The organism is Parapontixanthobacter aurantiacus (assembly GCF_009827635.1).
GTDB classification, from domain to species: Bacteria; Pseudomonadota; Alphaproteobacteria; order Sphingomonadales; family Sphingomonadaceae; genus Parapontixanthobacter; species Parapontixanthobacter aurantiacus.
Genome location: NZ_WTYW01000001.1, coordinates 1 through 56161, shown reverse-complemented (window position 1 = coordinate 56161; position 56161 = coordinate 1). Strand labels below are relative to the sequence as shown.

Annotated in this window: 51 protein-coding genes, 1 tRNA gene and 2 pseudogenes (1 of these 54 cut by a window edge); 21 read left to right on the top strand and 33 right to left on the bottom strand. The window is 59.9% G+C overall.

All coding sequences use genetic code 11. The annotated features are described in order from the left end of the window. The 4 genes from GRI38_RS00270 to GRI38_RS00255 form a co-directional block, all read left to right on the top strand. On the top strand, window positions 1-386 hold the 3' portion of the coding sequence (locus GRI38_RS00270; protein WP_160681045.1) for a M48 family metallopeptidase. Its footprint begins 352 nt before the window's first position; 386 of the gene's 738 nt are visible here — the last part of the coding sequence; the start codon falls outside the window, past its left edge; it ends in the stop codon at window positions 384-386. Window positions 387-448: 62 nt separating this feature from the next. Beyond that, complete coding sequence (locus tag GRI38_RS00265; protein ID WP_160681044.1) at window positions 449-907, top strand: hypothetical protein; 459 nt, start codon at window positions 449-451, stop codon at window positions 905-907. Further along, the gene (ribD, locus tag GRI38_RS00260; RefSeq protein ID WP_337191258.1) at window positions 904-1884 is read left to right on the top strand and encodes a bifunctional diaminohydroxyphosphoribosylaminopyrimidine deaminase/5-amino-6-(5-phosphoribosylamino)uracil reductase RibD; all 981 of its coding nucleotides are present in this window, start codon (window positions 904-906) and stop codon (window positions 1882-1884) included. The genes GRI38_RS00265 and ribD overlap by 4 nt, the downstream gene beginning before the upstream one ends. 37 nt (window positions 1885-1921) lie before the next feature. Then, entirely contained in the window at window positions 1922-2539 is a 618-nt protein-coding gene (locus GRI38_RS00255) for a riboflavin synthase (protein ID WP_160681043.1), read from the top strand. On the opposite strand, the gene GRI38_RS00250 is transcribed toward GRI38_RS00255, so the two are convergent. Together GRI38_RS00250 and GRI38_RS00245 are read right to left on the bottom strand one after the other, a co-directional pair. Beyond that, a complete protein-coding gene (locus GRI38_RS00250) occupies window positions 2540-3715 on the bottom strand; it encodes an amino acid aminotransferase (protein ID WP_160681042.1) in 1176 nt (391 codons plus the stop codon). A 96-nt stretch (window positions 3716-3811) separates the two neighbouring features. Beyond that, entirely contained in the window at window positions 3812-4609 is a 798-nt protein-coding gene (locus GRI38_RS00245; protein WP_160681041.1) for a DUF1134 domain-containing protein, read from the bottom strand. 242 nt (window positions 4610-4851) lie between these two features. Here GRI38_RS00245 and GRI38_RS00240 point away from each other — a divergent pair. After that, window positions 4852-4943, top strand: a tRNA-Ser gene (locus GRI38_RS00240). Between the two features lie 197 nt (window positions 4944-5140). Here GRI38_RS00240 and GRI38_RS00235 read toward each other — a convergent pair. The 4 genes from GRI38_RS00235 to uxaC all read right to left on the bottom strand — a co-directional run bounded on the left by GRI38_RS00235 (window position 5141) and on the right by uxaC (window position 8649). Further along, a complete protein-coding gene (locus tag GRI38_RS00235; RefSeq protein ID WP_160681040.1) occupies window positions 5141-5533 on the bottom strand; it encodes an ACT domain-containing protein in 393 nt (130 codons plus the stop codon). 36 nt (window positions 5534-5569) lie between these two features. Next, window positions 5570-5761, bottom strand: coding sequence for an amidohydrolase family protein (locus GRI38_RS00230; RefSeq protein WP_160681039.1), 192 nt, complete (start codon window positions 5759-5761; stop codon window positions 5570-5572). A gap of 144 nt (window positions 5762-5905) precedes the next feature. Beyond that, complete coding sequence (locus GRI38_RS00225; RefSeq protein ID WP_160681038.1) at window positions 5906-7252, bottom strand: mannitol dehydrogenase family protein; 1347 nt, start codon at window positions 7250-7252, stop codon at window positions 5906-5908. Then, window positions 7249-8649: a glucuronate isomerase gene (gene uxaC / locus GRI38_RS00220; RefSeq protein ID WP_160681037.1), complete on the bottom strand. Its 1401-nt coding sequence runs from the start codon at window positions 8647-8649 to the stop codon at window positions 7249-7251. Before uxaC ends, GRI38_RS00225 begins: the two co-directional genes overlap by 4 nt. A 110-nt stretch (window positions 8650-8759) precedes the next feature. On the opposite strand from uxaC, the gene GRI38_RS00215 reads away from it, so the two are divergent. Next, a complete protein-coding gene (locus GRI38_RS00215) occupies window positions 8760-10277 on the top strand; it encodes a UxaA family hydrolase (RefSeq protein ID WP_160681036.1) in 1518 nt (505 codons plus the stop codon). A 3-nt stretch (window positions 10278-10280) separates the two neighbouring features. On the opposite strand, the gene GRI38_RS00210 is transcribed toward GRI38_RS00215, so the two are convergent. The 6 genes from GRI38_RS00210 to GRI38_RS00185 are packed head-to-tail and all read right to left on the bottom strand — an operon-like array spanning window position 10281 to window position 18526. After that, complete coding sequence (locus GRI38_RS00210; protein WP_160681035.1) at window positions 10281-11561, bottom strand: TRAP transporter large permease; 1281 nt, start codon at window positions 11559-11561, stop codon at window positions 10281-10283. Next, window positions 11561-12040 carry a TRAP transporter small permease gene (locus GRI38_RS00205; protein WP_160681034.1) on the bottom strand — a complete coding sequence of 160 codons (480 nt, stop codon included), beginning with the start codon at window positions 12038-12040 and terminating at the stop codon, window positions 11561-11563. Before GRI38_RS00205 ends, GRI38_RS00210 begins: the two co-directional genes overlap by 1 nt. After that, window positions 12040-13050: a TRAP transporter substrate-binding protein gene (locus GRI38_RS00200; protein WP_160681033.1), complete on the bottom strand. Its 1011-nt coding sequence runs from the start codon at window positions 13048-13050 to the stop codon at window positions 12040-12042. The genes GRI38_RS00205 and GRI38_RS00200 overlap by 1 nt, the downstream gene beginning before the upstream one ends. Window positions 13051-13077: 27 nt before the next feature. Continuing rightward, window positions 13078-14691: a family 43 glycosylhydrolase gene (locus GRI38_RS00195; protein ID WP_160681032.1), complete on the bottom strand. Its 1614-nt coding sequence runs from the start codon at window positions 14689-14691 to the stop codon at window positions 13078-13080. Further along, complete coding sequence (locus GRI38_RS00190) at window positions 14688-15689, bottom strand: alpha/beta hydrolase (RefSeq protein WP_160681031.1); 1002 nt, start codon at window positions 15687-15689, stop codon at window positions 14688-14690. Before GRI38_RS00190 ends, GRI38_RS00195 begins: the two co-directional genes overlap by 4 nt. 29 nt (window positions 15690-15718) lie before the next feature. Beyond that, entirely contained in the window at window positions 15719-18526 is a 2808-nt protein-coding gene (locus GRI38_RS00185; protein WP_160681030.1) for a TonB-dependent receptor, read from the bottom strand. A 178-nt stretch (window positions 18527-18704) separates the two neighbouring features. Here GRI38_RS00185 and GRI38_RS00180 point away from each other — a divergent pair, with 178 nt between their 5' ends. Both GRI38_RS00180 and GRI38_RS00175 read left to right on the top strand, forming a co-directional pair. Continuing rightward, window positions 18705-20039: a pectate lyase family protein gene (locus GRI38_RS00180; RefSeq protein WP_160681029.1), complete on the top strand. Its 1335-nt coding sequence runs from the start codon at window positions 18705-18707 to the stop codon at window positions 20037-20039. A gap of 80 nt (window positions 20040-20119) precedes the next feature. After that, window positions 20120-20461, top strand: a complete 342-nt coding sequence (locus tag GRI38_RS00175; RefSeq protein ID WP_237487389.1) for a cupin domain-containing protein — start codon at window positions 20120-20122, stop codon at window positions 20459-20461. Window positions 20462-20466: 5 nt separating this feature from the next. Here GRI38_RS00175 and GRI38_RS00170 read toward each other — a convergent pair whose 3' ends face one another. The 7 genes from GRI38_RS00170 to GRI38_RS00140 all read right to left on the bottom strand — a co-directional run bounded on the left by GRI38_RS00170 (window position 20467) and on the right by GRI38_RS00140 (window position 27537). Then, window positions 20467-21339: a rhamnogalacturonan acetylesterase gene (locus GRI38_RS00170; RefSeq protein ID WP_237487287.1), complete on the bottom strand. Its 873-nt coding sequence runs from the start codon at window positions 21337-21339 to the stop codon at window positions 20467-20469. Further along, complete coding sequence (locus GRI38_RS00165; RefSeq protein ID WP_160681027.1) at window positions 21339-22889, bottom strand: carboxylesterase/lipase family protein; 1551 nt, start codon at window positions 22887-22889, stop codon at window positions 21339-21341. Before GRI38_RS00165 ends, GRI38_RS00170 begins: the two co-directional genes overlap by 1 nt. Continuing rightward, window positions 22876-23901 carry a sugar kinase gene (locus GRI38_RS00160; RefSeq protein WP_160681026.1) on the bottom strand — a complete coding sequence of 342 codons (1026 nt, stop codon included), beginning with the start codon at window positions 23899-23901 and terminating at the stop codon, window positions 22876-22878. The genes GRI38_RS00165 and GRI38_RS00160 overlap by 14 nt, the downstream gene beginning before the upstream one ends. Then, window positions 23898-24671 carry a 2-dehydro-3-deoxy-D-gluconate 5-dehydrogenase KduD gene (kduD, locus tag GRI38_RS00155; RefSeq protein ID WP_160681025.1) on the bottom strand — a complete coding sequence of 258 codons (774 nt, stop codon included), beginning with the start codon at window positions 24669-24671 and terminating at the stop codon, window positions 23898-23900. Before kduD ends, GRI38_RS00160 begins: the two co-directional genes overlap by 4 nt. A gap of 21 nt (window positions 24672-24692) precedes the next feature. Continuing rightward, window positions 24693-25325, bottom strand: coding sequence for an RpiB/LacA/LacB family sugar-phosphate isomerase (locus GRI38_RS00150; protein ID WP_160681024.1), 633 nt, complete (start codon window positions 25323-25325; stop codon window positions 24693-24695). Between the two features lie 127 nt (window positions 25326-25452). After that, window positions 25453-26481 carry a LacI family DNA-binding transcriptional regulator gene (locus GRI38_RS00145; protein ID WP_419880253.1) on the bottom strand — a complete coding sequence of 343 codons (1029 nt, stop codon included), beginning with the start codon at window positions 26479-26481 and terminating at the stop codon, window positions 25453-25455. Window positions 26482-26595: 114 nt separating this feature from the next. Further along, complete coding sequence (locus tag GRI38_RS00140; RefSeq protein WP_237487285.1) at window positions 26596-27537, bottom strand: hypothetical protein; 942 nt, start codon at window positions 27535-27537, stop codon at window positions 26596-26598. Between the two features lie 210 nt (window positions 27538-27747). On the opposite strand from GRI38_RS00140, the gene GRI38_RS00135 reads away from it, so the two are divergent. Continuing rightward, window positions 27748-28677: a DUF3089 domain-containing protein gene (locus tag GRI38_RS00135; protein ID WP_419880252.1), complete on the top strand. Its 930-nt coding sequence runs from the start codon at window positions 27748-27750 to the stop codon at window positions 28675-28677. Between the two features lie 174 nt (window positions 28678-28851). Here GRI38_RS00135 and GRI38_RS00130 read toward each other — a convergent pair whose 3' ends face one another. Then, window positions 28852-29673: a mechanosensitive ion channel domain-containing protein gene (locus tag GRI38_RS00130; protein ID WP_160681021.1), complete on the bottom strand. Its 822-nt coding sequence runs from the start codon at window positions 29671-29673 to the stop codon at window positions 28852-28854. Window positions 29674-29933: 260 nt separating this feature from the next. Between GRI38_RS00130 and GRI38_RS00125 the strand changes: the two genes are divergently transcribed. After that, window positions 29934-30185: a hypothetical protein gene (locus GRI38_RS00125; RefSeq protein WP_160681020.1), complete on the top strand. Its 252-nt coding sequence runs from the start codon at window positions 29934-29936 to the stop codon at window positions 30183-30185. Next, the gene (locus GRI38_RS00120) at window positions 30182-31159 is read left to right on the top strand and encodes a calcium/sodium antiporter (protein ID WP_160681019.1); all 978 of its coding nucleotides are present in this window, start codon (window positions 30182-30184) and stop codon (window positions 31157-31159) included. The genes GRI38_RS00125 and GRI38_RS00120 overlap by 4 nt, the downstream gene beginning before the upstream one ends. Window positions 31160-31427: 268 nt before the next feature. On the opposite strand, the gene GRI38_RS00115 is transcribed toward GRI38_RS00120, so the two are convergent. Beyond that, window positions 31428-33398, bottom strand: coding sequence for a protein-L-isoaspartate(D-aspartate) O-methyltransferase (locus GRI38_RS00115; protein ID WP_160681018.1), 1971 nt, complete (start codon window positions 33396-33398; stop codon window positions 31428-31430). 383 nt (window positions 33399-33781) lie between these two features. Here GRI38_RS00115 and GRI38_RS00110 point away from each other — a divergent pair, with 383 nt between their 5' ends. After that, on the top strand, window positions 33782-34417 hold the full coding sequence (locus GRI38_RS00110) for a cytochrome c oxidase assembly protein (RefSeq protein ID WP_237487284.1): 636 nt from the start codon (window positions 33782-33784) through the stop codon (window positions 34415-34417). Continuing rightward, entirely contained in the window at window positions 34414-35094 is a 681-nt protein-coding gene (locus GRI38_RS00105; protein WP_160681017.1) for a cytochrome b, read from the top strand. Before GRI38_RS00110 ends, GRI38_RS00105 begins: the two co-directional genes overlap by 4 nt. A 13-nt stretch (window positions 35095-35107) precedes the next feature. Here the strand turns inward: GRI38_RS00105 and GRI38_RS14380 are convergent. Continuing rightward, window positions 35108-35407, bottom strand: a pseudogene (locus tag GRI38_RS14380) (c-type cytochrome); the annotation flags it as partial. Window positions 35408-35648: 241 nt separating this feature from the next. Here GRI38_RS14380 and GRI38_RS00095 point away from each other — a divergent pair. The 4 genes from GRI38_RS00095 to GRI38_RS00080 are packed head-to-tail and all read left to right on the top strand — an operon-like array spanning window position 35649 to window position 40008. Further along, window positions 35649-36122 (top strand): c-type cytochrome, encoded by a 474-nt coding sequence (locus tag GRI38_RS00095; RefSeq protein WP_160681015.1) that lies wholly within the window; start codon window positions 35649-35651, stop codon window positions 36120-36122. After that, window positions 36115-37140, top strand: coding sequence for a cytochrome c oxidase subunit II (locus GRI38_RS00090; protein WP_160681014.1), 1026 nt, complete (start codon window positions 36115-36117; stop codon window positions 37138-37140). The genes GRI38_RS00095 and GRI38_RS00090 overlap by 8 nt, the downstream gene beginning before the upstream one ends. Then, window positions 37137-39725 (top strand): cbb3-type cytochrome c oxidase subunit I, encoded by a 2589-nt coding sequence (locus GRI38_RS00085; RefSeq protein WP_237487283.1) that lies wholly within the window; start codon window positions 37137-37139, stop codon window positions 39723-39725. The genes GRI38_RS00090 and GRI38_RS00085 overlap by 4 nt, the downstream gene beginning before the upstream one ends. 4 nt (window positions 39726-39729) lie before the next feature. Beyond that, window positions 39730-40008 carry a hypothetical protein gene (locus GRI38_RS00080; protein ID WP_160681013.1) on the top strand — a complete coding sequence of 93 codons (279 nt, stop codon included), beginning with the start codon at window positions 39730-39732 and terminating at the stop codon, window positions 40006-40008. A 4-nt stretch (window positions 40009-40012) separates the two neighbouring features. Here GRI38_RS00080 and GRI38_RS00075 read toward each other — a convergent pair whose 3' ends face one another. The 3 genes from GRI38_RS00075 to GRI38_RS00065 form a co-directional block, all read right to left on the bottom strand. Continuing rightward, window positions 40013-40714 (bottom strand): ZIP family metal transporter, encoded by a 702-nt coding sequence (locus GRI38_RS00075; protein WP_160681012.1) that lies wholly within the window; start codon window positions 40712-40714, stop codon window positions 40013-40015. Between the two features lie 161 nt (window positions 40715-40875). Then, window positions 40876-41478 carry a DedA family protein gene (locus GRI38_RS00070; RefSeq protein ID WP_160681011.1) on the bottom strand — a complete coding sequence of 201 codons (603 nt, stop codon included), beginning with the start codon at window positions 41476-41478 and terminating at the stop codon, window positions 40876-40878. A gap of 92 nt (window positions 41479-41570) precedes the next feature. Further along, the gene (locus GRI38_RS00065; RefSeq protein WP_160681010.1) at window positions 41571-42590 is read right to left on the bottom strand and encodes an SDR family oxidoreductase; all 1020 of its coding nucleotides are present in this window, start codon (window positions 42588-42590) and stop codon (window positions 41571-41573) included. Window positions 42591-42949: 359 nt separating this feature from the next. Between GRI38_RS00065 and fumC the strand changes: the two genes are divergently transcribed. Beyond that, on the top strand, window positions 42950-44335 hold the full coding sequence (gene fumC, locus GRI38_RS00060; RefSeq protein WP_160681009.1) for a class II fumarate hydratase: 1386 nt from the start codon (window positions 42950-42952) through the stop codon (window positions 44333-44335). 260 nt (window positions 44336-44595) lie between these two features. Here the strand turns inward: fumC and GRI38_RS00055 are convergent, their stop codons facing one another. The 5 genes and pseudogenes from GRI38_RS00055 to GRI38_RS00035 all read right to left on the bottom strand — a co-directional run bounded on the left by GRI38_RS00055 (window position 44596) and on the right by GRI38_RS00035 (window position 49412). Beyond that, a complete protein-coding gene (locus GRI38_RS00055) occupies window positions 44596-44970 on the bottom strand; it encodes a response regulator (RefSeq protein WP_160681008.1) in 375 nt (124 codons plus the stop codon). Beyond that, complete coding sequence (locus GRI38_RS14000; protein ID WP_237487282.1) at window positions 44963-46459, bottom strand: sensor histidine kinase; 1497 nt, start codon at window positions 46457-46459, stop codon at window positions 44963-44965. The genes GRI38_RS00055 and GRI38_RS14000 overlap by 8 nt, the downstream gene beginning before the upstream one ends. 154 nt (window positions 46460-46613) lie before the next feature. Next, a pseudogene (locus GRI38_RS14305) lies at window positions 46614-47261 on the bottom strand (GAF domain-containing protein); the annotation flags it as partial. A gap of 1071 nt (window positions 47262-48332) precedes the next feature. Beyond that, the gene (locus GRI38_RS00040; RefSeq protein WP_237487280.1) at window positions 48333-48725 is read right to left on the bottom strand and encodes an ACT domain-containing protein; all 393 of its coding nucleotides are present in this window, start codon (window positions 48723-48725) and stop codon (window positions 48333-48335) included. A gap of 36 nt (window positions 48726-48761) precedes the next feature. Then, window positions 48762-49412 (bottom strand): amidohydrolase family protein, encoded by a 651-nt coding sequence (locus GRI38_RS00035; protein ID WP_237487388.1) that lies wholly within the window; start codon window positions 49410-49412, stop codon window positions 48762-48764. 95 nt (window positions 49413-49507) lie between these two features. Between GRI38_RS00035 and GRI38_RS00030 the strand changes: the two genes are divergently transcribed. From GRI38_RS00030 to GRI38_RS00020, 3 genes are read left to right on the top strand one after another with little or no spacing between them, the layout of a single operon-like run. After that, entirely contained in the window at window positions 49508-49792 is a 285-nt protein-coding gene (locus GRI38_RS00030; protein WP_237487279.1) for a DUF4212 domain-containing protein, read from the top strand. A gap of 5 nt (window positions 49793-49797) precedes the next feature. Beyond that, entirely contained in the window at window positions 49798-51573 is a 1776-nt protein-coding gene (locus GRI38_RS00025) for a sodium:solute symporter family protein (protein WP_160681006.1), read from the top strand. 22 nt (window positions 51574-51595) lie between these two features. Next, window positions 51596-52876, top strand: a complete 1281-nt coding sequence (locus tag GRI38_RS00020; RefSeq protein ID WP_160681005.1) for a serine hydrolase domain-containing protein — start codon at window positions 51596-51598, stop codon at window positions 52874-52876. A 78-nt stretch (window positions 52877-52954) separates the two neighbouring features. Here GRI38_RS00020 and GRI38_RS00015 read toward each other — a convergent pair whose 3' ends face one another. The 3 genes from GRI38_RS00015 to GRI38_RS00005 form a co-directional block, all read right to left on the bottom strand. Next, window positions 52955-53959, bottom strand: a complete 1005-nt coding sequence (locus GRI38_RS00015) for a sugar kinase (RefSeq protein ID WP_160681004.1) — start codon at window positions 53957-53959, stop codon at window positions 52955-52957. A 273-nt stretch (window positions 53960-54232) separates the two neighbouring features. Next, on the bottom strand, window positions 54233-55009 hold the full coding sequence (locus GRI38_RS14185) for a glutathione S-transferase family protein (RefSeq protein WP_272916416.1): 777 nt from the start codon (window positions 55007-55009) through the stop codon (window positions 54233-54235). Further along, window positions 54913-55689, bottom strand: a complete 777-nt coding sequence (locus GRI38_RS00005; RefSeq protein ID WP_160681003.1) for an NAD(P)H-hydrate dehydratase — start codon at window positions 55687-55689, stop codon at window positions 54913-54915. Before GRI38_RS00005 ends, GRI38_RS14185 begins: the two co-directional genes overlap by 97 nt. Window positions 55690-56161 lie beyond the last annotated feature (472 nt).

The window sequence follows — 56161 nt, the reverse complement described above, 5'->3', positions numbered from 1 at the left end:
GTCTAGAACTGGGCGGACCGCAGGAAGGCGTCGCTACGCGGCTCGGGAAGTGGCTCGAAGGCGAGGCGACGTCCTTGATGAGCGCTGATTTGCAGCATTACTGCCATGCGGCGGGCGTCGCCGTGCCGCGCCTTGCCCTTTCGCGGGCAAAGCGCCGCTGGGGCAGTTGCTCGTCGAAAGGCACTCTTCGGGTCAACTGGCGGCTGGTGCAGGCGCCCGACGCGGTTCGTCGCTCAGTCGTCGCGCACGAAGTCGCGCATCTGGTGCACTTCGATCACTCGCCACGCTTTCACGCTCTGCTCGCGGACATCTACGAAGGTGACCTGCCGGCGGCCAATCGCTGGCTAAAGGCGAACGGACCGGACCTCTATATCGATTTCGGCTAGGCGGCCGATCGCCCTATCCCCTTGGCCTTCTGTGCGATCGCCCTTATCTTCAGCCAATGCGCATGATCAGCAAGTACAATCCCAAGGCCGGGATTGCCGATTTCTGGCACGAATTTCGTCGCCCTAACCCCTATCGCTGGCCGATCCTCATCGCCTCGATGTGCATGACCGGCACGCTCATCTGGCTCGTCGGGCACGAGGAATTGCGCGGCCCGCCCGCCCGGCCCGAGGTCACTTACATCTCGACCTTTGCCGAAGGACGCAGCGAGGAAGAGATCATCGCCAATATCGAGGCGAACCAGGCACGGCAGGACGCCCTGCGCGCCGAAGCCGAACGACGTGCCGAACGCCAGCGCGAACTCTATCGCACGCTCGGCCGGGCAACCGGGATCGACGTCGACGCGATGGAAGCCGAGATCGAGGCCGAACGCGCGGCAGAAGCCGCGAGCGAAAACGATGCCGCAGCCAATGCCGGTGATGCTGCCGCAGGTTCGGTCGCGCCGGACGGAGGAGCGCAATAGAAACGACCTCTTCACGAGAGGATGCGCGCTGGCTGTCCGCTGCGGCGCGGCTCGCTGCTCGCTCACGGCCTTTAAGCGCGCCTAACCCCGGCGTAGGTGCAGTTGTGGTCCGTTTTGGTGCCATTGTGGGTCGCGGCTGGACAAGCGCCGGCGGGCGGCCTCACGCAGAAGCTAACGCATTGAAAGAAGCCGGAAATCTGGCGAAGGGCGCGAGCGTTTACGTCACATTGGAGCCCTGTGCCCATGCTTCCCCGCGCGGTCCGTCCTGCGCCGATCTGCTCGTCGAAACGGGCGTTTCGGAGGTCTTTATCGGCTGCCGCGACCCCGATTCCCGGACCGATGGCGCCGGCATAAAGCGGCTCGAAGCGGCTGGGATCAGGGTGCGCCTTGTCAAAAATGAGGCGTGTTATCAAAGCCTTGCCGGCTATCTGATGCAACGGCGATCCGGTCGTCCGCATGTCACGCTGAAACTTGCCATGTCGCTCGACGGGAAGATTGCGCTCGCCGACGGATCGAGCCGCTGGATCACCGGAGAGGTCTCACGCAACCATGTCCATGCCCGCCGCGCACAAAGCGATGCCATCCTCGTCGGCGGCGGCACTTGGCGGAGCGACGCGCCGCGCCTCGACGTGCGCCTTCCCGGCGTCGAAAACCGCAGTCCCCGGCGGATTTTGTTGTCCCGCGGACCAGCTCCGGAAGGTGTCGATACGCTCGCCGATCCGCTTGAAATAGCGACCCTCGACGGCATACTCTACCTCTATGTCGAGGGTGGTGCCGAGACCGCAGCCGCCTTTCTCTCGCACGATCTGGTCGACCGTCTGGAGATCTACCGTGCGCCCATTGTCATCGGCGAGGGACTGTCCGCGATCGGCGATATCGGCCTATCGGACCTGTCGGGCGCCCATGGTCGCTGGCGCCTCGTCGACACCCGGCCGCTTGGCAGCGACCTGTTTACCGCTTACGAGCGAACCCGCTGAGCGGTCGACGCCGCCCGAAGGAGATCACGCCCCGCCCATGTTCACCGGTATCGTCACTGCCATCGGAAAAGTCCTGTCGAACGAAGCACGTGGCGACACGCGCTTGCGCATCGCTGCGCCTTGGGATCCGGCAAGGATCGACATCGGCGCATCGATTGCGTGCTCCGGTGTCTGCCTGACCGTGGTCGAGCGTGGCGGAGAACCCGGCAATGCTTGGTTTGCCGTCGATGTCTCCGACGAAACGCGTGCGCATACGGTTGCAAGCAACTGGGAAGAAGGCGCCCCGATCAACCTCGAACCCGCTCTCAAGATGGGCGATGAACTCGGCGGGCACATCGTGACGGGTCACGTCGATGCTACGGGGTCTATCATCTCGAAAACTGGTGTCGGAGATTCGACGCGGTTCGTCATCGAAGCGCCGCAGCAGCTCGCCGCCTTCATCGCGCCGAAGGGTTCGATTACCGTAGATGGGGTGTCACTGACCGTGAACGACGTCGAGGACAGGGCGGACGGCAGCGTGCATTTCATGCTCAACATCATCCCGCATACGGGCGCAGTGACGACGCTCGGCAGGCTCGATCAGGGCGATAGCGTCAATCTCGAGATCGACATGATGGCCCGCTACCTTAAGCGAATGCAGGCGCTCGCTAACTGATCAGGACGCGACGTCGGCCAGAGCGCCGATGAACTTGTCGATATTGCCTCGGGTCAGTCCCGCCACGTTGATGCGGCCCGACCCGGCCATGTAGATGCCGTGCTCGCTGCGCAACCGCGCGATTTGGTCCTTGTCGAGTGGCAGGACCGAGAACAGGCCATTCTGTTCGCCGAGCGGCGCAAGATCGAGCGATCCGACCTCACCTGCGTCCGCGAGTATCCCGCGCACTTCGCGCATTCTCTCCCGCATCTCCTCGACTTCGGCCAGCCAGTCCTTCGATAGTTCCGGGTCGGACAGGATCTCGCGCACCGCCGCAGCACCGTGATCGGGCGGCATCGACCAGCTTGCGCGGGCCAGCGCATTGAGGTTGGACATCACGGTATCAAGCTGTGCGCTCTCTTTCGCCATGACGTAGAGCGCACCGACGCGATCGCGATACATTCCGAAATTCTTGTCGCAACTATAGGCGATCATCGCTTCCTCAACCTTGTCGAGGACCCGGCGCAGGCCGTAGGCATCTTCTTCCATGCCACGCCCCAGCCCCTGATAGGCCGAATCGATTATCGGAAAGACTTCGCTGCGCGATAATGCGTCCGCAATGCGGTCCCATTCATCGTTCGTGTAATCGATGCCGGTCGGATTGTGGCAGCAGGCATGCAGCAGGATCGCTTCCTTCGCCGTCGCCTTTGCGATCACTTCCAGCACTGCCTCGATATCCGCCGTGCCGTCGTCGCGCGCATGGGAGAACGTCCTCGTCTCCATTCCGATATCGGCAAGGATCTGCGCGTGGTTCGGCCAACTCGGGATGCCAAGATGCACTGCCTCGACGCCGCCACGCTGGGCGAGAGCGACAGCGAGCCGGACGGCACCCGTCCCGCCGGGTGTCTGCATCCCTTCGATGCGCTCACCATAGACGGCATCGTCACCGAAAACATAGGGCATGAGCGCGTGCACGAAGCCCATGTCACCCTCGGGACCGAGATAGGACTTGCTGCTCTGTTTCTCGACCAGCCTTCGCTCGGCAGCCTTGATCGCGCGAAAGACCGGCGTGTCGCCATCCTTCGTGCGGTAGACCCCTACGCCGAGGTCGATCTTGTCGCTTCGCTCGTCGGCGGCGTGCAGTTTGATGAGCGCCAGAAGGGCGTCGGGCGATTGAGGTTCAAGGCGGTCGAGCATGGCGCGATGCAATGGCGCGGCTCCTCGGCCCCTGCAAGAGGCAAACCGCCGATTATCCGGCAATCAATTCTTTAAGGTCGGCAGGGTCCGATTGGCTCAGAAAGGCAGCCAGCGCTGCTTCTTCGAGAACTTCATGTAGCCGGCATTGACGCCGAGCCGCAGACCCGCGCCGACGCGGATCGGGATCAGAACGACGTCACCCTTGCGCAGGTAGCTCGCCGTCATTCCGCCCACGACATAGGCCTGTCCCTCACCCGCCGGATAGCGTTCGTAGAGTTCTTCCGTATCGTAGAGATTATAGACGAGCACGAAGGTGTTGCCCGCATTCGCGCCCGCATCGAACCCGATCGAAGGGCCGGTCCAGTAGACGGGCATCTTGCCCTCAACCTTGTGGAAGAGCGTGCCCGATCCATAGCGAGCGCCCACGATGAACGCCCCGCCCGCCTCGCGGCCGACGATGTAGCCGTTCGGTTCGCCCTGCTTTTCAAGCAGATCCTCGATCAGCCGGGCCAGACCTTCGGCACCCTTGCCGAAAACGCCTTCGGCTGCACCGATCAGGTCGTCCTCCTTGTAGGTGACCGAAGCATTTTCGGGCGCGGGAACGGTGGCCGCGGGCGCTGCGGGGTCACCGGTATAATCTTGCGCCGGGGGAACGGTTTGCTGCGGCTCGGCCTGTTCGGGATAGGACCAGGTGTTTTCGATCGGATCGCTCTCGTAAGCGGGCGGTATTTCCTGCGCAGGCTGGTCGAGGTCGGCATCGATGCCGTTATCGGGATCGATCGTCTCGATCGACTGGGCATGCGCCGCCATTGCTGACAGCGGCGTCAGCGCGAGCCCTACAGCCGCGAGCGTTCCTCGTGCCCAATAGCGAACTTTACCCAATGATCCGCTCATGGCGGTCGCTCCCTTTCAAAACTTTTCGATGACCCACGGTCCATGCAGATTCCTAATTAGTCCCTCGGGCAATGAAGCGGCGATGAACCGAATCTATTTCGCGGCGAACGGATGAGTGCAGGACTTTGACACCCTTGGGAAAGGATGGTCGAAGAGAGTCCTTGCGGGCCGCCAACGCGATGGTTATAGCGCGCCCTTCCGAGTTCGGCAGCGTTCGCGACAGACGAAGCGGCATTTCGTGCGGAGACGTGGGTGAGTGGCTGAAACCAGTTCCCTGCTAAGGAACCATACTCTTTAACGGGTATCGAGGGTTCGAATCCCTCCGTCTCCGCCACCTTACTGCTCCGACGGCCTCCGATACGATTATATCGGCTCGCCTATTCGGATCGGTGTCGTTCCCAAACCGGTCGAACATTATCGCTCCCGCTACATATTGATGTTTCGTGACGCCATCACTGAACGAATGGATTGCGGCGGCAAGCCAGAGCTGAACAACCCAGACGCCACCGCGACACCGTAGGCCTTCGAGACTCAGTCCCTGCCCCAGTCTTTCGCGAGCTGTTCAAGTCGCTCGACCGCCTCTTCAGCTGCGCAGGCAGGAACAAAGATATGGTCGTGCCGTGAGGCTGCGATAACGTTGCAAGCAATGCCGCAGCGAGCGAGTTCGGTGCTGACAGCGGCGGTCAGACCGACCCCTTCGAGGTCGGAATGGACGCTGAGTATAATTCGCGCAAACTCGACCAGTTCTTTGGTGTCAATTCCGAGTTTGCCAGCCCCGACGATCGGTAGAACCAGTGTGGTCGCCTCGTCTTCCCTGATTACCGCGAAAGCTTGGTCAAAGGCGCGAGTGAGCAGCCGATCATCTTTCGTCTCCGCGAACACGTAGTGGGTGCGCGAGAGCACCGGAGCCATCTCCGCGATCATCCGCCGGGTATCGCCTACTGGCACAACCGCGTCGTCCTATTTGATCCGGCGGCCTGCCTTGATGACCGCATCGACATCCGCAAGTTCGCCGACATCGCTCAAAGGATCGCCTTCGACCGCGATAAGATCACCCCATGCTCCGGGCGCGATGACGCCGACCTCTCCCGACTGACCAAGCGCGTCGGCAGCGTTACGGGTCGCAGCCTGGATTGCCTGCAACGGCGTCATTCTTTTGTCTGACAATTTAGTCAACAGGAATCGCTATTCCGCGTCTGCTGAGATGATTCAGACATTTGATACCGGCCTGATATGGTAATCTATCGGATCTTGATCCCACCAAAGCGGCGCATCTCATCCGACGTGAACTGAAACTCAAGCTTTTGATACGAGCTCGCTATATCCGTGCCAGAGGGCAGGTCGTTCGTCACTGCCGAAAAAGCAGCGCGCGATGACGCTGCTGCGGCCTTCCGCCTGCATCAATCGCGTTAGTTCTTCACCGTGAGGATCGTCGACATATCGTCCGTCCTCCAGATGCCAGAGCCAGCAATCGAGTGCTGCCGGGAAGAATTTCGGTTCCTTGCCAGTTCGGACGTATTGAAGAGCCGTATCGAGCCATCTTTGCGGTAGTTTTTGCGAGCCGTCCATGGCGATCTGGCTCAGACGGTGACGAATGGAGGGTTCGGCAAAGCGTGCGATCAAGTCCTGCCGATATTGCGCCAGATCGAGCCCTGATGGCGCATCGACGGTGGATGCCGCCTCTTCCATGAGGCGTTCTGTCTGCTCTCTTAATGCAGGGTCCCGAATAGCCTCGTGAACGAATTCGTGGCCTTCGCGAAGTCCTGCATAGGCGAGGAAAGAGTGAGCGCCGTTCAAGATGCGCAGCTTTGCCATCTCGTAGGGCTGCACGTCTTCGACGAGTTGCGCTCCGACTGAGTCCCAAGCTGGCCGACCGTTCGCAAACTCATCCTCGATGACCCACTGGCTAAAGGGCTCGGTAAATACTGCGCTCAAATCCTCCATTCCCATCGTGTCGGCCAGCGTCGAAACATCAGCGGGCGAGGTGCGGGGAACGATCCGATCGACCATGGTCGAAGGAACCGTGCACTTCCTTTCGAACCAGTCCTCGAGTTCGGGGCATTCGGTCCTTATCCATTCGCGCACCAACGACGAAAGAAGGGCGCCGTTATCGGCCAGATTATCACAGGAGAGAAGCGTCACCCCCGGCAGATCGCTGTCCATCCGGCGCTTCAAGCCCCTTGCAAGGCTTGAATAGAAACTTTGACGGGCGAGTTCGATGTCCAAACTTCCATCGAAGGCGCGGGCATATCCTTTCTCGGTCACGGTGAAGCTGACGATGCGGCACGCAGGGGCAGCAATCCGGTCCACTACCGCGTCAGCCTCATCCGGCGCGAAAAGGACTTCGCGAACGGAACCAATCACCCTCGTGATGCTAGTCGAACCCGTACGAGCGGTCAGCGTGTACAAGCCGTCCTGCGGATTGAGGCTGTTTGCGACCTCCTTAGACCTCATAGACACGCCGCAAATCATCCAGTCGCAATCGCCCCGGTCCATCGCCAGATCGGTATACCAGGCTTGATGTGCGCGATGAAAGGCGCCGATGCCGTAATGCACGATGCCGACCTCCTGCTCGGCCCGGTCGTAGGCGAACCGGTCAATCTCGGCGGGCAGCGCGGCGAGCGTTTCGCTCGAAAGCCTCACAAGCGGTACGCCTTCTTCGCCAGGCCATAGGCAAGCTCTCTCGCGACTTCGAAAGCTTCGTCTTCCTCCAGTCGATGTTCGGCGACGAGTTGCGCAAGAAATCCGCAATCGATCCGCCGGGCGACGTCGTGCCGCGCCGGAATGGAAAGAAACGCACGCGTGTCGTCATTGAAGCCGACCGTATTGTAGAAGCCTGCGGTCTCCGTCGTCATGCTGCGGAACCGGCGCATCCCCTCCGGACTGTCGTGAAACCACCATGCCGGACCGAGCTTCAGACAAGGATAATGCCCGGCAAGCGGTGCCAATTCGCGGGCGTAGCTGCTTTCGTCCAGCGTAAACAGGATGATCGACAGGTCGGCCTCGTTTCCGAACCTGTCCAGCAGCGGCTGGAGGGCGTGGACATAGTCCGTCCGCATCGGAATATCCGCACCCTTGTCCCGTCCGAAACGCTCGAACAACTGCCGGTTGTGATTGCGAAAACTGCCTGGATGGATCTGCATCACGAGCCCGTCGTCGAGGCTCATGGCAGCCATTTCCGTCAGCATCTGGGCGCGGAAAAGCTCGGCATCTTCGGCGGATCCTGCGCCGTTGCGGACCTTGTCGAACAGTTTCTCTGCTTCTGAAAACGTCAAGTTCGCGGTCGCGGCTGTCGGATGACCATGATCCGTCGACGTCGCTCCTACTTCCTTGAAAAAGGCCCGACGTTTGCGGTGCGCAGCTAGATATCCCGCCCAAGTCGCAGTATCTTCGCCAGTCAACTCACTGAATTTCTTGAGGTTATTCGCAAAGCCCTCAAAGTCCGGATCGACCACCGGATCGGGTCGATAGGCGGTAATGACGCGGCCGTCCCAGTCGCTCTCATTGATGTCTAGATGGTGCTCAAGAGTGTCGAGCGGGCTTTCCGTGGTGGCGAGCACCTCGATACCGTAGCGTTCGAACAAGGTCCGTGGGCGATAGGCATCGGTCTGCAGGGCATCGGTAATCGTGTCGTAGTAAAAGTCCGCCGTTTCTCCGTCCAACCGAACGTCGATGCCGAACACTTCGCTGAAAACCCAGTCCAGCCAGATGCGCGAAGGTGTCGCGCGAAAGAGATGGTAGTTCTCGGCCAGTATCCGCCATGCCGCTCGCGGATCGGCATCATGCCCCCCGATCCCAAGGTCCTCCAAGGCGATCCCTTGCGAATAGAGCATCCGGAACAGGTAGTGATCGGGTTGCAGCAGCAACTCGGTCGCATTGCCGAACGGCTCGTTCCTAGCGAACCACGAAGGATCGGTATGGCCGTGCGGGCTGATGATCGGCAGGTCGGCGATTTCGGCATAAAGCGCGCGGGCGATGTCGCGAACCTTCGGCTGCGAAGGAAACAGGCGGTCTTCATGCAATTTTAGCGGCTTCGTCATCGTGCTTCTCCGTCGCACTGGCTTTTCGTCAGCTTTCGGCCTATGGTAACCGGTGTCAATTCATTGAGACCCTTTGCCGACCAAATCAACCCCTGTCCCGAACGAGCAAGATGAACGCACTCGCCCAACACCGCAATACTGAGAGCCTGCCGGCCATATGGAGCTCGCATCCCCGCGACACCGTAGCCGTCGCGATGCACGACCTCGAAGAGAACGAAGAAATCTCGGTTCGCGGAAAGTCGCTGAGAACGCTCGAACCAATTCCCGCAGGTCACAAGATCGCCTTGAGCGATCACCCGGCCGGACAAGCTGTCCTGCGCTATGGAGAACGGATCGGGCTCGCCAAGCAGGACATTCTCACCGGCCAGCACGTTCATTCACACAACCTTGCGACTGCTCTCGTGGGAGAAGTCGATTACGGTAATTACGAGCACAGCGGAACGGGATCGCACGTCGCCCCGCTCGACACGTGGCAGGGTTACGCTCGTTCGGACGGCAGGTTCGCTACGCGGAACGAAATCTGGTTGTTGCCCACGGTCGGGTGCGTCGCGCCACTCGTCGAGATGGTTGGCCGGGAAGCCAACGCACTTCACGCTGAGGAAGTCGATGCGGTCATCGGGTTCGGCCATCCGCACGGCTGTTCGCAACTTGGAGACGATCTCGAAGGAACTCGCAACATACTGGCTGCCTTGTGCGACAACCCCAATGCCGGCGGCGTCGTGCTGGTGGGCCTCGGCTGCGAGAGCAACCAGCTCGATGCACTAATCGACCGCGTCCCCCAGCGAAGCCGCGCGAAATTGCGGACCATGCTGGCGCAGGACCCCGGCGACGAACGCGAAAGATTGCTTGGAATTATTCGCGAACTTGCCGGAGAACTGGCCAAATCGCGCCGTGAGGAAGCACCCGCCAGCGCGCTGACAGTAGGTCTCAAATGCGGGGGATCGGACGCTCTTTCCGGGCTGACGGCAAATCCGCTTTTGGGGCGGTTCAGCGACCGGTTGGGCGCAAGCGGAGGCAAACTCGTTCTTACAGAGATCCCGGAAATATTCGGGGCGGAGAATGCGCTGTTCGCCCGTGCCGCAGACGCAGGCGTTCATTCCGAGGCAAGTGAACTTCTCAATCGTTTCAAACGGTATTTCATCGAACAGGGTCAGCCGGTGTCGGAAAACCCTTCGCCCGGAAATATTGCGGGCGGGATAACGACTTTGGAGGAGAAGTCGCTCGGCGCCGTACAGAAGGGCGGCAGCGTTCCGCTAGTCGATGTCATCGATTATGGCGGTCAGGCATCGGAACCCGGCCTGACGCTGCTTGAAGCACCCGGCAACGACGCTGTTTCCTCTACCGCGCTCGCTGCCGCAGGTGCGACGCTGATCCTGTTCACCACCGGTCGCGGAACCCCGCTGGGATTTCCCGTGCCCACCGTCAAGGTCGCGTCCAATTCACGCCTCGCACGAGAAAAAACGAGCTGGATCGATTTCGATGCCAGTCGCGTCCTGAACGAAAGCGACAACAGCACAGTGGACGATTTCTCGCGCTATCTACTCGACGTGGCGAGCGGGCAGCAGACGACCGCTGAACGATCGGGGCAGCGGGTCATCTCCATCTGGAAACGCGGCGTCACGCTTTAGCTGTTACGACCACATTGTCGGCAGCCACAAGGACAGCGCCGGGACGTAGGTCGTCAACAGCAGTGCGGCCAGCAATGTCAGGTAAAACGGCCAGATCGTCCGAACGAGCGTGGTGACGGGTATCTTCCCGACGGCGGACCCCACGAACAGGACCGAACCGACTGGCGGCGTGACCAAACCGATGCCGAGATTGAGCATCATGATGATGCCGAAATGCACCGGATCTACCCCCACTCCCATCGCAACCGGAAGAAAGATGGGCGTGGTAATTACGATTAGCGGCGCCATGTCCATAAAGGTGCCGAGCGCCAGCAACATCAGGTTTATGATCAGCAGGGTGAGAATGGGATTGTCGGTGATGATGCCGATCAGGGCTGCCAGCGCCGCCGGGACTTCCAGCAGAGCCAGCGCAAACCCGAACGCGGTGGCTGCCGCGATGATGAACAGCACCATCGAGGCCGTGCGCACCGACTTTGCCGCCGCCTCCCAGGTGCCTTTCCATCCGAGGCTGCGATAAACGAGAGTTCCTACGAGCATCGTATAGATGACGGCGACGGCCGAACTTTCCGTCGGTGTGAAAAAGCCGCTGAGAATGCCGCCCATGATGATGACGGCGGTCATCAATCCGGGGATCGCGAACGCGGCTGCGCGGATGAATTCGCGCCAGCCCGGGAAATAGCCCGTCGGCAAACCGCGCTTCTTTGCGACCAGCCAGGCGACGAGCATCAGCATCAGGCCAGTCAGCAAACCCGGAATGACGCCTGCAAGGAAAAGGTCGCCGATGGATACTCCGATCCCAGATGCCGCCGAATAGATGATCATGTTGTGCGAGGGAGGGATGAGCAACCCGACGATGGCCGCAGTGACCGTCACATTCACCGCATAATCGCCCGGATAGCCCTTGTCCTTCATGAGCGGAACCATGCTCGACCCGATCGCAGAGGCGCTGGCGATGGCAGAACCGGAAACCGCTCCGAACATCATCGAAGCCCCCACATTCACGATTCCCAGTCCGCCGGTCACCCTGCCGATTGCGGCGTCCGCGACTCGAACGAGCCGGTCGGCGATCCCCGCCCGGTACATGAGGTCGCCCGCGAAGATGAAGAACGGGATTGCCATGAGCGTGAAAACGCTGATGCCGGCGGCCACGCGCTGTACCGCCACGATCGGTGGAATGCCCATGGTCGCGAAACAGGCAAGCGATGCGGCGAGCAGGGAAAAAGCGACCGGTACACCGATGACCAGCAGCAGGAAGAGCACTCCAAAGAGGACCAACAGTTCCATCAGGTTGTCCTCGTATCTTCGTGAGAGGCTTGGGGCGGACGCCCGGTCGATATCTGCGGAAGGGCAAAGATTGCCATGAGAAGACCGGAAATCGGCAGGGGTATGTAAGCGATGGAGCGACTGACGCCGAGCGAAGGAACGACATTGCCCCGCACTGCCCAGCACAGCTGCGCCCCGTAAACGAGCAATACCAGTCCCACCAACGCTACTATGACGGCCACAAGACGGAGCAGTGGTCGGGCGCGTTCGCCGAACTTTTCTTCGATCAGCGCAATCCTGATGTGAAAGCCTTCGTAAACGCCGGCCGCGGCTGCGAACATCACGTACCAGATCATCAGTATGAGTGATGCCTGCTCGGTCCATGACGGGCTCGAATTAAGCACGAACCGGCCAAAGACCTGCCATCCGATGATGACCGTCATGGCAAGCAGGCCGAGCGAGCCAAATGCGATCAGCCAGCGGGAAATTTTCGCGGCCATCAGGCGCTTTCTCCCATTGCGAGTATCCTTCGCACTATCGATTGTTGAGCGGGCGTCTCGATGAACTGATCCCAGACCGGTCGCATGAGTGCAGCAAATGGGGTCTTGTCGACTTCGTTCACCAACACGCTGGAGGAAGCGACAGCTTGCCGCGCTTCCGCAACGCGCTGGTCCCACAGGCGTCGCATCTCGACGACCGATGCCTTCGCCGCCTCCCGGACCAGCAGGCGATCTTCCGGCGACAGTCCTTCATAACTCGATTTGCTCATTACGAGCATTTCCGGCGTTAGCAGATGTTCGGTCAGGCTCAGATAGTCTGCCACCTCGTAATGCCGCTCTCCGACGAAGGTCGGCCAATTGTTTTCTGCACCGTCGATGACGCCCTGAGCGAGCGACTGGTAAATCTCGCCGAAGGGGATCGGTACCGCGTTGGCGCCGAGAGCATTGACCATCGCGATATAGAGGTCCGACGCGGGAACCCTGATCTTCAGCCCTTCCATGTCGGCCGGCGTCCTGATTGCTCGCTGGGCGTTGTAGAAGTTGCGCGCGCCGGAATCGTAAATCGCGAGACCTATGAGGTCGTGCGGCTCCATGGCCGCGAGCACTTCGTCGCCCACTTCGCTGTCGACGACGCGCCGCATGTGACCGACCGAATCGAATACGAATGGCAACGAAAACGGGATCGTCATCGGCTCGACCGAGTTGAGCGGAGCGAAATTGACCCGGTTGAAGTCGATGCCGCCGAAACTCGTTATCTCGAGCGTGTCGGTTTCGCTTCCCAGTTGTCCCCCGGCGAAGACCTTTATGCCGAGCCTGCCTCCGGTCTGCTGCGCCAGATATTCGCCCATGAATTCCACGGCGCGAACGGTGGGATAGTCGCCCGGATGCGCGTCCGCCCCCGTCAGCAAGCCCGACATGACGGGCTCGCAACCCGGCAACAGGCTCGCAGCTCCGAGCGCCGCACTCGCGGAAAGAAACGCCCGCCGGGACAGCAAAGACTTCGTCTTCATGGAGTGCATTCGGCTTCAGCCCTCATTCTAGTCATCGAGAGCCATATAGGTGAAGTTGCGAAACTTCGCCGATCCCGGACCGGCAGCATACAGCCCGGGTCGTAACATGAGGAAATCCCCGCGCACATTGTGATGATAGCCCGAGACCTCCATTCCGCGGTCGAACCGTGTCCAGCTACGCCCTCCGTCCCCGCTCGTATCGTAGACGACGATATGGCGCCTGTTCGTTACCCGCATGCGCATCCTGCCGCCATGCGGATTAGCCGGACGTGCGCGTTCCCTGCCGTACTGATGCGTAACGAAGCGATCCTCGTCAAAGCCTAGCCCGCAATATAGCTTGTCGTCGTAGAACAGGATCAGCCCCGCCCGCCCGCCCGGCGCGATCTCGATGTCGCATTCGAACCGGTAGGAGCGATCACCCGCCGTCAGCAAGAGCGGCGAGCCGCTCGACGGGGCATCTCCCTTTCCTGCAAATTCAAGGACGCCCCCGCCGCTACGAACACGATCGGCTTCGTCGTCTGCCGGCTTGAAGAAAGCCCACTTGCTACCGAGCTCCAGCGGGGCAGTGAAATCGTCGGTCAACGCCATTCCGTGCGGGACTGGGGCACCCCCCGCGGGCTTGCGGATGGGCCGCGACAGGTCGCCGCCCGTCATGTGGAACCAGCCATCGGCAGTGAATTCGACCGGATCCAGAAGGCACTGGCGCCCCAGCGTCCAATATCCGTTTTCATAGCCGTGATAGAACGACCACCAGCTGTCGTCTGGTGCCTGAACCAGCGAGGCATGTCCCCGCGACCACCAGGCTTCGTCGATGCTCGTCGTACGCACCAGAGGATTGTCGGGGTGATGTTCCCATGGACCATGAAGCGACTTCGACCGAGCCGCGATCACCATGTGTCCGGTAGGCGGTCCAGCTGTCCCGCCGACAGCCGTGATCATGTAGTACCAGTCGTTCACCCGGTGTATCTTCGGACCTTCGGGCGAAAAGCCTTCGACGATCCAGTCCGAAGGATAGCGCCACGGGTCGTAAACGTGCTCGACATCGCCGGCGAGCGACAGATTGTCGTCGGAAAGCCGCACGCGATCACCGCCTGACAGGAACAGCCACCTGCTGCCGTCCTCCGCCACCGCATGGCACGGGTCGATGTGGTTTGGCAAACCGAGCGAGATCGGCTCGCTCCACGGCCCACGAATGTCGTCCGCCCACGCGACGAAGATGTCATTGGGCTGTGCCTTCACCGGTATGTAGAGGAGATAACGACCCTTGTCCTTGTGCAGGCTCGGCGCCCAGACCGCTCCGATGTTCTTCGTCAAGGCAGCGTCGAGCGGTTGCCAGTTCACCAGATCGCGCGAATGCCAGATCGTGAGACCCGGGTAAGCATCGAACGTAGAGAAGGTCATGAAATAGTCTTCGCCATCCTTCAGGATGGCAGGGTCGGGCCGATCGCCCGAGACTATCGGATTGAGAAATGTTCCGTCGCCCTGATCGGGAATACGCTGATTGTCGAACCCCCTGCGATAGGTCCTCGCCTGCGACGGTTCGACACGTTCTCCGACGGAACTTACCGTCATCGGAGCAGCGCAGGATGTCAGACCCAACGCCCCCGCTCCCGTCAGTATTTCCCGGCGACGCATGGTCATACAAATCCCCTGCTGCGCGCCCAGCCGAGCCATAACTCAGGCCAAACTTCGACCGGTTTGCCTACGGCCCTACGCAGGCCGAACCCGTGGCCGCCGGTTTCGAACAGATGGGTCTCGACCGGAATACCCTGCGCCTTGAGGGCTGCCCGAAAGAGCAGCGCATTTTCGACCGGAACGACATCGTCGTCCTCCGCGTGGAGCAGAAACACCGGCGGAGCGTCTCTCGGGACGTTTCTATCTGGTGAATGGGCGAGTTCCTGTTCCCGCGATGGCACGTCACCGAGCAAGCGCGTGCGCGAACCGGCATGAGCGACCGCCGGATCCATGCTGATGACCGGGTAGATCGGTGCAGCGCATAGGGGACGAGCCGAAAGACCATCCGCCTCGTCTATCGGTCGATAGGTCGACACGGCGAAACGCGTGGCGAGATCGGCGCATAAATGGCCGCCGGCGGAAAACCCCATCGCCGCGATCTTCTCCGGATCGATGCTGAAGCTACCTGCGCGGTGCCGAATCACGCGCATCGCCCGCTGTGCATCGGAAAGAGCGACATCCGGTCCGGCAGCCCAACCGTCGTAAGGAAGGCGGTAGAAGAGGACGAAAGCGGTAATGCCGCGCGCCGCAAGCCAGCGGCCCATCTCGTAGCCTTCCTTGTCGACCACGACATGATTGTATCCGCCGCCCGGCATCAGCAGTACCGCTGCCCCGTTCGCCCGGTCGGGTCGGAAAACCATGAGCCGCGGCACGGTAATGCCAAGGACGGCGCGGTCCGAAATGCCGGAAGCTTGCGATCGTTCTGTCGTCTCTTCGACCGGCAGCGCACTTGGCATGCCCGGTGCGCCGGACGGCCACAGGTCGATCGTTGCCGATGGATCAGCAAACGCGCCTGCGAATGGTTCGCTGGCTGAAGGCGGCGCTGTCTGGGCCGCCAGTTTCCCCGACAGAAGCGCGGGAAAAGCAAGGCCCGCGCACAGGAGCGATCGGCGATCACTTCTCATGCGCGGGCCCTTCATTTTACAACCTTACCTTAGTATTCAAAGCGAACGCCAGCCATGATGATGCGCCCGAAGTGGTTGTTCTCGTAGTTGCGGCGAGCCACATCGTCGGTCCAGCGATAGCGATAATCGTCGGTCAGATTATTGCCGTCGAGCGTGAGTTCGAGGGTATCGGTAATCTTGTAGCGGACCGCCGCATCAAGATTGAAAGAGGAATCGAAACCTTCGAGGAAATTGCCGTTTCCGCTGTTTCCGGTGTTGTAGTCGCTACGATAAGCGCCGGAGACACGAACCGACAGGCGACCATTGTCGTAATAAGCCGTTCCGTTGGCGGAGTATTTGGACACGCCGGGGAACGTGGTCTCGAATATTTCACCCTGGAATTCGACGTCCTGATTACTGTCGACGTAGGTGACGTTACCCAGAACGCCGAAATCGGAAAAGGCCCCATCTGAGAATACCGAAAAGGGAAGGTGCATGCCGAGTTCCAGCCCCTTGATGATTGCACCTTCGCCATTCGTGGTCGTACGGAACTCGAATTCGCGGGTTGGATTGGTGCCATTTACGACAGCATCATATGCTGGTGTCCCGGAAGTAAGTAGCGAGGTTGGAAGGCCGCTTTGGGCGTAGGTAACCTGCAGGGAGTTGCCGACCGGGAAGCTTTCGATGTCCTTCACGAAACCGGCGAGGGACAGGATCGCGCCGGGCGCGAAATACCATTCCGCGGAAACATCATAGTTCCACGCCCGATAGGGGTCGATGAACGGGTTGCCGGTTGAAATCCGGAAGTTGAACTGGTCGACCGAACCGCCCGGCGTGAGCGAACCGAGCGAAGGACGGGTTATGACCTGTGCAACCGCGCCTCGCAGAATGAAGTTGTCAGTCGGAAAGACATTGATGTTCACTGCTGGAAGGAAGTCGTCATAGGTCCGTTCGACGGTTACGAACTGACCGTTGTTGAAACCTTGGGAAGACTGATCCGTGTGAGCGTAACGCACACCGAAGTTACCCGTGATCCGGAGCCCTTCGTCAATTTCGAAATCCGTCTGGAAATACGCGCCCTTGGTTTTCTCCTGGACCGATCGTTCATCGCCCTGTTGAAGGACGGCAGGCCGGTTGTAGAGGTCGAGAAATGCGACGGCCGCATCGAGATCGGGTACGATCCACGAATTGGTGTTGCCAGCCGGCTGGCCTGCCTCGCCAAGTTGGAACAACTCGGCCAGATCCTGCGTCACAGGAGCGCCATAAGTCCCTGCTGCGCAGGAGAAGGCCGAGCAATAGACGCTGTCGCGACGAGCACCGGTCGTGAAGTAGTCGAATTGCCGATAAAACGGCCCTGCCGACAACGTCAGACCGGAGACCGGCTCCCATTCAAGATCAAGAGATACGGTCTTGAACTTGTTCTCAACGGAACTCGGGCGGTCGCGGAACTCGGCCAGTTGAAAGTTGGCCGGGTTGGTCACATCAGTGCCGAATACCAGCAGCGGGAAGCGCATGTCGGAATAGTCGTAGCTGTAAACCCCGTCGCGATCATCGAAGATTATAGTGGTTTCGACGGGTATCTGCGCATCCGACTTCGAGAACCCGCCGAACAAAGTGGCAGCGAACTGGTCGCCGAAGCGCTGCTCGAGCTGTCCCGATACCTGATAGAAGTCGGTTTCGGATTCGCGATGATAACGCTCGTTGCGGATCCAGGCGTTAGTCAAATCGCCCGAAATGACGTTGTTGTCCCCATCGATCGTATAGTTGGTTAGGTCGATGCTGCTTTCGTTGGAACGGATCAGCACTTCACCCCAGTACTCGTCACGATCTTCCTTGAAATTTGAGTAGAGTGCGTTGATTTCGATGTCCGTGCTGTCACTCGGGCGGAACTCGATGGCACCGGTGGCGCCCAGACGCTCGCGATCGTGATTGACGAGACCGTAGCGCGGAATGCGCGGATGGAATGCATCCGCCACTTCATTGCAACCAGCGTCGGTTGGATTTGCGCGGCAATTCACACCATCGACGGTTCTAAAAATGTTGGTGAATGAATACGAACCATCCGGCCTTTGCGTAATTGAACCATCGGTCCAACGAACCGTATTGTTGCCCAGTTCAGGCGTTTCATACTTCGTCCAGGCGGCCGAAGCGGAAACTCCGAAGGTCTCGTCGGCGTTATTCCATGCCAACAGGCCCGCGAGACGCGGCGACAAATCGTCGTTCAGGTCGTTGTATCGCGCCTGAGCCGAACCTACGAACTTGAGTCCGGCACCATAAGCCAACGGATTGCCGGTATTCAGATCGATGACGGCACCCAACGAACCTTCGTCAAGAGAGGCGGAAGCCGTCTTGTTGACGACAATCGAGTTGAAAAGCTCGGAAGCGAAAATGTTGAAATCGAAAGCGCGGTCACGATTGAACGATGCGCCGTCGACCGAAGTTGCGATCGTCTCCATTCCGTTGACACGAACCCGGGTAAATTGCGCGCCCAGCCCGCGAACGGTGATCTGACGGCCTTCGCCGGCATCGCGTTCGATTGCGACGCCGGGGATCCGTTGAAGCGATTCGGCAAGGTTTGTATCGGGGAACTTGGCGATGTCTTCGGCCACGATGACGTCTACCTGGCCGACCGCCTCGCGCTTCGCCGAAATTGCAGCGTTCAGCGATTCCCGAAAGCCCGAAACCACGATGACATTGTCGTCTTCCGTAATTTCGGCCGATGACTGCGACGCAGCATCGCTGACCTCGTCGTCGTCGAGCGTACCGGCATCTTGCGCAAAGACAGGGCTCGAAAACGCGAGCGCGCTGCCAGCTAGCAATATCGCCTTGGCGCTTCGCTTGGAAACCAAAAACTTCATAGTATCCTCCTCCAATGGCACCGGTGTCTTTTTGGAAGAGAAAAATTGGGCGGCTTATGCCGCGCCCCCTCCCAAGCACCTCAATTCCCCGAACCCGGCTTTAGGTAACCGGTGTCAATTCTTCTTGCTCCATACCCGGCTTGCTGTCAAGATGCCAATCTGTGGAGAGGAAAATACAATGAAGTTACTGGCAAATTGTCTCTTGGCGTTATGCCTCGGATTGTTCGCAACCCCTGTGGTCGCGCAGTCGAACGATCCGACGGATGGCGGCGCGGGCGGCAGAATTATTCGCGTTACGACCTTGGACAAGGATGGCCCGGGCAGCCTCGCCGAGGCGATCGCGGCAAAGGGACCGAGGATCGTCGTTTTCGAGGTGGGCGGCACGATCGATCTTGAATTGTCCTCGCTTACGGTAACCGAACCGGATCTCACGATTGCAGGCCAGACGGCTCCGTCCCCCGGTATTACTTTGATGCGCGGCGGGATCGACGTGAATGCCAACGACGTCATCATTCAGCACCTTCGCGTAGTCGTCGGAAGCGACGGTCTCCCGAAATTTCACGGTTGGGAAGCGGACGCCTTTGCAACCCGGTCGGCGCACAATCTGCTTATCGAAAACAATAGCTTTTTCTGGGCCATCGACGAAAACATGTCCGCCTCGGGGCCGCGGTTCACCGGCGAGACGGTGGAGGACTGGCGCGAGGGTACGAGCCGCAATGTCGTCTTCCGTTCAAACCTCGCAGCAGAGGGCCTTGCCGATTCGACTCATCCGAAGGGCGAGCATTCCAAAGGCTCTCTCATTCACGATAACGCCACGGGTATCGTTTTCGAACGCAACATCTGGGCACATCATGTCGAAAGATCGCCGCTCCTGAAGGGCGGTGTTTCAGCTGTCATGGTCAACAACCTGATCTACGACCCGCAGTTACGTGCAGTTCACTACAATCTCATGGATCTCGAATGGGCGGGGCACGAACCGGTCGACGGGGAACTGACTGCTGTCGGCAACGTCATGCGGGGCGGCAACAGTACCGACGACAATCTTCCGTTCCTCATGATCGGCGGCGTGGGCGATCTGCTGTATTACGGCAGGGACAACATCGCGGTCGACCGGCATGGCAACGATCTGCCGATGTTCGGCAGATACGGCGTGACCGAAGCGGACATCATCGAGCGACAGGAACCGCTGCATGACCTCTCCGGCTTCGACATCATGCCCGCCCAAGACGTCGAGACCACACTCCTGGCAACATCGGGCGCCAGACCGTGGGATCGCAGCGCCATGGAGATACGCGTTCTGTTCTTCATCGCGGAAGGCCGAGGCGAGATTATCGATGCCGAGAGCGAAGTCGGTGGTTACCCCTTGTTCGAGATGACGCAGGCGCCCTTTCGCGAACAGGATTGGGATTTGACGACGATGACACCGCGTTCTGGCATGTATCCGGGGCAAAAAGAGGGTGCGCAGGAACATCTCTCCCCGCGCGACCGGGAAAGCCGCGGGATGCAGCAATGAGATCTGCCGTCTGTCTGACGGTTTTCGGCTTGTTAGGCTGTGCTTCCGTACCTGAAGCAGAGCCGACCGCCGTGCCGCCGATGGTCGTGGTCAGAGAAACCGATGTAATGGTGCGCGAAGCCCCGCCCCATGGGGCGATCGGAATGTCGACTGCGTACCGCATAAGTGACGCGGCACCCCAACCTCGCCGCATGGAATTCCGCCGCCGCGTTCTCGATCCGGGCGCGGCGGTAGGAGAACATCCCATCTCTCACGACGAAGTCTACTACGTGACCTCGGGGCGCGGAGTAGTCATTTCCGATGGCGTCGAAGCTGAACTTACACCCGGCATGGCAGCCTACCTCTACGACGGCGCCGTGGTCGGCATTCGGCAGACCGGCAACGAGCCGCTCTCCATCATCATCGCTTATCCGGTCGATTAAGTGTTCTAGGGCCGAATAAGTTTACGTATTTCCGGCACTTGCCGTACTACTTCACCCGCAACGACCGCAGCGAACAGCTTACCGCCATATTCGCCCAAATGGGTGTAGTCGAAACGGGAATTCATCCGTGCGACGCGCAGTCCTTCGGGAGAACGCACGAGGGGAGCCTGGCCAGTTTCGGAAGGCAACGTCTCACCGTCGATCGCCGCAGCTGCCGCTACCTCTGCGCTCGGGGGTCGTTCCGCCATCAAATTCTGCACCGACGGACCGAGCGCCTGAACGATTTCGCGGCTGTTTTCGTTCAGGTCTATCACCGGCGTCCCGGTTTCGCGGCCGATCTTTCGTATAGCCTCAGCCCAAGGATCGAGATCGCGCGCGACCTCCCCCTCATCGAACAACCGGCGCGTAAGCGGGGTGAAAAGTATCGGAACAGCCCCTGCCTCTCTCGCTTCCGCAACATAGCGTTGCATGTTCGCCGGGAACTCGGTCTCAAGATCGGTCGAGCGACCCGGCTTGCCGGGTTGATCGTTGTGACCGAAGCCGATGAAGACGAAAGTCCGATTGTAACCTTCCACCCGCATCTCGGCGAGTGCCACGTCCCACAACCCCTCCGCACGGTACGATCCGCTACTGCGTCCATTCCGGGCAAGATTGAGGCAAGCGGTCGGATGCGTGGTGTGATGGGCGCAAAACATCGACCCCCAACCATTCCCGGTCGCTGTCGTGGAATCGCCGACCATGATGATTTTGTTGATGCCTTCGACCGTGCTGGTCTCGGTCGCAATTACGGAAGATGGCGGTCCGGACTGCGCCTGTAGCGGTGTTGCCGACATCGCGGCCAATGCGGCAAAGGAGGCGAGATACAGTCTTTTCATCATCAAATTCCCGGTTGGATATAAGGCGCGGTTGACCACATCTCGCGCTGCCAACCGCGCGGATCGCTTGCCATCGCGAAGCGGTCCTCTTCGATCATCAGAGTTTGACGCTCCGGTAGTCGGTACGGCAGCCAATTTGACAGACCCGGCCTACCGCCGCGCGCCAATCCGGAAAATGCCCGGATCATGGCTGCCGAAATTTCGCGTGCGCGCTTTCCGGTCCCCGAAAAGCTTCCTTCTGCGCCGAGCGTTCCGAAAACATAGGGAAGGTCATCGGTATGTGCTGCACCGCGTTGCGGATCGATCGGAGATTCTCGGTCCAGTTGATAAACCCAGGTATCGCCTGCACCTGCCCGTGCGCGTTCGTCGGCTTCGATGAACTGGCCAGGCCAGCTGCGTCCATCCGTGCTCGCCGCATAGAAAATTTCTTCAGCGCTCCAGTCAGGAAAATGTTCGCGATACTGCTTAACGACCCAATCGGGTCTTAGATCGATCTTGATTTGAGGGCCGAGACGCTCGGCGATGTTCGACCAGTCCAAACCTGTCACGACCGGTCCGTCAGGCGAGATGAACGCACGCGTCTCGTCGGTCGTATTCCCGAGGATCATCGGGATATGAAGCGATTGCGGGGCAGCGTTCGGCCAAAACGGATGACGATGGAGATGGACCATGTCCAGCACAGGCCCGAAATAAAGGCTTCCACCAAGAACCGGATCGATTGCCGAAAGCCCCTCGACCATTTCCTCGAGCGGCATGGACTCCAACGCTTCGGCATCTTTCGCGCCCGTTTGAGCCATGAAAGCCTGCATCCGTTTCCATGCATTGCCCGGACCCTGTGCGGTTACCTGCTGACCGCTCATCGTCGCGGCAGAATGGAAAAGTCCGTCAGCCTCGGGCATCCCCATGAGCGTGGCGATTTTCGCACCGCCCCCCGACTGACCGAAGACCATCACGCGGTTCGGATCGCCTCCGAACGCGGCAATATGATCGCGCACCCATTCCAGGGCTACGATTAGATCGAGTTGCCCCAGGTTGCCGGTGTGTCTGAATTGTTCGCCGAACGGTTGCAGCCAGCCGTATCCGAGGACGTTGAGGCGGTGGTTGACGGTCACAACCACGACATCGCCTTGGGCTGCAAGGTATGGCCCTTGCGTCACGGGGTCGGTCACCGAACCACCATTGTATGCCCCGCCGTGAAAATAGACCATAACCGGCTTTTTTGCGCCCGGACGGGGGTCGGGCAGCCAGATGTTGAGAAAGTGACAGTCCTCACTGACGGCGCTTACCGGCTGGCCACGCTGCGGAGCCAGCGGACCGAACGACGTTGCATCGGTCGTAGTCATGGGGACCGGTTCGCGCTCCGGAAGGGCAAATCGCTTCGCTCGGGCATATCGAATGCCCAGAAAAGCCGGCGTCCCGCGATCGATGAAACCTTGGTAGGTCAGTACCCGAGGATCGCGAGGCGCGCCAAAAGCGGGTGCCGCCAGCAGCATGGACCCGGTCAGTCCGCCGGCGATCATGCCTCGGCGCGTTACTCCGTTACCGGCGGACATCGCTCCCCCCGAAGTCGAACTGATCGAGGTCATTTCGCGTCACGGCAATCGAATCTCCCGGTATTCCATGCTTCATGACTGCCAAGGCCAATCCGGTCTCCGCCATGTCCTGAGCCGAGCCGCCTTCCAACCAGCGGAGCAAGACGCCAGCGGCGAAAGCGTCTCCAGTTCCGATGCGATCGACGATCGGATCGATCCGGACTTCGTCAGTTTGCCAGGCGGATTCCCTGAGATCGACCCGTGCGGCCAAGCCGTTGACGGTACCGCTTTCGACACGGCGCGCAGTGGAGGCAATCAGTTGCAAGGATCGAAACCGGTCGAATGCCGCCTCTGCAGCTTCGCGGCGGCGCTCAGAGCCTTCGCCTGAAAATGTTTTGCCGAGCAGAAGAGATATGTCGCGGTGATTGCCGATCAGAATGGTTGCCTCTTGCACCAGTTCGGTCAGGATCGCACGCGGTTCGCAATCCCACGCGTCCCACAGATTGGCCCGGTAATTCCCGTCGAAGCAGATCGGTATTCCTGCTTCTTTCGCAGCAGCGACAGCCGCATCGGCAAGAGCCACGCCGGCTTTGCCGAGAGCGGGCGTGATGCCCGATAAGTGAAGCAAGGAGGCATTTTCCAAGGCCTGCGAGAATTTCAGTTCCTGCGGCAAGCTTCGAACGAACGCGCTGTCGGCGCGGTCATACGTCACCCTGCCAGCGATTGGACCGGTCGGCGGTTCAAAAAAATACACCCCCATGCGGCCAGTTTTCGTCGTGACGGCGACGCGATCCACACCGGCCTCTCCCAGAGCCGCCAAAGCGCGATGTCCAAGAGGATTGTCCGGAACGACGCTCAGCATACGGGTCGGAACGCCCAAACCGGCCAAGGCAATCGCGACATTCGCCTCCGCTCCGCCGACGACGAGATCGAGTGCGTCGGCACGCGACAATGGTGTGCCGGCACAAGGCGACATCCGTAAGAGCATTTCACCAAAACAGACGACGGGCCCCGTCCCCGCCGGAACGCTCATCGTGCCAGCCACCCGCCATCGACGGCGAGGATATGGCCCTGCACGTAATCGGCGGCGCGGCTGGCAAGAAAGACTGCTGCCCCACCGATATCGGCCGGGTCGCCCCAGCGCCCTTCGGGAATACGCTCCATTATCTGCCGGTTGCGCGTTTCGTCAGCCTGCAACGCTGCCGTATTGTTGGTGGCGATATAACCGGGCGCAATAGCGTTCACATTGATGCCCTTGGGTGCCCATTCATTCGCCATCAGCTTCGTCAACCCGCCGACTCCGCTCTTCGAAGCGGTATAGCTTGGAACCCGAATTCCTCCCTGGAAAGTCAGCATGGAAGCGATGTTGATGATCTTTCCACGACGCCCCCCCTGGCTCGCCCAGCCGGTCATATGCCGGGCAGCGGCCTGGCTGAGGAAGAACAGAACCTTGAGGTTCACGTCCATCACCGCATCCCAGTCCTTTTCGGAGAAGTCGAGCGCATCCTCGCGACGAATGATGCCGGCGTTGTTCACGAGAATGTCGAGGCTGCCGAGAGCCTCGACCGTTTCCTCCACGACCCGCGCGCAAGGTTCGATGGAGGACAGGTCGGCCATGACCACATGCGCACGACGCCCCGCCTTCTCGACCATTTCGCGCGTTTCGGATGGATCACGCCGCGCAACCAGAGCTACGTCGGCACCAGCATTCGCTAGTGCAACCGTGATACCCTGCCCAATTCCGGTATTAGCCCCGGTCACCATGGCAACCCGGCCGGTCAGATCGAAAGTTCCTTCGGACATATGCTGCCTTCCCGATAACGATCAAAGGGTGCGAAGATAGTCGCTGATTTCCTCGTCCTTCGAGTTCTCGTAGAACAGGTCCTTAAATTTCTCGCCGGCGATCGCACTCTTCAGCAGATCCTGATCGACGTTCTTGAGCACCGTCAGCATGTCATGGCATGTTTTTGACTTCAGATCCGAGAGAACGCCGCGGTTCTTCGCCATGATCTGCGCACGCTCCTTGGGATAGCCTTCGCCCGGCGTGCCTTCGAACAATTTGCGATAGCAGTCCTGCAAGTTCAGTTCCGCAGCCCAGCCGAATCCTTTCGCATATGGCATCGCGATCGCGTTCCCGTCGTTGATCTGCGCGAAAAGAAAGGCATCGGTGGGATCGATCACGAGCCCGCAGAATACGCCCGGCATCGCATTTGCGGCCAGCATCGAACCGGTACCGGTACCGCAGCCGGTCACCACGAAGTCGGCAGCACCCGAATTCAACAGAATGCCCGTCAGCAGCCCTACCATCGGATAGGTCACCTGTGCCTCGTCCTCGGCAGTATACATGCCATAATTGTGAACTTCGTGACCCAGAGGCTCGACGACCGTGGTCAGCGCATCGTGAATGATGCCGTTCTTTGCTGCTTGGCTATTCTCGTTGATGAGGGCGATTTTCATGGAAAGCTCCTTGCTATGTCTTTGTCCGGTCAGCGAACGGTCTGGCTTGCAACCACGCGATTCGTGTTTCGCGGAAACCGGTGTCATCGGCGTTATTCACGCAATCGCCTCGAATTGCAACCGTAGCTCAATCGCGCTGGGGCGGAGCCACCGAACTGCGACGTACCAACCGCGCGGGAAAGATGGACTGCTTCGCTTCGGCCTCGGACGGGTCAATCAGTTTGAGCGCGGCAGCCTTTGCCATTTCCCGAATGGGCCACCCGACCGTCGTCATGGGAGGCCAGATGTGAGCGGCGATGGGAGAGTCGTCGAACCCGACAATCGACAGTTCGCTTGGCACATCGATACCGCGCGATCGCGCCATGTGGAATGCGCCGGCGGCCATTTCGTCATTGCTGGCGAAGATAGCCGTAGGACGGAAACTTCCCTCCAGCAGCTTTTCGGCAGCGGCGATACCTGAATCGAAGCGATAGTTGCCTCGGGCGATTGCGTCCGCGGGAACGTCGAGGCCATGCCTGTGCATCGCGGCCGAGAAACCTTCCCACCTTTCTTGTGCGGAACGGAATCCTTCAGGACCCTGGATTATCGCAATGCGGCGATGCCCCTGCTCGACGAGATGATCGATGACATTCTCGACACATTCGCGATCGTTCGACTGAACCAGATGTTCGTCATCATCGAGTTGCGCCGAACCCATGCGGACGTAGCCGCAGCCCATCTCGCGGCACAGATTCGCCAGGTCGTCGTTTTCGGAAATCGGCGGAAGGATCAGCACGCCGTAAAGACGCTGCACTTCGAGAAACGATCGTATGTCATCGAGCATGCGCGGAGAACGTCGATCGACCGGGCGGACGACGAGGGCAAATTCCGTGTCGCGGATCGCATCGAGAACTCCGAACTGGAAGTTCAGCACCGTCTGCGCATTCGGATTGTCGTGAAGAAGTCCGAGCAGAAAGTTTCTGCCCATGGCGAGGGCGCGCGCCTGCATATTGGGTCGGTAGCCCAGCGAGGCGATGACATCCTCGACCTTCGTGCGAGTTTCCGGTTTGAGTAGCGGGGATCGATTGATGACCCTGCTGACGGTCTTCTTCGAAACACCCGCGACGCGTGCGACATCGTTGATCGTCGGTTTGTGGTTGGCTTCGGGCATGTTCATCCAATTACGCTGTTGGCTCAGGGGTCGATAGAACACTGTGTACCGATTGCGAAGACCTCCCAATCACCCACTTTCCCTTCGGGCATTACCTTTTGACACCGGTGTCCAAATGCGTCAAACACTGTTCGAATAATGGAAGGGCAGGGGAATAATCCGATGAATGGCGCGAAAACGATTGCAGGCGCTTTCGTAGAAGCTCGCAAGAATGGCGGTTGCATCGCGTCGTATCCGGGGGAGCGACCGACCACGCTTTCTGCAGCTTACGAAATTCAAGATTGCGCTCTCGATCTGTGGGAGAAAGAGGTCGGCGGTTGGAAAGTCGGGAAGATAAATCCGCCGCAAAGCAAAAGCCTCGGCGCCGATAGATTGGTCGGCCCCATTTTTTCCGACTCCATTCGATATGAAAGCGATGGGCAGATCGACTTTCAGATTTTCGAGAGCGGGTTCGCCGCCGTCGAAGCGGAATTCATGCTTCGTCTGAAAGTGCTCGACGAGCCGCTGCCAACATCTCCGGTCGAAGCGATGGCGTGGGTCGACGAAGTTCGTATCGGCGTTGAGATTGCGTCGTCGCCTTATGCCAACATCAATTCCGACGGACCATGCGTCACTGTATCGGACCATGGAAACAATGCGGGAATTCTGCTTGGGCGATGCGTCCCGCCCGAGAAGTGGGACGGCCTCGATGATATAGATGTTTCGCTCGATATCGATGGCCGGACCATCGGAGAAGCGACTACGGCGACGATGCTGGACGGCCCGTTCGGCGCGGTTTGTTTCCTGCTTCGCAATCTTGTCGGGCGCGGCATCGAACTGCAGTCGGGCTGGTGGGTATCGAGCGGTGCAATCACCGGCGTGCACGAGATAAGGCCGGGCCAACATGCAACTGCACATTTCGCTGACATCGATTCGGTTACAGCCGCAGTATCGGCGCAGGTGCGGTTTTAGTGGTGTTAGCCAATCACCATCCACAGTTTGCGCAACCGCCGCAACCGGATTAATCCTAATTAGCAGGGTTCTCGCTCTTTTTCGTTCAAAACGAATAATTGCGTTGAACAAGGTCAGAGGTCGCGGTTTCCTACCATTTTTCGATGCGCTAACTCCCCAAAACGTCCCTACTAAACCTATTCCGATGGGGCAGCTCTACCCTATTAATGAAGAATACTACGATGCGTTTAGGGGCACGGCGCAATACCGTGCCCCTTCTTTATGCAGCGATGTTGAAGACGTTAGGATTTACACCAAAAACATCCTTCGGCTTGCCGCCGGATGCTATCCGTGCCGGTATCAACCAGTCATATTCAACGAGCATTGGCCGCTGCGGACTGGAACGCGGGGGTTGAAGAGACCCGCGTCGTACAGCAGCAGCTTGCCCGCTTCGCCGACGTCTGCCAGATGTACGCGCCGAAATACCGGCAGATCACATTGCGCGGTACGTCGGGCCAAATTCCGCGCGCTGAGATCGTTCCGGCATTCCGCACCGCTTATGGCGACGTCGTCGACGCATGGAACTACTATCTCGCCAATCACAACAACGGCCGCGGTGTCATCCTGATCGGCCACTCGCAGGGCTCGCGCATGCTAACCCAACTCATCAAGACCGAAATCGACGGCGAACCAGTTCAAAACCTCATCGTGGCCGCTTACCTCAACGGTACCAGCGTGCTCGTTCCCGAAGGCGAGGTGGTCGGCGGAGATTTCCAGACCATGCCGCTCTGCACCGACATGGGCGAAACCGGATGCATCGTCGCCTATCGCAGTTTCCGCAACACTCTCGGCCCCGTCAACGACTATGCCGCTACATCACGCCCGGGCATGGCCATCGCCTGCGTAAATCCGGCTGCCCCGGCAGGCGGCGAAGCGCTCTTGCATTCGTACCTGACCACCGCCGCGCTGATGGGCGGGCCGGTCCCCGAATGGACCACCGACGGGCGCACGATCGACACACCCTTCGCCTCCGTCCCTGGCCTGTTGACTGGCGAGTGCGTATCGAACGAACGGGGCCAATATCTGACGATCCGTATAAAGGCCGACCCGGACGACGCGCGGACCGACGATATTACCGGCGACATCTATACCGACGGCGAAATCAACCCTGACATGGGGCTGCATCTGATCGACGTGAACCTGGTCATGGGGAACCTGCTTGACCTTGCGCGAACTCAAAGCAATGCCTGGCTTATTCGTGAAGCGGACTGAAGAAAGCGGCGTATGAGGGTAGGGCTGCGGAGCGTTGACGAAGGTGCGCGCACGATTCTCAGAACGGACTTTGACTACATGACCGCATTTAAGCCGTTTGTAGACAGTCCGGTTCCGATGGTTGAAGCTTAGAAAGCTACCTTCTGGCACGCCGCGATGTTGCACTCATTAAACCTATACCTCCGCCGCAATTGTTCGCCGCGAATGCAACAGCGAGCCAATTGCACAGGCAACCATATTCTCGGCGCCTTGTGGATCGGGCAGCGGACCGATCAAAGTGATCTCGAGACGATACTTGCCGATCTCACTTGTCCCGAAGTTGATCCGGCAACGAGCGCGCTGTTCTTCTGAGGAAGTCGCGATGGTGGTGTCGGCAATGTTCTTGGCCAGCGCCATTTCCGCGGTATCTAGCAGTTCCCTGCTCATGGCGAAGATATCGGCGTCAGGCTCGAAGGTCATGTCGAAGGCATGCTCGATAGTCCCTGTTGCGCGAGGCAAGACCTTCGCAGGTAGAGTGAACAACAAGCTGTAAGGAAGAGTAATCGTCCGGCCAGTCGGCACGATCGATCCATCAGTACTTTCGAATTCCTTCAACCGCGTTGCCAGCAGGTTGAGATCGAGAACTTCACCCTTCGTCGTGCCTACCTCGATCACGTCTCCCACCGAGAACGCGCGCGTAAACGTGCGAAGGGCAGCGCCGGAAAGGCATAGGATCAATTCCTTGGTTGCCACGACGATCGCAACTGCGACCGCTGTCAGCGACAAGGCGAAAGTTCGCAGCTGCGGTGCCCAGATCATGACGAGACCGATCATCAATACAAGGATGAGCACGTTCCGGACAATCGCGGTCCAGCGGCGCGCAACCTGCTGCGTGAGATTGTCTCTCCGCCGCAGGGCGCGGCCCGCGATCAGCCTCGCGGCCAACAGAACGAGGATAAGGGAAACCGAGGCGAACACATCGGATGTGTAAAGGGCTGAAGGAATTTCGAAGTTCATTTGTTTTCCATCTGGAAGGCGTTGTCACAGGCCGTCGTCCGGACTTTCCGTGTAATGGGAACTGCGCGACGAAGCAGCACTTGTAAACCTTGGCGGATGTCGTATTTGACACGGGTTACCGGGCCCCTCTGGCGATAGCTTCCCTTGCATCGCGATGTCGGAACAAGTGGTTTTTCAAGATCATTTGATCGGACGAGGTTCGAGATGAAATTCAAAAATATTCTAAGCGACGCGCAACTCCGTTTCTCGGGAGAGTTCCGATGGAGCTAGCGATCTACGCATTGGACGTGACGATCGTCGTGGCGGCAGTACTGTCAGCCTGGTTCTGGCTGCAAGCTGCGGGGAAACCGCAGCGCAGGGTCAGCAAGTTCGAAGATTTCAACCATGCGGATCTGAACCGCCTCGTGACCGCGCTCAATCGCGCTCGTATTCTGAATGCTCGCGCCGCTTTAGCAACTGCGATTGCAGCCCTGCTCGGCGGTCTTCGCATAGCATTGGACCTCCTGCCATGACATACGTGGTGCTTGCTGTCGGTCTGGTTCTCCTGATCGCCGGGGGAGAGCTGCTGGTGAGGGGCGCGGTTCGGATTGCCGAACACTTTGGTCTTTCGCCAATGCTCATCGGTCTCACGATCGTCGGGATGGGCACTTCCATGCCCGAACTGGCGGCGAGCGTCCAAGCTGCCTTGGCTGGCTCGCCGGGTATTGCCCTCGGCAACATAGTGGGCTCGAACATTGCCAACATACTTCTCATCCTTGGTCTGGCGGTTGTGCTTTCTCCCTTTGCGGTCCCCCGCGGGGTCCTCTGGCGCGACGGCGGAGTAGGGCTTGTCTGCGCTCTGCTGCTCATCCTCGCAGGATACACGATCGGGCTTACCCGCGGCGCGGGTATCCTCCTCGTCGTCGGCATGTTCGCATACGTCTATCTCGCCTTCCGCCAGGAAAAGGCTGGCGCGGCTCATAGTGCGATTTACGACAAGGCCATGGCCCTCGAAGAGATCGACCCGGCGCTAATCCCGGAAACCAAGCTTCGGGGACCCATTGCGCTCGCCACCGTATTTTTCGTCGCTGGAATAGCGCTTATTGTCTCGGGTGGCAGCTTGCTCGTTGATGCAGCTATTGCGATCTCGGCGAGCCTTGGCGTGTCTGACGAGGTTATCGGCCTGACGGTCGTGGCCGTGGGCACGTCCCTGCCGGAACTTGTCACATCCGCCATTGCCGCCATCAAACGTCAAGGTGAGATAGCGCTGGGCAACGTTCTCGGCTCGAACATCTACAACGTGCTCTTCATCGGAGGAGTGACCGGAATCGTCGCCCCGACTCAAATTCCGGGCAGCATACTTCAGTTCGACCTGTTGGTGCTCCTGGCTGTTTCCGTGATCGTCATGCTCTTCGCGTTTACCGGCGGAAAGCTCTCTCGGCCCGAAGGCTTCGTCCTTGTGGCCGCTTACGTAGGGTATACGGCAGTCACCGCAGACTTATTATGATCGAAAAGAGCGATCGCTCGATCGCGGGCAAACCGCTCCACGTCGGCTATTGACAAGTCTTACGAGCCCGAAAACTGTCCCCAGCAGACGATCAGTTGGCACAAGCGGACCCTTTTTGGATGATGCGGATGCGCGACCTTCATGCCGGACGCGGGTGCAGCGCAACCCCACGACAATCTCGCGCACTGCGGCGGAATGATAAGCTACTATTCGTGCCAAGTGCATCGCCGGAAGGAGTTGCGCTAACCGCCCATGTTCGAACTTAGTGCTAGAGGCCAAAGGGATACAGGTCGTCTGCACTTTCCCCGCGGGGCTCGTACTCCGCAAGCGGCTGCAAGGCACGTGTTCTGTCGAACCAGCAATAAGCGTCGAACTGCTGAGGAAGGACCGCCTCGGCGTAGTGACTCCACCGCTCAGTCTCGGGGCGATAGATAACCCCGATGAAGCGTTCCAGCCGAGGCTTCGCAAGGCGCTGGGCAACTACCGAAGCGGCCTTGAAATCGAGCAGCATCGGTGACTTCCCGCTATCGTGGCAAAGCCTCTCGTAGCTGTCGCGGCGCGAGGGATTGACGGTCATCGTCTCGTGTTCGCCGTCCCAGTCGCTGGCGGCAGTTACTGTCCCGTCGTGTGTCCCGAAGCCGATGAGAGCGACTTCGTCGCCCCATTTCTCGCGCGCGAGCTGGCCGATGTTGTGCTCCGAGCGCACCCGCCCCATTTCGGTCGCGCGGGCATCCCCGATATGGCTGTTGTGCGCCCAGACCAGGGCCTTTGCACCGGGTCCGCGTTGCTGCAGCAGGTATTCCAGCGTTTCCGCCATATGGCTGTCCCGCAGGTTCCAGCTCTCGGCACCGCCATAGTACATTATGCGGTAATAGCGTTCTGCCGAGGCGACCAGCCGCGCGTTCATGGCCGCATCGAAGCTTGCGCCATCCATCTCGAGCGCCTTTTCGAGCAGTTCCCGGCATTGCTCGATGACGGGTTGCTCGCATTCGGCAAACCCCGAACGCATGGCCGCCCGGCCATAGGTGGCAGGGTCTGCCTGCCAGGGAGTAAGGCATCCGTAGCGCTCGCGCGCAACTTCGGCCGCCTCCGGGTCATTCTCGTCGAGATAGGCCAGGATGGCATTGATCGAGGCGTGCATGTTGTAGATGTCGAGGCCGTAGAAGCCGGCCTGCATTTCAGGAGATTTCTCCGCGTTGACCGCCTTCAGGTCCCGCAGGAGACCCGGCATGACGGTGTTACGCCACATCCACGTGGGGAAGCGCTGGAACGGCTGCCGACTTCTTCTGCTTGCGGGTTTGTTCCGGATCAGCCGGTCGTAGGCAGCGGCATCGGGCCAGTCGCCCTCCACCGCGACGATGGTGAAGCCGTGCTTCTCGACGAAACGGCGCGTGATCGCGGCGCGGGCGCGGTAGAACTCTTCCGTCCCGTGGCTTGCCTCCCCCAGCATCACCACGCGCCTGTCCGCAAAGCGATCGAAAGCAGCGGCGAAACCAGCATCGTCGATACCTTTCAGCTGCTCGCCTGTTTCAGCCAGAAGTTCCGGCGTTGTAAGACTGGACGAAGCCTCATGATTGCTGGCTGCGCGCGAACCGTCCTCGGCCACGGAACCGGGGAGGAGCGGCACGAAGCGCACGGGCGCAATCTCGCGCGTTTCCCATTCGTCTGTCTGCTTGCGGGTGATACACGTGAGCTGCTGGAGATCTTCGTCGCCCACGGGGATTATCAGACGTCCCCCTATGGCAAGTTGCTGCTTCAGTGCGGCGGGCACATCCTCGATACGCGCGGCAACCAGGATGGCATCGAAAGGCGCTTCTTCCTCAAGACCCTGCATACCGTCGCCTGTGATGATGGTGCAATTGTCATAGCCGAGTGCACTTATCCTTTCCCGCGCGGTGCGGGCGAGTTTTTCGAAACGTTCGACGGCGAAGATCTCTTCCGCGATGCGCGACATGACGGCCGCGGCGTAGCCGGAGCCCGCCCCCACTTCGAGAACCCGGTCAGAGGGTTCGATTTCCGCCGCTTCGATCATCGAGGCAACGATATAGGGCTGCGAGATCGTCTGGTCGTCGCCGATAGGCAGAGGACCATCGTCGTAGGCGAATTCGGAGAGGTTGTCGGGCACGAAGTTTTCCCTCGGCACCGTGCGGAACGCGTCCAGAATGTCGGGATCGGTTATTCCGCGAGCTTCTATCTGGCTTTCCACCATCCGGTTGCGGCGATTTTGTGCATTGTCCATCTGCCATCCTTCCCGGACGCAGCGGGAAAGCGCCTGCTGCGCCCTTCCTTTTTCCTCGCTGAGACAATGGACAAAGTGCCGGTTTGTGCCGAGAAACAGAGAGCCGCCCTGTGTTAGACCGAGCCAGCAAGGCCGCGAACTCGTCGCTGTTTATGACAACGCTCAAACGGAGGAGTTCAATGCAGGAAAACAACGGGAGCTTTCGTTTTCAACAAATCGCTGGCGACCGAATATCCTGTGAAATCCCGATGGGCTTTGCATAATCTGACAATGGACTTACGGTGCGCCATATGCACGGTCATGCGCATTCGTGGGTCCCTTATTGTGGGGTTGCGCCCAGTCCGGAAAGCTGGGCCGGGAGTTGGAATTTTGATCCGTTGCTGTTGGCTATATTGGGTGGCGGTTTAATTCTCGCATGGCGGCGAGCGCCAGAGGCGAAAAGCAGCCAGTTTGGTGCAGTGCTCGTCATTCTCGCTCTCTTCGTCTCGCCGCTATGTGCGCTTGGGTCGGCTCTCTTCACGGTTCGCGCCATCCACCACGCCGCATTGGCGTTGCTTCTCGCCCCGCTGCTGGTCGATAGCCTGGCGCTCGAGAGGCGTATTGGGCCTGCCTCCCTGAAACTGCTCACCGGAGCGCAGGCGCTTGTCTTCTGGTTCTGGCACGCGCCACCGGCTTATGCGGCGGCGCTTTCGAATGATGCGATATTCTGGATGATGCAGTTAAGCATCACGGCCAGCGCCGCCTGTTGGTGGGCATCCATGCGACAGGCGAATGCTCCAGCGGCGGTCGCAGCAACGCTAGCGACGATGGTGCAGATGGGAGCGCTAGGCGCTTTACTTACCTTTGCAGGACGCGCGTTCTACGCTCCCCATTTCCAATCTACACAGGCTTGGGGATGGACGCCGCTGGAGGACCAACAAGTCGCCGGACTAATAATGTGGGCCCCTGCCTCTGGCGCCTACCTGCTGATTGCCCTGACCATGCTATACCGTTCGATGCAACCGACGCTTGTCCGATGAAGCCGTGGATTCAGCAATGGCAGGAATGGTCGGTCAGTTATCGCAACCGCGGAAAATACACGCCGGTCGGCGTTGCCTTTCATTGGATCATGGCGGCGCTCGTCACGTGGCAGTTGTTCACCGGATGGGCGATGCAGCGGTATCTCGTCGGTGCGGAGAAGCTCGACGCCTACCAGTTGCATTCCGAGATCGGGTTGACGCTGCTGCTGCTCGGCGCCCTACGACTTTTATGGCGCCTGATTGTGCCAGGTCCGATCAACGATGCCGACAACAAGGGCTGGCGCTCGGTCGTGGCGCATACGATCCACGCGATCTTCTATCTGTTCTTCACGCTTCTGCCATTGTCGGGCTGGGCGATGTGGTCGGCGATCTATCCCGCCAGAGACCTTTACTTAGCCGGGATCGTTCCCGTCCCTGCTATGCCGTTCCAGGATTTTTCGCCCGAGTTGCAGTACTGGGTGCTGGAGGCAGCGATGGACGTTCACGTCACCTGCGTTATCCTTTTGACCCTGCTCATTCCGGCGCACGCCCTAGCGGCCATCAAGCACCACTTCTGGGATCGAGACGACGTGTTCGAGGGCATGATGCCGGAGGTGCCGGATACCCACTGGCACCCGGGAGGGCCGAACTATAGCCGGCCAGGCGAGCCATCTCCTGCTCCGTCAGAAGCTGGCTGATGCGCGTCATCGTGTTGTTCGGATCGCCGTACCGCTCGCCCGCATCCCATGCTTTCAGTTGCGCTTCGAGGTATGGCGCCGGCTGGGCGGCCAGCGGCGGGTTGCCTTGGCCGATGCCGGCGCCATCCCTACCGTGGCAGCTCGCGCAAGAGGGCAGGCCCCGCGAAGGATCACCGCTTTGATAGAGCTCCGCAGCGCCGCAATTCTCAGTACTTGGCTCGCTCGCCGCGTCATCGGGAACAGGAAGCGAAGCGTAGTAATTCGCCACCTTTTCCCGTGCCGGCCAGTCGAGATGATCGGCAATCCATGTCATCTGCGGATGGCGGCGCTGCCCTTCGGCGAAATATTCAAGTTGCCGCAGATGGTATCCCGGATCGAGCCCGGCTATTCGCGGGACGTGATTGCCGTTCCCCTGACCGTTGAGCCCGTGACAGGTCACGCAGGCACCGCGCGCTCCGGCGTCCCCGCCGCTGAGCGCGATGACCTCGCCCGTAATCTCGTACCGGCCGGTAGACGGTTCCGCTTCGCTGCAAGCAGAAAGAGCAGTCGCGAGAATGAGGCTCGCAAAAATCGCGGACGGCTTGCGCATCGCCTCGGGAACAGTCGCGCTGCCTTGGCGGTTCCCGCTCAATGCGGAAGCGACCGTGAATTTGCGTAGGCACCGAAGGCGCGCAGTCGCGGCGATCTTGCTGTGTCTCGCGGCTTGCAAGGAGCCGCCCGGACCACGCTACGTTCCGGATGCTGAGAATATGGAGCGGGGGCTTGCCGCAATCGAACGGACTGGGTGCGCCGCCTGTCACGAAATTCCCGGCATCGACTGGCCGGAAGGTCGCCTCGGACCCTCGCTGCGCGGGTTCGACGATATCGGCCTGATTGCCGGAGCCGTTCCCAACACGCCGGAAAATCTCGCCGCTTTCGTGCGCAATGCGCCTGCGGTAAAGCCTGGTTCCACCATGCCCGCCATGCCGCTCTCCGAAGAAGAGTCTCGCGATGTAGCGGCTTATCTCTATGGTCTCGACGATGAGTAGTGCTGCTTCCGATATTTTCGACGCGTGGTGGGGCTGGCCGCCGCCGGTTCTCGATCCCGCGGGGCCCTATGCCGATAGCGTGGTGATCCTCGCCTGGGTGCTGATCGGCATGAGCGTTGTAGTCACGGGGATCGTCGTCGCCGCGCTTTACGTTGCCATCAAGGGACCGGAGCGCTGGCGCGCCAGGCTGGGCGGCGAAAAGGCGGTCTGGATCGGCGGCATCGCGTTTCCGGGCGTCGTGCTGACCGGCCTGCTGGTCTGGGGCCTGACGCTTACCGCGTCCTTGACCGAGCCTGTGCCCGAAGATGCGATGCGGGTTCGCGTCACCGGCTACATGTGGTGGTTCGGGGTCGAATATCTTGACGAAAACGGCGACGTAGTCATGCGCGATGCGAACGAGCTGCATCTTCCGGTAGGCCGGCCGGTGGTGATCGAGCTAGCGAGTGCGGATGTCATCCACAGCTTCTGGGTGCCGAACCTGTCGGGCAAGGAAGACATGATCCCCGGCCGGTTGAACGAACTCGTGATTCAGGCCGACAGGCCCGGCCGCTTTGGCGGTGTCTGCGCCGAATATTGTGGCGGTCCGCACGCCCTGATGGGTTTTGTCGCGGTGGCCCACGAGCCAGCGGACTGGAGGGCGTGGCTTGCGGGGCGAAGGGCTGCGCGACCGGAACTGGCCGACCAGGAGGTGCCGGGAACGGTTCCGCAGGTGCGGCCCGCGGTAGCACAAGAAAGAGGAGCGAGCCTCGCCGGACGGCAGCTGTTCATGGACAGCGGCTGCGCAGCTTGCCACCGCGTTGCAGGAACGCAGGCGAACGGCCTCGTCGGCCCTGACCTCTCACACGTCGGCAGCCGCTTGACATTGGGTGCAGGCATTCTGCCCAACAATCGCGGCACAATGATTGGCTGGATCGGCGACAGCCAGTCGATCAAACCAGGCAACCGTATGCCGAGCTACGACATGCTTTCGGCAGAAGAGCTTGAGGCCATCGCTATTTGGCTCGAGCAGCAGAGATGAGCAGCAGTCCGCTGGACCGGACGCGCGCCGCGATGGAAGGGCACGAGTCCGAGACCGGCTTCGACCACGAACTCTACCGCCTTTTCCCGACGCATCGACCCCGCCCGGAAGGCGAGGTTGAGGAACTCGAACGCATTTGGGACAATCCCAAGGGCTGGGGGCTACTGACGGTCGTCAACAACAACTACGTCGGCTTCTTCTACGTCGCGACCGCGTTCCTTTTCTTCCTGCTCGCCGGTATTCTTGCGCTGGGTATGCGGGTGCAGCTTGCCGCGCCTTTGCAGGATTTCCTGCCGCAGGAGACCTACAATCAGTTCTTCACCATGCACGGTACGGTGATGATGTTCTTGTTTGCCGTACCGATGGTCGAGGCGATCGGCATCATGCTGCTGCCGCAGATGCTGGCGGCCCGCGATCTGCCGTTTCCGCGCCTCTCCGCCTACGCCTTCTGGGCGTATTTCGTCGGAGGCTTGTGTTTCTTTGCCAGCATTTTTGTCGGCCTTGCGCCCGATGGTGGGTGGTTCATGTATCCGCCGCTGACTTCCATCGCTTACAGCCCCGAGATCAACACAGACTTCTGGCTGCTCGGGATCGGTTTTATCGAGATCAGCGCGATTGCCGGCGCGATCGAGATCATCGTCGGCGTCCTGCGCACCCGCGCGCCGGGCATGACGCTCGACCGGATGCCGATGTTCGCCTGGGCCATGCTGGTATTCGCGGTGATGATCGTCATCGCCTTTCCCAGCGTAATTCTCGGCACGTTGCTCTTGGAGCTGGAACGGGCGTTCAACTGGCCGTTCTTCGATCCGACGCGCGGAGGGGACCCGCTCCTATGGCAGCACTTGTTCTGGTTCTTCGGCCATCCCGAAGTCTACATCATCTTTCTGCCCGCTGCCGGCCTGATGAGCATGATGGTGGCGACGATCGCGCGCACCGAACTCGTCGGCTACCGCCTCAACGTACTGGCTCTCGTCGCGACCGGTTTCATCAGCTTCGGGGTATGGGCACACCATATGTTCGCAACCGGCATGCCGCGCGTCTCCACCGGCTATTTCAGCGCCGCGAGCATGGCGGTGAGCCTGCCAGCGGGCATTCAGGTCTTCTGCTGGATCGCGACGCTGGCGGCCGGAAAGATCAAATGGTCGACGCCCGCCCTGTTCGTGGTCGGCAGCATAACGATCTTCGTGATGGGGGGTCTGACCGGCGTCATGGTCGGCATGGTCCCGTTCGACTGGCAAGCGCACGACACCTATTTCATCGTCGCGCATCTCCATTACGTGCTGCTGGGCGGCATGGTATTCCCGATGTTCGCGGCCTTCTATTACTGGGTCGGGATGACATCGACGAACGCGCTGTCGGAAAGGCTCGGGAAATGGGTCTTCTGGCTGATGTTCACCGGCCTTCACGTTACCTTCCTGCCGATGCATCTGACCGGCTTCATGGGCATGCCGCGCAGGGTCTATACCTATCTGCCCGACCGGGGGCTGGACCTGCTCAACCTGATCTCCACGGTCGGCGCGTTCATTATCGCGGCGGGGGTAATCGTCTTCCTCGTCGACCTCGCCCGGAACTTTCGTTTCACGACGAGCGACGATGCAGGGAATATTTACGGCGGTGGCACGCTCGAATGGCTGCCTACGGGAATGTACTCGACCCGCTCCATCCCGCTCGTAAAAAGCCGCGAGCCGCTGTGGGACGATCCGAACATCTGCGACGACGTGGCAGAGGGGCGCTACTTCCTGCCCAACAGCGCGACCGGCCTGCGCGAAACGATCATCACCAGCCCCATCAACGCAGAACCGCAGTATCTGCAACTGATGCCGGGCCCGTCGCCCTGGCCGATCAGCGCAGCGGTCTTCACGGCTGCCTTCTTCCTCGCCCTGACGGTGCAGGCCTACGCCTTCTCCGTTTTCAGCGGCGTGGTCGCGGTGGGATGCGTGTTGCGCTGGCTGTGGGAAACCGACCGACCGATCAAGCAGGACACGGCCGATATCGGCGGCGGTATCGTCGTCCCGATCGCAATCACGGGTCCGTCGAGCCACGGCTGGTGGGCGCTGAATACCCTCATCGTCGTGATGGGCATGATCGCCTTCATGGGTATTTTCAGCTATCTTTATCTTTATGGTATCAACCCGCAGTTCTGGATCGCTCCGCCCGCAGTGGCGCAGACCGGAGGGATTTCAACGCTTCTGCTGCTCGCGTTCGGTTCGGCGTGGCTGTCGCGGCGCATACTCGCATCCAAACCCGAGAAGACGTTTCCCGGTCAGGGGCCTTGGCTAATGGCCACGATCGGAGCATCCCTGCTTTCGGTGGCGATATGGTGGGACTGGACGGGATGGACCGGCGCCGGGCTCGAGCCCGATGCCAGCGGGCAGGGCGCGGCCGTCTTCGCGCTGCTTTCGTTCCAGGCCTGTGTCGTTGTGGTCGCCTTCATCATGGCGCTGTATCTCGGCTACCGCAGCGGCAAGGGGCTGCTGGTCGCACCAGCCAGTGTCACGCTCGACGTCGTAGTGCGCTTCATCGGTTATGCGGCGCTACAGGGCCTCGCGATCGCGCTGGTCGTCCGTCTGTTTCCGGGGGTTTGAGAAATTGCGCGACTATCGCAATGCGATCGACTGGCTGACCCCGACGCTCGCACTGAGCGTCTGGGCGGTGCATTTCTCGCTTCTTTGGGCAGCGAGCAGCACCTTCCCCGATCAGCCCGCTGCTCGCTGGATTGCTGCAGCTCTCACGGTTCCGGCACTCGGCGCGATGGTCTGGTTATGGCGGCGCTCGGATACCGTCTCACTCACCAGCATACCGGGCCTCGGCATTGCGATTTCTGCCGTCGGCATTGTCTACAGCGTGCTCCCAGCGATCGTCGGTTGACGCTTTAGTCCAGATAAGCAGAGGTCAGCAGCAGGGCTGCGAAGCCGAGCGCGAATGCCGGGCTTGAGATACGGCGTTTCGCTTTCGGTTGGTCTGCTTCGGGCACGATGTCCTCGATCGTCGCGGTGAGAAGCAGGCCCGCGAACAGCGCAAGGACGAAGCCGGTCAGGATATCGCCCGCATCGGACAACACGAGATAACCGATGAATCCGCCGAGCACCGGCAGAACGGGATAGATGGCAAACGCGCGCCACCGAACGCTGCGCGCTATCTTCGCGGAACGGAAATTTGCTGCGATCGCGAATCCGCCCGGGAGATTGCCGACGACTTGCGACAGGGCAAGCAACAAGCCTAGCTCCTGCGCGACCGCGCCGCCCGCCCCGGTCATCAGGCCGTCGGTGAAGAGGTCCACGCCGACCGCCGCATAAGCGCCCCAGGTGGTAGCGCGGCCGGCAGCATTGCTCATCTGCGCCCGGATCCCCCGCGTCGCCTTCGCGATGCCGGCAGAACCTACAGCCCCGATGATGATTGCGAGAGCCAGCATCCAGGTTTCGATCCGGTCCTGTGAACGCGGGATGAGCTCGATCGCAGCGACCGCTGTGGCGATCCCGGCCGCGGCATGAAGCGCGCCGCCCACGAGCCACTCGGGCGGCCGCCGCCATTCGGCAAGCCCGATACCAATGAGATTACCGAGCGAAGGCAGCAACGCGAGGGCGAGGATCGTCAGCAGAAACTAACCCCCGACCCGGCCGACGAAAGACGCTGCATCATGACGCGATGTGCTTCTCACCGGAGCCTCGACGCGCTTGAGGTCGCACTCGGTGCATTTGTGGATGTCTCGCATACCTCGCTGGCAAAAGTACACGGTCACGCTTTGTCTGATCGAAACGTGATAACCCGGTAGAGATAGTAGAGAACAAGTATCACGAATATGCCGGTCGTGATCGGGTTGAGATAATGCTCAATCTGCTGATAGTTGTCGCCGAGTTGGTAGCCGGCAAACGCCAGAGCGCCCTCCCATAGAAGCGTGCCCGCGAAGGTAAGAGGAATGAACTTCAACAGAGGCATGGCGAAGATCCCCGCAGGAATAGCTAAGAGCGTTCGAAGGGTCGGCACCAGCCGGGCAAGAAACACCGCTTTCGTTCCGTGCTTCTCGAACCAGTTTTCCGCCTTCCTAATATCCTCCGGACTAAGCGTAACCCAACGGCCATGCTTTGCGCTCCAAGCCTTCAGCCGCTTGTCGCCCGTCATCTTGCCGATTGCGAACCAGAGCAGCGCTCCAGCAACCGAGCCGGCGGATCCGGCGGCGATCACAGCGACAATGCCCAGTTGTCCGTCCGTCGCCAGACTTCCGGCGAGCGGCGTGATGACTTCAGATGGGATCGGCGGAAAGACGTTCTCGAGGAACATGAGAAGGGCGATGGTGAGACACCCACCGTTTTCCATCAGGCTCCGGATCCAATCGGCCATGCCTCTATCCGATCTCTCTTGTGACGCTTCTGCGAATTATGCTAACGCATAAGTTGTCCGCATCCTCCGCCGATGTCCGCGAGGACAAAGAATTAGGATCTCCACCGCGCTTCCTTCGTAGCCCATAATCCCGCGGCGACAAGGCTCAGCAAGGCTCCCGCTACGGTCCATGGATGACGGCCCACGGCAGTAGTAACGCTGAAATGTCTGCCGTGCTGGCGACCTTCGACATCGCCGTCATTCCCTTGCGGATCGTACAGATTCCCCTCCCGATCCTGTATAGGCTGGCTTCTGTCGACAAGTTTATCCGCCATAGTGGTAGCGATTTTGTCGAACACACGCGGAAGCACCCCGGCGCCAAGTATCTGGAACTTGCCGGCTCCGCCAACCACGACGTCGCGGCGCTGGTGCTCCGCCGCATCGAGGATCGCGCGCGCTACGACTTCAGGAGCGTAGATTGGCTTGGGCAAACGCGCCTCGTATCCGGTCGTATTGCGTGCGTGCTGCGGGAACGGAGTGCCGATCGCGCTCGGCTGAATGAGGGTCACGGAAACGGGCTGCTCGTTCATTTGCAGTTCGATCCGGAAAGAATCGGTGAAGCCCTTCACCGCGTGTTTCGAGGCATTGTAGGACGCAAGGATCGGACTCGGAATATCCGAATTGATCGAGCCGATGTTAATCAGCGCGCCGCCGCCGGGCTTGTCCTTCAGGTGGCGGGCAGCGATGGTCGAACCGTAGACGACGCCCCAGTAGTTGGTCTCGAAAACCTTGCGGTGATCGTCTATGTCGAGATCGAGAACCTGCGAGTAGACGCCGATACCTGCGTTGTTGACCCAAGTGTCGAAGCCGCCAAATCGCTCGATTGTCTGGTCGGCGAGGCGCTGTACCTCCGCTTCGACCGAAACATCGGTAGCTACATAATCAGCCGTCCCGCCCTGGCGGCGAATGTCCTCGCAAACCTCGGCGAGCGCCTTCTCGTCCCGCGCCGCAAGCATGACCTTGGCGCCCTGTTTCGCGGCCATCTGAGTGGTGCACAAGCCATGTCCGGAGGTCGCTCCGGTAATTACGAGAACCTGCTTATTAAGGGGCTTCAAGTTTAACTGATTGCGCATATCAACCTTTCGGCTTTCTGAAGGAAATGAATATCCTACGGCCCCTCCCACGCCCCGGTTCCCTTGATCCTTGTTTGCTTGGGGCGCAATTCAACCTCCGTGACGACGATGATCACGCCGTCTCCGTCCTTTGGGCGGGATCGAAACTGTGGGCGCTTTAAAGTGATCACAGATGCGGATTGTAAGGTCGCGATAGTTGGCCGTACACATCCTTCACACGTGCTGGACGTTACGATCATTAGGCATGCCAAAAAATGATCGCGATCTTTTGATACCATCGCTTGCGGAAGAAATGGCAATATTTCTCTGCTACGGCCAAAACTCGAGCTTTATCAGCCAAAGAAACTTGGAGCGTCTTCTTGAGCGACACACGTACGGAAACCGACTCCATCGGCCCGATCGAAGTTCCGGCATCCGCCTATTGGGGCGCGCAAACCCAGCGCAGTCTGGAGAACTTTCCCTTCCCCGACCACCAGCGCATGCCGATCCAGATCGTCCATGCGCAAGCAGCGGTGAAGCAGGCTGCTGCGCTGATAAATCGCAAGCATGGCCTTGATGCGAAGCTGGCCGATGCGATCGAGGCGGCTGCAAAGTCAGTGAGAGCCGGCAATCACGATGACCAGTTTCCGCTTACGATCTTCCAGACCGGCAGCGGCACGCAGACCAATATGAACGTCAATGAGGTGATCGCCGGTATCGCGAACGACAATCTGGTTGGCACGCGGGGCGGCAAACAACCTGTCCATCCCAACGATCACGTCAACCAATCGCAAAGCTCCAACGATAGTTTCCCTACGGCCTTGCACATCGCAGCCATATTGACTTCGCGGCAGCAGCTTTTGCCCGCGCTGAATGCGCTTCATTCAGCGCTCGATACCAAAGCCCGCGCCTTTTCCGATATCGTGAAGATTGGCCGTACCCATACGCAGGACGCAACGCCGCTGACACTCGGACAGGAATTCTCAGGCTATGCCGCGCAGCTTGCGAGTTGCCGAGACCGTATCGAAAATTCGCTCGAGCGGGACCTGAGCGTCCTCGCAATCGGCGGGACAGCCGTGGGCACAGGGCTAAATGCCCCTCAAGGTTGGCGCGACGATATGGTAGCGGCGCTGTCCGAAATTACTGGCGAGAGGTTCCGGCCGGCTGAAAACGCGTTCGAACAGCTTGCAGCGAAGGACGGCCTCGTTTCCTTTTCGGGCGCGCTGAACACGTTGGCCGTGGCGTTGAACAAGATCGCCAACGATGTAAGGCTGCTCGCATCAGGGCCGAGATCGGGTCTTGGCGAACTTTCGCTACCGGCGAACGAACCGGGCAGCTCCATTATGCCGGGGAAAGTCAATCCGACGCAGGTCGAGATGCTCACGATGGTCGCCGCCCAGGTGATTGGCAACCATCAGGCCGTCACGGTCGGCGGGATGCAAGGCCAGTTCGAATTGAATACCTTCATGCCGGTAATCGGTGCGAACGTCCTGCGCTCGATCGAACTGCTTGCGATCGGAATGGATAGCTTTGCACGGCGTTGCGTTGTCGGGATCGAGCCAAACGAAGAGCGGATAGCCGAATTGGTCAAACGCTCGCTGATGCTGGTCACTGCGCTGGCGCCCGAGATCGGCTACGACAACGCTGCCAAGATCGCCAAGCACGCCTTAAAGAATGGCACGACACTGAAAGACGCCGGGCTGGACCTCGGGCTAGTCGACGCCCAGACTTTCGATCGGCTCGTACGTCCCAGCAACATGGTTTGAGCTTTGGCTCGATTTGGGCCGACAGCTGATTGGCAGCTTCTGGCCAATCGAGCGTGAGAAGCTGCCGTCCCGCAAATGTCCCTTTGCAGACAGTTTCGAGGAAACGGCGATGAATGAGTATGGACATGCTCAAGGTCGCCGGTGCCGTGGTTCAGAGTTGCGCCTAGTCGCTTCCGACCTTGCCTCCGATTCAACTTCGAGACGGCAGGCAGGGGACTATCCAGCCGCTAAGCTATAATTTTCCAGTAAATGATGCCCTTTTATTTGCCAGATAGAACGTTGGCTAACGCGGCACCCAATTTATCCGCTCCGACCGGCTTTTCGCACCTTACTACGTCGTCGAACCGTGGTGGGATCATCGAGCGGTCGTAGCCTGTCGCGAACAGGAAAGGCACGTGTCGCTCGCGCAGCAAGTCGGCGACCGAGAACACGATCTCTCCCCCAAGGTTCACGTCGAGAAGCGCAGCGTCAATGCGCGCATGCGACCCGTTGAGATCGAGCGCCTTGTCCACCGAGGGGGCAGGTCCGATCACGGTTGCCCCGGCACGAGCGAGTTCGCGCGCAAGTTCGGTCGCCACATAGTATTCGTCCTCAGCGATCAAGATCGCTAATCCGGAGAACTTCTCTTCAGGCATGGCTGCTCTCCGCTTGGACGTTGCTCGCCGACACCGGGATGGCAATGGCGCAATGCACGCCATCGGGACCAAGTTCAAAGCTCGTTTCGGCGCTGAGCTGATATGGCAACGCGCCTTCGATAAGCTCGCGCCCTTGCCCGGTGCCCAGCTTCGCGACCCCAGCCGGCGGCATGCGAACGCCACTCTCGCGCCAGTCGATGCGCAGCCAAGGGCGTCCTCGGCGGTCCGGTGGGTCCATATGCCACCGGACCACAAGCCGGGCGTCAGGTTTGCTCAACGCGCCGTATTTGACCGCGTTCGTAGCCAATTCATGGAGCGCCATTCCGAGCATCTGCACCGTGCTTGACCGCAGGCGAATGCCACGCGGGCCGTCGAGCGTCACCTGACCGTCCGAATTGTCCATGGCCTTCAACTCGGTCTCGATCAGTTCGTCGAAAGCCACGCGATCGTCGTCACTCAAGCGCGACAATAGCCCCTGGACCCGCGCCAAGGCCTCAAGTCGGTCTTGGAACCGGACACGGAAATCGGGAAAGTCATCGCTTGTATCGCCGGTGCGGTTTGCCATTGTACGGACGACGCCCAGCAAGTTCCGCGTGCGATGCTGGAGTTCCCCGACCAGCACGCGCTGGCGCTCCTGCAACTCGCGAAGATCATCGACATCGGTCGATGTGCCGAGCCATTCGATGATCGCCCCCAATGCATCGCGAACTGGGGTCGCACGGGTCTGGAACCAGCGATAGCGGTCCTCGCTCGCGTGACAAACGCGATAATCGGTCTGGAACTCGCCTCGCTCGACCGCGTTCGCCCATGCCTCCTGCGCCCGCTCGCGATCATCGGGATGTACCGCATCGAGCCAACCCCAACCGTGGCTGTCCCGCTCCTCCTGCCCTGTGAATGCCGTCCATTGCGGACTTGCCCAGGTCCAACGACCATCTTCCACCGCACCCCATACGAGCTGAGGAATTCCTTCCATCAATACTTGGAGGCGTTGCTCGGCTTCACGTAACGCCATTTCAGCACTGGCGCGCTCGACCGCGGCCCAAGTGCGTTCGGCTACTTCTTGCACCAATGCAATTTCCGCGTTGGTCCATTTGCGCGGCCTGTCCTCAACGGCGCAGAGCATCGCCGTTGGCTGCCCATTCTTGACGAGTGGCGCCATCACGAACGCGGGGGTCTGGGTCGAGGCTAAACCCGCCTTGTCTCGCGGCATCAAATTCGGGTCGTTGGCCACATCGTGGACCGCCATCGTCTCGCCCGCGTGCATGACAGTGGTGAAGCCGGGGAAGTCGGTGATCGGCCAGCGGCCCACGGTGGAGCGTCGGCCGGGCGCAACGTAGGCGCGATCGATGACGTAATGGTCTACCCCGTCTAGCGTTTCGACGAGACCGTAATTGACGGCGCGGACGTCGAGATGCTCTCCCAGCAGGCGCGTCGCAGTCTCCTGAATTTCGAGGGCGTCGGTTAGCGGTCGCAGCGCGTCGCTTAACATTAGGAGAAACGCCTGCCGCTCCTCGCTTTCGCGCAGCGCCGCCTCCGCCCGCGCGCGCTCGATGGGCGGAAAAACGCGGCTCGCGACCTCTTGGAGGAGAGAGATATCCTGCGCGTGCTAGTCCCGTGATCCACTCGGGCTCCACGGTCTCGTAAACTTCGCGCACTGTGCGTCCCTGCGCTTCTGCCACCGGGATGCCCGACAGCCGCTCGAAGGCAGGGTTCAGCTCCAGGTAGCGCAGGTCGACAGCGCGCCCGTTGGCGTCGCGGATTACCTCACCTAGGGCGTAGCCCTGGCCCATGTTCTCGAACAGCGTGCGGTACTTTTCTTCGCCGGCCTGGATCTCGGCGACCTGCGCTGCGACCCGCTGTTCAAGCTCGTCCTTGCCGGCCCGTGCTTCCTCCAGTGCCTTGACGGTCCGAAACCCAGCGGAGGCGAAGCGGGCCAGGTTCCTCAGAAGCCGAGCATCTTCCCGGTCGAACTTTCGGGTGGGGTTATGCGCGTTGGCCCAGAGCGTGCCGACCGGCCTGCCATCCACATGGAACGGCAACAGAAGGCTTTCATGGATAAGGGGCTCGACTTGCGCCTCCGCGAAAAACCTTTCCGGGCTTTCGATCAGCAGCAGCTCGTCGCGCCCGACTGCCAGCCCGCACGGGCTAGCATCGAACGGGATAGTGCTGCCACGCAGCTTACTCCAGACACCGGCAAGAGCCACCCAACGGAACTGGCGAACATCTGCCTTCTCTTCGATGCTGACGCCGGCAGAGTCGCCGATACCAAGCTGGACAATCGTTTCGGCCAATTTTTGAAGCAGATTATTAGGTCGCTTCGCCAGCTCCTTCGCCAGCGCTTCCAACGCCCGGCTCTCCGCCTTATAATCCGGGGCGCGGCCGGGTCTTTTCCCTAGCCGGTCGGTGATGGATTATGTCATCAGCGCGGGATGGTTCTCTTTCAACGATCTTCGGTTCCTTTCGCCATAAGGCGAAACGCATCCGACGGGAATTGTTGCCGCGATCGCCGGATTCCAATGAGCTGCGCGAAGTTATGAACATAGAACACCCTGGACCTTGATTGCGACGAACCCGAACCTCACGAACTGATGGTCCAAGCCACTCCAGCTTTTCCCGCGAATCGAAAGCAGGCCTCCTGCGCTCTTCGCGATTATCACGTTCGTCTTCTGCGTGAGAAAAAAGGGCGTCCAACACTCCTGTCGTAGACGCCCTCCTCGTCGATCTCGATCTGCGAGAGCGGAGAGAGCATAAAACGCCGCAAGCCGGCTCACACACGCATCTTATCGTCGGACTGCCACGGTATCGCCAGGGCGGGATTATAACAGATGTGGGTGATAACGGCAGAACTTTGCGCGTCCGGAAGGCCTGAACTGATTTTTTGGATCGTGCGGCAATCGAAACGAAGTTCGTCTGCTTTGGGCAATCAATCCGTTAAGCCTGAATGGCTGCAATTGAAGCGCTTAGCTGCCAGGATCTTAAGCGCTATCAGTAGCACTATGCGGGATGAATGGAACGGCGAGGATTAAAAGACCCGATCATTTAGACCGCGCAATCCGCTAGTTGGTACAGGGGTATGGAACGGGATAGGAGTTTTAGACCGTCCCTTTCTATTATTTAGAAAACAATTAGCTATGAGATGCTTTCGAATCCCTCCGTCTCCGCCACTTATCGCTTCGAAGGCATCCGATACGATCATGTCGGCGTCGCGTAATTCGGGTCGGTGTCGTTCCCAAACCGGTCGAACCTTATCGCTCCCGCTACGTCTCGGTGTTTCCTGACGTCATCACTGAACGAATGGATTGCGGCGGCAAGCCAGAGCTGAGCAACTCAGACGACACCGAGACACCGTAGGCCTTCGAGGCTCAGTCCCTACCCCAGTCTTTCGCGAGCTGTTCAAGCCGCTCGACCGCCTCTTCACCTGCGCCGGCAGGCACAAAGATATGGTCGTGCCGTGAGGCCGCGATAACGTTGCAAGCAATGCCGCAGCGAGCGAGTTCGGTGCAGACAGCGGCGGTCAGACCGACCCCTTCGAGGTCGGAATGGACGCTGAGTGTAATTCGCGCAAACTCCACCAATTCTTTGGCGTCAATTCCAAGTTTGCCAGCCTCGACGATCGATAGAACGAGTGTAGTCGCCTCGTTTTCCCTGATTACCGCGAAAGCTTGCTCAAAAGCGTGAGTGAGCAGCCGATCATCTTTCGTCTCCGCGAACACGTAGTGGGTGCGAGAGAGCACCGGAGCCATCTCCGCGATCATCCGCCGGGCATCGCCTACTGGCACAACAGCGACGTCCTATTTGATCCGAAGGCCTGCCTTGATGACAGCATCGACATGCACAAGTTCGCCGACATCGCTCAAAGGATCGCCTTCGACCGCGATAAGATCACCCCATGCTCCGGGCGCGATGACGCCGACCTCTCCCGACTGACCAAGCGCATCGGCGGCGTTACGGGTCGCAGCCTGGATTGCCTGCAACGGCGTCATTCCGAAGCGGACCATGACGGCGAATTGCCCACCGACATCCTCGTGCGGCATGACGCCTGCGTCGGAGCCGAAGACCATCTTGACCCCGGCAGCGTTGGCGTTGCGGAAGCCTTCGCGCTGGGCCGCGCTGACCATGCGCTCCTTCGCCAGATTCTCTTCAAGAACACCGTCCGCCTGTCCCTGCGACAGCGTGTATTCCGTATTGTAGATATCCATCGAGAGGGCGGTACCGTGCTCCTTCGCGAGCCGGATACCTTCCTCGTCCACGAAGCTGGCGTGTTCGATCGTGTCGAAGCCAGCGCGGATTGCGGCCTTGATGCCTTCCGCGCCATGCGCTTGAGCGGCGGCGCGCAAGCCCCAGAAATGCCCTTCGTGTCCGATTAATAGAAATCGAGTTCGCAATTGGTAGAAGTGGCGCCTACGCAATATGGCGAGCCACCGACGAAGCGCATTTCGCATAATGTGGGCGATAGCTGTCGCCACAGCTTGCCCGCCATTCGCATAAGCAATAACGTCTGCGAAGATAATGGTCGGACTAAAGAGGGGGGAGCATTTTGGAAGAGGACGAAGCCGCGCGGGAAGCGGAGGTGCGCGAGCGTCATGAGGCATACTGGCGCGAGAACGTGCGCCTGCTCATCACCTTGATGTCGATCTGGTTCATCTGCTCTTTCGGTGCCGGCATCCTGTTCCGTCGCTTTCTCGACCAGTTCATGATCGGCGGCTACCCGCTCGGCTTCTGGTTTGCGCAGCAGGGTTCGATCTACATCTTCATCGGCCTCATCTTCTTCTACGTCTGGAAGATGCGCCGGATCGAACGCAAATACGATCTGGACGACTGAGCATCATGGCGACCCAGACGCTAATCTACCTGTTCGTCGGCCTGTCCTTTGCCCTCTACATCGGCATCGCCCTGTGGAGCCGTGCCGGTTCCACCTCCGACTTCTACGTCGCAGGCGGCGGCGTCAATCCGGTCGTCAACGGCATGGCGACGGCTGCCGACTGGATGAGTGCGGCGAGCTTTATCTCCATGGCCGGTCTCATTGCCTTTCTCGGCTATGACGGGAGCGTGTACCTGATGGGCTGGACGGGCGGCTATGTCATGCTGGCGCTGCTGCTCGCGCCCTATTTGCGCAAGTTCGGCCAGTTCACCGTTCCCGACTTCATCGGTACGCGCTATTATTCGAAGGCCGCGCGCGTCGTCGCAGTCATCTGCCTCATCTTCATCAGCTTCACCTATATTGCCGGACAGATGCGCGGCGTCGGCATCGTGTTCAGCCGCTTCCTAGATGTCCAGATTACGCTCGGCATCGTAATCGGTATGGGGATCGTCTTCATCTACGCCGTGCTCGGCGGAATGAAGGGCATCACCTATACGCAGGTTGCGCAATATTGCGTCCTGATCTTCGCCTATATGGTTCCTGCGTTCTTCATCAGCTTTCTCATTACCGGCAATCCCGTTCCGCAACTTGGCCTCGGGTCGCAGGTGAACGACGGGAGCGGGCTCTACGTCTTGCAGAAGCTCGATCTGGTCCTGCAGGACCTGGGGTTCGCCGCCTATACCGACGGTTCCAAATCCATCATCGACGTATTCTGCATCACGCTTGCGTTGATGGTCGGAACGGCAGGCCTTCCGCACGTGATCGTCCGCTTCTTCACCGTGCCCAAAGCGAGCGATGCGCGCAAATCCGCCGGTTGGGCGCTCGTATTCATAGCGCTGCTCTACACGACTGCGCCCGCGGTCGGAGCCTTCGCCCGCCTCAATTTCGTCGAGACGGTGGACGGTACGCCCTACGACGAGGCGCCGGAATGGTTCACGAACTGGGAGCGTAACGACCTAATCGCGTTCCAGGACAAGAATGCGGACGGGGTCATGCAGTTGTCAGCGGGAACTGCCTTTACCGGCGCGCCCGAATATAGCGAGGACACTGGCCCCTCGGGAGAGCGACTGGTGACCAATGCGCCCGACCCGGCATCCGCCAACGAGGTCTATGTCGATCAGGACATCATGGTGCTCGCCAACCCGGAAATCGCGAAGCTTCCCGGATGGGTCATTGCGCTCGTCGCCGCCGGAGGTCTTGCCGCTGCATTGTCGACCGCCGCAGGACTGCTGCTCGTCATATCGAGCAGCGTCAGTCACGACCTCCTCAAATCGACCTTCCGCCCGAACATCTCCGAGAAAGGCGAGTTGCTGGCAGCCCGGCTCGCGGCGACAGCGGCCATCGTCGTGGCGGGATACCTAGGTATCTATCCCCCCGGCTGGGTCGCGCAGGTGGTCGCCTTCGCCTTCGGCCTCGCTGCGGCGAGCCTGTTCCCGGCCATCTTCCTCGGCATCTTCTCGAAGCGAATGAACAAGGAGGGCGCAATTGCCGGGATGGTAAGCGGCCTGCTCTTTACCTTTGCCTATATCGCCTATTTCAAGCTCGCCAATCCGGCGGCGAATATCGAGGCAAACTGGCTGTTCGGCATCTCGCCCGAAGGGATCGGCGTGGTCGGCATGGTCATCAACTTCGCCGTCGCGGTCGCGGTTGCCAAACTGACCACCGCACCGCCGGCGCACGTAAGAAAACTGGTCGATTCCATTCGCGTACCACGCGGGGCGGGCGAGGCGCGCGGTCACTGACTCGCAAGAGAGGATTTTCGGTATGAGATTGCTTGGTGCGACCCTTATTGCTGCATTTGCCCTCGCCGGATGTGCGACGGTTCCTTCCGCTTCCAAAGCTCCGAACGCTTCGTTTTCGCCCAATTGCGAGCGGATCGGGAGCTTTCTCGATAGCGCCGTCTCGCAAGGGCGAACGGTCGGAGCCTCCGCTTTCGTCTGGAAGGACGGGCAAGAGGCCTGTTTCGAGAATGCAGGATACGCATCGCGCGAGGACGGTCGGCCATTCACCCGCGATACGCTGGTGCAGATATTCTCGATGACGAAGCCGGTGACGGGCGTCGCGCTCATGCAACTATGGGAGCAAGGTCGTTTCGGTCTCGACGATCCGCTTTCCTGGTATCTGCCCGAATATGAGGGGCTGAAGGTCGCGACCGGATTGGACGACAGCGGCAATCTAGTGCTTCGCGATCCGTCGCGCCCGCCAACCGTGCGGGACATGCTGCGGCATACGGCGGGCTTCACCTATGGCGGTTCGGACGCTCCGGCGGATACGGTGTGGGCGCGCCTGCAGCCCCTTTCGCCGGACAATACTCTGGCCGAATTCTCGCAGAAGATGGCGCAGGTTCCGTTGTTATCCGATCCGGGTACGCGCTGGAACTATTCGGCAGGCGTCGATGTCCAGGCGCGGTTGGTGGAGGTCCTGTCCGGCATGGCGTTTGCCGATTACGTGGATACGAATATCTTCACCCCGCTCGGCATGGATGACAGCGGATGGAAGCGCAGCGAGGCGGACCTTGGGCGGCTTGCCAGAATCTATGTCGTCGGCACGAGTGGAGACCTCGAACCGATGCCGCGCGAGGAATGGCTGGAGCCGAACTTCGCCGGCAAACCGATGACGATGGGCGGGTCGGGGATCGTCACGACGGTCGACGACTACATGCGCTTCGCGCGAATGCTGCTGAACGAAGGCGAACTTGGCGGCGTTCGGGTCCTGGAACCTGCGACGGTCCGCCTGATGGCGACCGACGTGCTCGATCCGAGGATAACGGCGGAGAACCGCTCCTGGCTACCGAGCAAAGGCACAGGCGGCTTCGGCATCGACTTCTTCGTGCGTACCGCGCCCCCGCAAGCGCCGGAAGAGAATCGCGGAACGGTCGGCGAGTTCTTCTGGGACGGCTATCCCTCGATGCTGTTCTGGGTCGATCCGGCGCAGGACATGGCAGTCGTCTTCGCGACGCAGAAGGTGCCGTTCGACAATCCGCTTCACCACGATATCCGCGATGCGGTGTACGGCGCCGACTATTCAGGCATCGCGCCGAATTGAAGATCGAACGGGTTTGTCGACATCGACAAAGATTGAGCTGGTAGGGACGCGACAAGAGCTCCAGCGGCAAGCGGAACGCTAACGCGAAACGTCCTCCGACCCTTTCAACGCGGCCTTCCATTCGGGACGCGTCGCGCGGCAGAAGTCGCCCGGTTCGTAATGTTTCATGGCCGAAAGCGCCAAACCGCTATCAACTGCGGATTGCAAGTCTTCAGGGTCTTCCAGCCAGTTCGCCAACACGCCCGCAGCAAAGGCATCGCCCGTGCCGATGCGATCGATAATGCCGGTCAGACTTCGCTCCTCGCTTTCGGCGGAAGCGTTGCGGCTATCGATCCGCGCGGAGATGCGGTGCGTGGTGCCATTCTCGATATGCCGGGCGGTACTGGACACAGCTTTCAGCGAAGAAAATTCATTCAGCAGAGCAAGCGCAGCCTCACGCATCCGTGACCCGTTCTCGCCGGAAAATTCGCGACCGAGAAGCAATGAGGCATCCTTGTAATTTCCGAAGAACAAGTCGGCCATGTCAACCATTTCGGCAATCTCGTCTCGCCCGTCGCGACCGGTCGCCTGCCATAATGAAGGCCGGTAATTGCCGTCGAACGACAAGGTAAGCCCGCGTTGCTTCGCTTCCTTCGTCAAGGCGCGGGTCGTCGCGGAAGCCGTCGAACTTACCGCCAGAGAAATGCCGGACACATGAAGGTGGGTCGCGCCGTGCAGAGCCGTCGGGCTCACAGCATCGCCGGACGAGAAAACGCTCCCCTCCCGGTCGTATAATACCTCGCCTCCGCGCGATCCGGCCGCAGGGGTCAGGAAGTAAGTGCCCATGCGTCCTTTGCCCGTGGCGAGGTACGCAGTGTCGACGCCTTCTCGCCGCAAGGTTTTCAATGCCAGCGTTCCAAGCGGATTGTCCGGCAACGCCGAGATCATTCGTGTCGCTATGCCGAGATTGGCCAGCGCAACGGCCACATTGGCCTCCGCTCCGCCGACATGCACATCCAGCTTCGTCGTGTCGCGCAGGGTTGCACCGTCGCTCGCGGCAAAGCGCAGAAGGACCTCACCGAAACAGGCGACGACGCTTGTCATGGGCGAGCTAACCGCCCGCCAAATGCCGAGCATCCGCCCGACCGATAAAGAAGGAGATTTTGACGCTCACGTTCCTTACCACATTCCAAGCTTCCTGCGAGAAAGCAAGCGCCTCTTTGCGGTGTATTCAGGCGGCGCATCGCTTTCAATGGGTTCTCCGTCGATACCGGCTTAAGAACCTGCAAAGCACGCCTTAAAGTTCGCCCAAGGAATGCGGGTCTAGCGTGTAGGGGTGGACTTCGTTGCAGAACGAGCATTCGTAGCGAAAGCGATCTATCCAAGCCTGAAATGCGGAAGGTCGCGCGTGTCGAGGTTCGCGTCCTGGGCAAGATGGGCATAGGCGAACAGCACGATGTCGGCGATTGTCAAAGTATTGCCCAGGATGAAGGGGTGCTGGGCGAATTCGCGATCGAGGACGGAAAGAGCCCGACTGGCAACCGCCCTCTTGCTGGCGACGACTTGCGCTGGACGGCCCTTGAGCTTGTCGGTCAGTGTCCAGTATCGCAGGCTGCCGACCGAATTCTGAATATAATCGATTTCGAACGAAAGCCATTGCTGGACCTTGGCTGATCCGAAGGCATCCTCCGGTGAGAACTCGCTCCCTTGCGCCAGATACCACAAGATCGCATTGGACTCGGATACTACGCGACCATCCTCCAGCCGGATTGCCGGAACCGCTCCCCAGGGATTGACCCTAAGAAAGCTTTCCGCTTGGCCCTCGCCTTCGAAGATGCTCACGAACTCCTGTCTGTAAGCTACCCCCATGAGCCCCAGCAATTGGCGTATTTTCCACGCATTCTGCGACGGAAGATGTCGAAAAGAGTAATCATATGGGCTCGCGTTCAAAAGCCGGAAATCTCCCGGCGCCTGCCATGCGTCTTGCCAACATCCTAAATGAAGTGCGTCCTGCTCCTTGCGGTCAAACCCGCTATGAACCGCCCCTCCGGTTCGCGCTACAACAGGTCCTTCAGGATCTTCGGCAGTCCTTCCACGATGTCGCCCGCTATAAGACCAGGCCCGATACGCCTCCCCGCTTCGCCGTGCATCCATACCGCAGCGCAGCTTGCTTCGAAGGAAGGCATGCCTTGTGCCGCGAGGCCGGCAATCATGCCGGCCAGCACGTCGCCGGTTCCTGCCTTGGCCAGATAGGGGCTTGCATGCTCGTTCACGATGCTGCGCCCATCGGGATGAGCGATGACCGTGCGCGAGGATTTGAGGACGATTACGGCATTGCTCTGCTGTGCGACCCTGATTGCGCCAGCGACCGGTCCGTCTTCGAGCGCGCCGAAATTCCGCTCGAACTCGCCGATATGCGGAGTGAAGATGCAACTCGGATCGAGCCCCCCGAATTGTCGCTCTTGTGGGATAGCTCCGGCGTCGAACACACGCGCGTCCATCTCCGACGCCTTAAGCATGGTCGCTTTTTCATTGTCGGCTATTCCGCCCGGCCCGCCGAGCAGGACGTTCGCCTTCTGCGGCAGAACGTCGCTGACCATGATGTCGGGGAGGAGACTTGCGCGGTACACATCGCCTCGCTCACGAGCGACCACGCCGACGAGGCCCGCACCGATGCGCGACGCGGCACCTGCGGCCAGACGGGTCGCACCCGTAAGCTCGACCGCGCCGAAAATCGCGACGAAACCGCGGTCGTATTTATGTCCGTCGCTGGAAGGACGCGGGAGGCGTTTGCCCCACACATCCGGGTCATTGCGATCCGCGTTGTCAGTCATAACGATGCGCCTGATGTCGTCTGCATCCGCCAGCTCCGTCGATAGCTGCGAAGGGAAGAGCGCGATCTACGACACTAGGAAGACTTATCCTACCTTCTTCATAGTCCTGCCGGATAGAAGCCTTTGCCAATTGGTAGCCTAGTTCATTGGATCTGCAACTTGCGAGGCTCAGGCTGCGTTAGCAAGTAGCTTGCGAATTCTAGGAATCTCTCAGCGAAACGTTGAAGGCCGATATCCGTGTCTGCTTTCAAATGCTCGATGCCCCGCCCATAGCGAAATAATTGCACGAAAGACTAGTTACACATCATCTTCTACATCAGATGCAGCTTTCGAAAAAATTCATATTGCGCTGACTTTTATCAAGATAATGCATGCAACTATTTGGTTAACGGCACGTAGGTTGGTCGGACGAAAAGCTGCTTAAACAAGCGGTCTCACACTCAAATCGAGGAACGACCATGACCATCAAACC

What these genes read in the sequence shown, in the direction of transcription:
- GRI38_RS00035 (WP_237487388.1), bottom strand. Translation starts at nt 49,412, where the DNA reads ATGCGAAATGCGCTTCGTCGGTGGCTCGCCATATTGCGTAGGCGCCAC.
- GRI38_RS00145 (WP_419880253.1), bottom strand. Translation starts at nt 26,481, where the DNA reads ATGAACATGCCCGAAGCCAACCACAAACCGACGATCAACGATGTCGCA.
- GRI38_RS00135 (WP_419880252.1), top strand. Translation starts at nt 27,748, where the DNA reads ATGCTATCCGTGCCGGTATCAACCAGTCATATTCAACGAGCATTGGCC.
- GRI38_RS14000 (WP_237487282.1), bottom strand. Translation starts at nt 46,459, where the DNA reads ATGTTAAGCGACGCGCTGCGACCGCTAACCGACGCCCTCGAAATTCAG.
- GRI38_RS00215 (WP_160681036.1), top strand. Translation starts at nt 8,760, where the DNA reads ATGAACGCACTCGCCCAACACCGCAATACTGAGAGCCTGCCGGCCATA.
- GRI38_RS00085 (WP_237487283.1), top strand. Translation starts at nt 37,137, where the DNA reads ATGAGCAGCAGTCCGCTGGACCGGACGCGCGCCGCGATGGAAGGGCAC.
- GRI38_RS00180 (WP_160681029.1), top strand. Translation starts at nt 18,705, where the DNA reads ATGAAGTTACTGGCAAATTGTCTCTTGGCGTTATGCCTCGGATTGTTC.
- GRI38_RS00065 (WP_160681010.1), bottom strand. Translation starts at nt 42,590, where the DNA reads ATGCGCAATCAGTTAAACTTGAAGCCCCTTAATAAGCAGGTTCTCGTA.
- GRI38_RS00255 (WP_160681043.1), top strand. Translation starts at nt 1,922, where the DNA reads ATGTTCACCGGTATCGTCACTGCCATCGGAAAAGTCCTGTCGAACGAA.
- GRI38_RS00055 (WP_160681008.1), bottom strand. Translation starts at nt 44,970, where the DNA reads ATGCCTGAAGAGAAGTTCTCCGGATTAGCGATCTTGATCGCTGAGGAC.
- GRI38_RS00175 (WP_237487389.1), top strand. Translation starts at nt 20,120, where the DNA reads ATGGTCGTGGTCAGAGAAACCGATGTAATGGTGCGCGAAGCCCCGCCC.
- GRI38_RS00025 (WP_160681006.1), top strand. Translation starts at nt 49,798, where the DNA reads ATGGCGACCCAGACGCTAATCTACCTGTTCGTCGGCCTGTCCTTTGCC.
- GRI38_RS00205 (WP_160681034.1), bottom strand. Translation starts at nt 12,040, where the DNA reads ATGGCCGCGAAAATTTCCCGCTGGCTGATCGCATTTGGCTCGCTCGGC.
- GRI38_RS00250 (WP_160681042.1), bottom strand. Translation starts at nt 3,715, where the DNA reads ATGCTCGACCGCCTTGAACCTCAATCGCCCGACGCCCTTCTGGCGCTC.
- GRI38_RS00070 (WP_160681011.1), bottom strand. Translation starts at nt 41,478, where the DNA reads ATGGCCGATTGGATCCGGAGCCTGATGGAAAACGGTGGGTGTCTCACC.
- GRI38_RS00210 (WP_160681035.1), bottom strand. Translation starts at nt 11,561, where the DNA reads ATGGAACTGTTGGTCCTCTTTGGAGTGCTCTTCCTGCTGCTGGTCATC.
- GRI38_RS00265 (WP_160681044.1), top strand. Translation starts at nt 449, where the DNA reads ATGATCAGCAAGTACAATCCCAAGGCCGGGATTGCCGATTTCTGGCAC.
- uxaC (WP_160681037.1), bottom strand. Translation starts at nt 8,649, where the DNA reads ATGACGAAGCCGCTAAAATTGCATGAAGACCGCCTGTTTCCTTCGCAG.
- GRI38_RS00120 (WP_160681019.1), top strand. Translation starts at nt 30,182, where the DNA reads ATGACATACGTGGTGCTTGCTGTCGGTCTGGTTCTCCTGATCGCCGGG.
- GRI38_RS00195 (WP_160681032.1), bottom strand. Translation starts at nt 14,691, where the DNA reads ATGACCATGCGTCGCCGGGAAATACTGACGGGAGCGGGGGCGTTGGGT.
- GRI38_RS00130 (WP_160681021.1), bottom strand. Translation starts at nt 29,673, where the DNA reads ATGAACTTCGAAATTCCTTCAGCCCTTTACACATCCGATGTGTTCGCC.
- GRI38_RS00150 (WP_160681024.1), bottom strand. Translation starts at nt 25,325, where the DNA reads ATGAAAATCGCCCTCATCAACGAGAATAGCCAAGCAGCAAAGAACGGC.
- GRI38_RS00105 (WP_160681017.1), top strand. Translation starts at nt 34,414, where the DNA reads ATGAAGCCGTGGATTCAGCAATGGCAGGAATGGTCGGTCAGTTATCGC.
- GRI38_RS00115 (WP_160681018.1), bottom strand. Translation starts at nt 33,398, where the DNA reads ATGGACAATGCACAAAATCGCCGCAACCGGATGGTGGAAAGCCAGATA.
- kduD (WP_160681025.1), bottom strand. Translation starts at nt 24,671, where the DNA reads ATGTCCGAAGGAACTTTCGATCTGACCGGCCGGGTTGCCATGGTGACC.
- GRI38_RS00190 (WP_160681031.1), bottom strand. Translation starts at nt 15,689, where the DNA reads ATGAGAAGTGATCGCCGATCGCTCCTGTGCGCGGGCCTTGCTTTTCCC.
- GRI38_RS00125 (WP_160681020.1), top strand. Translation starts at nt 29,934, where the DNA reads ATGGAGCTAGCGATCTACGCATTGGACGTGACGATCGTCGTGGCGGCA.
- GRI38_RS00170 (WP_237487287.1), bottom strand. Translation starts at nt 21,339, where the DNA reads ATGATGAAAAGACTGTATCTCGCCTCCTTTGCCGCATTGGCCGCGATG.
- GRI38_RS00015 (WP_160681004.1), bottom strand. Translation starts at nt 53,959, where the DNA reads ATGACAAGCGTCGTCGCCTGTTTCGGTGAGGTCCTTCTGCGCTTTGCC.
- GRI38_RS00245 (WP_160681041.1), bottom strand. Translation starts at nt 4,609, where the DNA reads ATGAGCGGATCATTGGGTAAAGTTCGCTATTGGGCACGAGGAACGCTC.
- GRI38_RS00040 (WP_237487280.1), bottom strand. Translation starts at nt 48,725, where the DNA reads ATGATCGCGGAGATGGCTCCGGTGCTCTCTCGCACCCACTACGTGTTC.
- GRI38_RS00005 (WP_160681003.1), bottom strand. Translation starts at nt 55,689, where the DNA reads ATGACTGACAACGCGGATCGCAATGACCCGGATGTGTGGGGCAAACGC.
- GRI38_RS00200 (WP_160681033.1), bottom strand. Translation starts at nt 13,050, where the DNA reads ATGAAGACGAAGTCTTTGCTGTCCCGGCGGGCGTTTCTTTCCGCGAGT.
- GRI38_RS00160 (WP_160681026.1), bottom strand. Translation starts at nt 23,901, where the DNA reads ATGAGCGTTCCGGCGGGGACGGGGCCCGTCGTCTGTTTTGGTGAAATG.
- GRI38_RS14185 (WP_272916416.1), bottom strand. Translation starts at nt 55,009, where the DNA reads ATGGATGCACGGCGAAGCGGGGAGGCGTATCGGGCCTGGTCTTATAGC.
- GRI38_RS00235 (WP_160681040.1), bottom strand. Translation starts at nt 5,533, where the DNA reads ATGATCGCGGAGATGGCTCCGGTGCTCTCGCGCACCCACTACGTGTTC.
- GRI38_RS00185 (WP_160681030.1), bottom strand. Translation starts at nt 18,526, where the DNA reads ATGAAGTTTTTGGTTTCCAAGCGAAGCGCCAAGGCGATATTGCTAGCT.
- GRI38_RS00095 (WP_160681015.1), top strand. Translation starts at nt 35,649, where the DNA reads ATGAGGCTCGCAAAAATCGCGGACGGCTTGCGCATCGCCTCGGGAACA.
- GRI38_RS00230 (WP_160681039.1), bottom strand. Translation starts at nt 5,761, where the DNA reads ATGACGCCGTTGCAGGCAATCCAGGCTGCGACCCGTAACGCTGCCGAC.
- GRI38_RS00090 (WP_160681014.1), top strand. Translation starts at nt 36,115, where the DNA reads ATGAGTAGTGCTGCTTCCGATATTTTCGACGCGTGGTGGGGCTGGCCG.
- GRI38_RS00165 (WP_160681027.1), bottom strand. Translation starts at nt 22,889, where the DNA reads ATGTCCGCCGGTAACGGAGTAACGCGCCGAGGCATGATCGCCGGCGGA.
- GRI38_RS00020 (WP_160681005.1), top strand. Translation starts at nt 51,596, where the DNA reads ATGAGATTGCTTGGTGCGACCCTTATTGCTGCATTTGCCCTCGCCGGA.